Raw genomic sequence first — 56,060 nt, 5'->3', positions numbered from 1 at the left:
TCTGTGTCGCCCTGAGATTGAAGGCCAAGTTGGTGCAGCAGCAAAGCTCCACCAGGAGCACACTCAGCGGCTGTTTCTCAAATGGCGCGAGAAGGACTGCAGCTTCGAAGGCCGATACGACTCGCCTCCCGAACCCGGAAGCAAACGGCCAGCAAATCGCGGTGCGCATTTATGCCCGGGTCTGCCTATCCCATATCGAGAGTTCTTGAGCGAGGCCTATCTGTCGCAAGTCCTGCGGCCTTATGCGAGCGCAGAGTACGAATGTCGCCAGATATTTTGGAGCCATTTGCAGGACGGGCACGCGCATGGTCATTGGATTGGGTTTATGCCAACAGATGTTGGCGTATATCTTCCGATGATGCCCGGCACGGGGTTTGGAGCTGGAGGTCACTATGAAATCGACAGGGCGACCTATCTTCACAGCTTCGAAAAAGCAGAAAGTGAGCTCGGACTAGAAAACTACCCACATTCTGATCCATATCCGGGCCAGGGCACCTGGATGTTCATCGGCGCTGAGCAGGTACCGAGTGTCACTGAAAGCGCCAATAGCGGGTCTCGGGATATCAATCAGGCAAAGACTGAGATGGGTGTTTTGCTGTCGAACAACAACAATCTACCTTACAAGCGCGAGCGTGGGTTCGGGCGTGCCGATGAGAAATTCATTCTAATTGGCGTCGAACTTTGTCTTTCTGATCTAGCGCTTTCGATGAATCGAGCGGCTGAGAAGGTGGCGGCAAAACACGACAATGAGATCAAAGGGCATAGCTCCGAGGCCAAGGTTGTGCGTTTGAGAAAAGGAATCTCTTCTGCACTGAAACAGAAAGGTAAATGGGCGAAAAACGAAGAGCTGTCCAAACTGCTCCAAAAGTATCCAAACCAATCCAATGCGCCGTAAGCTGGGTTGTGTGATGCTCCAGGCAATGGGATCGCTATTGGAGCAGTTACATGAAACCTTATGATGAAAGACTTCTGTCGAGAGCAGAAGTTGAAGAGCGTTTTGGGATATCTAAACGATTTTTGGAGCTGAGTGCGCTTCGGGGTAGTGGGCCGCGTTTTGTGCGTGTTGGCCGCCTGGTCCGATACAAGCTCGCGGACATCCATTCCTGGATTGAAGAGAACAGGGTGTAGGTGGGTGCAGATGGAAAAGCCCAAGAATACCCCTGCGTTTGGCAAGTTGCGATTCGAATGGAAAAGGCGGGTCAATGAAGATGCAAACCTGTCGCGTGGTGCAAAGCAAATGGCCACCTGTTTGTGTGATAGCTTTGTGAACAAGGAAACGGGGCGCTGTTGGCCGAAGAATGCAACACTCGCAAAGCGCCTGGGCGTCGATAAGAGAACCGTGCAGCGATACATCAAGATGCTGGAACAGGCAGGGTATCTACGCCGGGTCAAAGTTCGGAATGCCGACCGGGCGCACCAGATCTGCCTGCCCGACCTAAAGGGTGACAACAGGGGTGACAGCCTATCACCCCGAGAGGTGACATTGCTGTCGCGCAAGGGTGACATGGCTGTCACCCCCTATAAGAACCAAGGAAAGAACATAAAAGACAGCAGCCTGGTTGATCGGTCGATGTCATGCCACCTGATTTCCGATCTTGAGAGCGGTGCTCTGGCGAGTTGGAGGCTCTGGTTCGAAAACCACTGGCCGGGTGACGACGTCGAGCTTCTGCAATTGCTGAGAAGAGCTGGGAACTACCTATTGCCTTCGCGCTTTCCGAAAGACGAAGACACAGCTCGCTACCTCGCATTCTTCGAATGGGTCACGGCGACGAATGGTCAAGAGCTCGGCTAGGACAGGTTACACAGTTTCATCGCCTTTCTGTGCTGAAACCGAGAGGGGGGAGTGTCAAAAGTTGCGAGCTTTAAGCCAAGGGACCGGCGGGGGTAACCAGATTTTTTCGCGCGAAAGTTATAGGGGGGGGTGTCGAAGGAAAGGGCGGAAACCAGTCATTCTCTGCAACCGCGAGTTGGTCAGGGGAGTTCAGTGGAAGCCGACATTCGATTTGAGCTGAAACAGGGAAATTCTCTGCAACGCCGCATGGCGGCTCGGAGCCCGAAACGACGGATGCTGCGGACCGCATGAATGTCTGTTTAATGACGCGAGCGTGGAGATTCGCTTTCCTCAAGAGCGTTGCGAACGGTGATCTTAGGTTTTCTTCACCATTGGTGAATAGAACCTGTACCGCACCTGCTCGGAGGCTCCATGCAACACAGTTTCAGCGATTTCCTCAGACATGGCGGCGACGGCCAATATGTGCTCGCTCGGCGCGACGGCCGCATCGTTGGTCGCTGCGGGGGGCTATCGCTCAAATCGAGTTTCCCAAACTACTCTGCTTTACGAGCCGATTTGAACGAACGTCTCGACCAGGTGATTTCCGAAAACACTCGGACGCTTCTGAACGCCCTCACATCGCCTGACACAGTACCAACTGTGTCCGCATCCGATCTGAGGGACGTGTCAGACGCAAAGGCAGAAGCACTTAGCGCGTGGGATGCACGTCTAGAGAGTATTTTCAACGAATACCAAAATCATCCGCAACGATTTCGGCCATTGCGAACAGCAATGGAAGAACGTCTCGTGCGGGCATTTGCAGGACTAATCAACCAGCTCCGGCAGGAAAACCTCGGGATTGAGCAATATATCTGGCGCTCGCAAGATGATGCCAAGGTACGTGATAACCACGCTGCATATGATGACCGTGTTTTCCGATGGGACAATCCCCCAGAAGGCGGCCATCCGGGCGAGGCACATAATTGTCGGTGCTATGCCGAACCTGTTTTGCCGGGAGTACAGAGCAATGTGGTGCTTGCTGATTTTGCACCCGCTGCAAATGGTGTCCCTGCTCTCGACCCAACTGATGCGATACGCGGCTTGCGCGCTCTGACTGGCGTTGGCGCTGCGCTTCTTGCATCTGATGCCTTGCAAGACTGGACAGAAGCTATGCGTGATCGGCGTGTAGATGCGGCAGGGGCGCAACTCGGGGTCGATGTGGCAACTGTCGAAGGCCGCCTGGCTGCAACCGCATATGCCCTCGTGCAAGAAGGAATCAGTAGCGGCGGTTATCCAGTCTTACCCAAGAACCCCGAATTTGCGCGTATCGGCGCAGAGGCCACAGCGATTTACGAGTTGATGAATCCCGGCACCATTCTGGAAACAGGCATTGGCGGCGACCCCGCTAAGCAGCTCGATTTACAGGATTTTATTGAAGCCGCTGGCGAAGCATTTGCGCAAGGTGAATTAAGGCTTCAGGAAGGCGAATTAGCACAAGGCTGGGTCGAGGTGTTCCCCGAACTGACGGAAGATGAACGCCGCTTAGGGCAACTGCCAGGCTTCACTCCGGAACGGATCGAACAATGGCTTGAAACGTACCCGATTGAAGAGCTTGGTTTGCCTAATCACACCGGATCGCCGATCCCTGATGATCCGGCCGACAACATCATCTCTACTCCGATCCCTGCGGAAACAGGGCCGAACATTGTTGCGGTCAGGCCAGGTGATCCGACACCAATCAATCCCAATTCAGATGAGGCGACACAACGCGGGCATCAGCGAGAAAATGAGTCTGCCCAGATTTTGGGGCAAAATGGCTTTGACATCATTCAGAACCCGGCGGTCGACGGGCCAAAAAACCCTGATTATTTGATCAACGGAGAGATTTACGATCACTACGCGCCGTCGACGGACCGCGCGCGAAACATCTGGTCAGAAGTCAAAGACAAAATTGATGAGGGCCAGACTGCAAACATCGTCATCGGCCTTTATGATAGCAATGTAGATGAAGACGCCCTTAGACAGCAGTTTGAGAACTGGCCCATTGAAGGGCTTGGCGATGTGATTATCGTTCGCCGTAACGGAACCATTGGGAGGCTGTGATGGCAATTGAGTACACGATATATACCGATCTGGACATCGAAACGTTGAAGAGTCGTACCGAAGCTGCTGCCAAAGGCACGCAGGACCTTTGGGCGGGCTGGTGGGTTTATGATGATCTAGGGCCGTTTCACGAGGAAATCATGGAGGATTACGGTGACCAGAAAGGGTACAAAACAAAAATGAGATCGCGCCATTTCAAGGGCCGAGATATAGAAGCACGCGCCAGATTAATTGAGTTTTTTGACTCTTTGCCAGGAAGGAAACTCATTTTGAACGGCGACAGCTTCGTCGAATATCGGGAGAGCTAAGAGCAGCCATTGGTGAGGCCGCGGCAAAAGGCGGGTTTGTCCCGCAGACTGTGAGTTCACAATCGGATCGATTTTGCGCCCGCGGCGAACGGCATGTGTGGATAGCTCCCGCATAGCAAGACATTTTTGAAAGTAATTTCGCACTGGTCAGAAGCAGACGTGTGTCCGGCCTGTTTGCGCAGCACACGCGGCTGCTGGCCTTGATGGTTTCCGCGACCAAGTCCCATACGGGTATTGCGGACAACTAGTGTCCTTGCCGTTCGACGGGGTGTCTTGGCTGGCGGGCTGACTGTACTCCATCATTTCAAGGGTCTTGCTGTCTCGAGTATTCCCTTCTTGTTCTCTCAGATCGTGTGGGGACGGTAGTATTCGCTCTTGGTCAGCACAGCCCAGACGATCCGCGCCGTCTTATTGGCCATGGTAATTGTCGCCAAACGGGGAGGCTTGCGGGTGAGCAGGTCTATGGCCCATGGATCGACACGGTCGGGGTTCACCTTCATTTGCCGCAATCGCGCCGTCATACCGGTCACCAAGAGGCGCCGGATATATCGGTCGCCCATCTTCGTGATCCGCCCCAATCGTTCCTTACCACCACTGGATCGGTTGAGCGGCGTCAGACCAAGCCAGGCTGCAAACTGTCTGCCGTTCTTGAACTGCTTCGCGTCACCGACGGTTGCAACAATTGCCGATGCTGTCACGGGTCCAACTCCTGGGATCGTGCGCAGCAACATCACGCGCTTGTCCAGTTTCGAATGCAGGCGCATGCGCACCTCGTACCAACGGAGGCGGAGATGCATGGCAACGAGTTGATGACTCAGCTGCTTGAGAACATCCATCGCAATTTCAGGCAGGTCTGGTTTGTCTCCATCCAGCAGGCTCTTGGCATACTTCACGGCACTTCCTGTACCCTGCGCTATGATAATGCCAAACTCGACCAGCAGGCTGCGTAACATATTGCTGAGCTGTGTCCGTTGGCGGACTATCAGATCGCGAGCACGATGGAGGAATAGGACCGCTTGCTGCGCTTCCGATTTCGGCGCTACAAACCGCATTGTTGGGCGCGTCACTGCCTCGCAAACCGCCTCAGCATCAACCGCGTCAGATTTGCCGCGTTTCACATAAGGCTTCACGTAGTTGGCCGGGATCAGCCGAACATCATGGCCCAGCTTTGAGAGTTCTCGTGTCCAATGATGACTGGACCCGCATGCTTCCATCCCCACCAAACATGGCTCGAGTTCATCAAAGAAGGCGACAAGCTGGGCGCGCCGGATCGCTCGATTGAAAACGACGGTGCCATCCGCAGTGATCCCATGGACTTGAAAAACATGCTTGGCCAGATCGATGCCGACTGTTGTAACTTGCATTGGGTAGCTCCTTTCCTAGCAGTGATACACAACTGCAGTATGGCGCATTGCGACGCCGGTTGGAGCAGGAGCTATCCACCCCATCGGGTTCGACGGGCCGCGATGCAGCATCACCAATCACCGATGGAGGTCGGCTTTGGGCCGTTCACGAGGGGTATAAGGGCTAGGTTTCAACCGATGCTGCGTTGCCTCCGAGGCCGGTTGTTGAGCCCATACCGCCCATTTTGTTGCGTTGCCGCGATTGGCCGCTTAGTGAGATCGGAACAATCGTACTCATTGAAGCGAGTGGCCCTTGTCCCGGATATCTACTTTTTTCGTCTTTTTCCTCGCCGTGTTTCTCCAAGCAGGCGCATATGGATTGACCTTTTTGCTACCGCGGCTGTTTGACCGGTTTGGCGCGGATGAAAAAGCCGTTGGCGTCACGCTGACCGTCGCGACGATTTCCACGTTGATAACCGTCTACTATGCGGGCCATTTATCTGACTGGTTTGGTCGCGTGATGACATTGGCCGTCGCCTGTTTGTCCATTGCTGCGTCAATGGCTCTGTTCAGTGCTGCGACATCCATGGGTGCTTTGCCAATCGCCGCAAGTCTATTGTTGGGTGCAGGTTGGGGTCTGACTTATGCGTTGGTTCCGGTGGTCCTGACCCGGCTGGCCAAATCGGAAGAGCGTGTCCGCTATTTCGCAATCAATTCGGTCGTCTTGATGGCAGGGTTTGGGCTTTCGCCGGTCATGGCCGCACAAATTGAGAAATCGGGCGGTCTGATTACCCATTCGTTCATGATTGTCGCGATCTTGTCGCTCATCAGCGCTGTGTTGTTCTTCATTTTGGTCGCTCCAGTGGGCCGTCACGCCGTCAATCCGGGCCCCGAAGCAAGCTCACGGCTGAACCCTTCAAATGTGCGCCGCATTCTTCGCTCAAGAGCAGTTTTGCCTGTGATCATGGTCTTCATCGGGGCAAGTGTTTTTGCAGGGATGAGCAATTTTCAGACCGTCTTCGCGGATGCGCGGGGGCTGGACTACGCCGCCTTCTTCCTAATCTACACAATCACCGTCGTGATCTGCCGAATTGCCCTGGCGCGCTTCAAAGGTGGGGCCAATCCTTACCTGACAATCGCTGCGCTCCAATATGTCATGGCAGGCAGCGTTTTGCTGTTTATCTTCTCTGGCAATAGCGAAGTTAGCTATTGGCTTGTGGCGGCACTGTTCGGCATCGGATATGGCGCGTCCTATCCGATCCTCACAGCCATGGCCGCAAACGACGCTGAAAGCGCCCTGGTTCCGCAGACACTGCAACTATTTGCGTTGACCTATTTCGTGGGCATCTTTGGCTTCCCGCTTTTGGCAGGCTGGATGATCGTTGAACAAGGCATCGCAACTCTTCTGGTTGTGGTGTGCGTTTTGGCTGCGATAGAAGCGACAATGGCGCTGCGCAGGGCAGTTCAGAACCGAAGGACGCAACCTGAGCCGGCTTAGGAAAAGGAGACCAGCGTATGCCAATTGAAACTTGGACTTTGTATGTTTTGACAGTTCTGGCTTTGATGAGCACGCCTGGACCAAGCCAGTTGTTGATGCTTACCAACAGCGGCGTTCATGGTTTCCAACGTTCGTTGTCGACCGCCGCAGGCGACCTTTCAGCAAACGCCTTGCAGATGCTGGCGGCGGGTCTGGGGCTAGCCGCGATTATCGCGGCCTCTGCGACAGCCCTGACTGTTATCAAGTGGGCAGGGGTTGCGTATCTGATCTGGTTGGGTATCCGCATGATCCGACGCGCCAGACCGGATGAAACAGCCGAGCTTTCTGAACAGAAGAGAGCTTCGCTGCGAACCCTATGGCTCCAAGGCTTCCTGACGTCCGCTGCGAACCCTAAGGCCGTTGTTTTCTTCGCGGCGCTCTTCCCACAATTCATCACGAGCGACGCCGCTTTCTGGCCTCAGTTTCTGATATTGTCCGCAACTTACATCGTCATGGACGGGCTCTTCCTGTCTGCCTATGGCCTCGGGTCGAGTTGGATTGTCAAACGGTTCAAGGGCAGCGCACGGGTCTGGATCGAACGGATCGGCGGTGGCTTTATGATTGGCGCAGCGTTGCTACTCGGGTTGAAGTCAATCTCGCGCCAATAACCGAGAGAGGGCATTCGCCAGATAACCCGCAACGGCAGCTCCCTCCACATACGACCAGTTCACTGTCGGTTTAATTTTGCATTTGCAGCGAAAGTCCGGAATGACGGGCCGCACTGCAGCGGTGGCTTGTCAAGGAGAAGGGCCGGAAAGGGCCGCTTCGGAAGGGCGGGCATTGGGTTTATGGCGAGATGCTGCGATGTCCCTAACGACTGCCTAGAGCCCAAAGTGCAAAATGCTGCACATTGGTTGAGTGACTGTGAAGCGCAGATTGCTGACATGTTGGGTCTTGAAAGCAATCCAAAGCGATTACGCGAACCGACGGTGCATCGCTACAATCGCTTGCCACATGGTGGACATTCATGTGCTCGTCGACCGACGCCCTACAGTCTTCGACATCCAGTTTGCGCTTCGCCGTGGCCAACGCGTTTTGCGGAACTGACGTGCTAAATTCAGTATGACACTGCTTTGGTCGAGCTGCGCTCCATCAGCTTCGGCTCACAATGCCGGCTGCACCCAATCAATGGCGTCTGATCCACAATCGCTTTTGCCAAAACCTCACCTGCTTCCTGACCAATTCTTTTGGCAGGCAGTCTGACAGTCGTCAGGCCGGGTTCGATATCAGCGCTCCCTTTGAAGTCGCCGATGCCGACAACCGATATGTCATCAGGCACGCGCAAGCCTGCAGCTTTTGCACCGTAAAGCGCTCCGGTTGCGAGAATGTCATTTCCACAGATCAGCGCTGTGGGGCGATCAGTCTGCGAAAGCAGCTCCTGCGTGTCCCGCTTTGAGGCAGATATGCTGTAGACCGTAGTCAGGCTCCACGCGTCGGGCACCGTGACATTTGCCTGAGACAAGGTCTCCAACACGACCTCGCGCCGTGCCAGGGCACGGTCATTGCCTTCCGTGGGCGGGAACATGCAAGCGACCTTCGTGTGGCCGAGCGAGAGGATGTGTTCAGCAATCATCCTGCCCGCCAGTTCATTGTCGGCACCGATGCAGGGAAACGCTGCATCGGGCGCGTAGTTCCACATGGAAATACTGGGGATCCGCTGCTGTTCGAGCAGCTGGAACACGGCCTCATCATGATCAAGCCCAGTCAGGACGACGCCGTCGACCCGATGTTCAAGGAATTTGCGCAGGATCGCGTACTCACGTTGCAGGTCGTAGCCATGGGACGCCAAAAGGATTGTAAAGCCCAGCTTGTCGACCGTGTCTGAAAACGCCTGCACGACTTCGGCAAAGATCGCGTGATCCAATGTCGGTACAAGAACCCCGATGGTGCCTGACCGAATACCGTGGATCGTCTGGGCAGCGCGATTGCGGATGTATCCGGTTCTGCGGACAGCGGAATCGATACGTTTGCGGGTTGCTGGCTTAAGCAATTCTGGGTGGTTGAAATACCGCGAGACCGTCGAGGCGGACACCCTTGCAGCCTTTGCCACAGTCGTTATGTCCGCTTTTTTCTCATTTTTATCAGACATATAAATGCAGAATCCGGGAAGTTTATGAAAACATTTGCAAAACTATTTTCATCGATTAGCGTGAGTGGTCAAGCCTGACTTTGGGAGGATTTGGGCGCGATGGACTTTCTGTTTTACATGGGCGATGTGTTCACCCCGATCAATTTCGGGTTGTTGTTGCTCGGTACCATTGGTGGGCTCATTCTGGGCGCCACGCCAGGGCTGTCGCCGACGATGGCCGTTGCGCTTCTCATTCCCTTCACCTTTCAGCTGGAGCCGCAGCAGGGTTTGATCCTGCTGGGTGCCGCTTACACCTCAACGGTTGCGGGCGGTGCGGTAAGCGCAATCCTTCTTAAGATCCCCGGGGCGCCAGCGAACATCGCCACAACGCTTGACGGGCACACGATGGCAACGAAAGGCGAAGGGGCGAAGGCCCTGCAATTGTCCTTTTTGGCCTCTGCCGTAGGTGGCCTGTTCGGAGTTTTCCTGTTGATCTTCCTAACACCGGTTCTGGCGCAATGGGCCCTGGCATTTGGTCCATCGCATCTGTTCTGGCTCGCCATTCTTGGCGTCACGGTCATCGGGACGCTCGATTCAAGTTCTGTGGTGAAGGGGCTTTTGTCCGGCTGCATTGGCCTGTGGTTGGCCACAATTGGCTTTGACGACATCATGGGCGCTCAGCGCTTTATCTTCCACCCCGCCGTCAGCGGTGGGATAAATGTCATTCCCGCCTTGATTGGTCTCTTCGCCATTCCGCAGGTCATCACGATGTTGACCAAGGGCCGCACCAGTTCTGGCGCAGAGGTGATCACCGTCAAACGCCACCCGATCCGCCTGGCCTTTGTCGAGGTGATCCGGCGGAAAACGGCGCTTACAATCGGGACCATTACGGGGTCAATCATCGGATTGATCCCGGGCGTTGGCGGGCAGATCGCCGGGCTTGTAGCCTATGACCAATCCAAGAAGTTCAGCAAGGAAAGCGAGAAGTTTGGCACCGGCCATAGCGAAGGCGTGATTGCGGCGGAAAGCGCCAACAACGCGATGGTTGGCCCCTCGCTGGTGCCACTTTTAACGCTGTCTATTCCCGGATCACCGACTGCAGCGGTCTTGTTAGGCGGCCTGCTTATTCACGGGATCTTCCCCGGTCCTGATCTGTTCATGAATTACCCTCAAGTTGCGTGGACCTTCATTGACTCCATGCTGATTGGGCAAATCCTGATGTGCATCTTTGGCCTCTATATTGCTGGCCTTGCCGCGAGTGTCGCCCGTGTCCCACATGCTGTCATGGCTGCGATCGTTCTTGGGTTGGCCGTGTTCGGCAGCTACTCCGTTCAGAACTCGATGGGCGATGTCTATGTCATGGCGAGCCTTGGTCTGGGCATGTATTTCCTCGAGCGGCTTGGCTTCTCGGCAGCGCCACTTGTCCTAGGGCTAATCCTGGGACCGATTGCCGAGGCGAACTTTATCCAAGGTTCCATGATCGCCAATGCGACTGTTGGCACGGGCGCCTATTTCTTTACTGGCTGGCTCAACTGGTTCCTGATCCTGATCGTTCTGGCCTCTGTCAGCTACTCGGTCTGGATGGAGGTCGCCCAGCGTCGCTACACCACCAAGGATGACGCCGTGGCAAAGGAGGAGGCGCTGTCATGACCGATTTGCCCCGCAGTCAGCATATCGTCGCTTCGGGTATCATCGCTGCTATTGGCGTGACAATCGCCTACATCAGCTTTACGCAGGAACCGGCGGATGCTTTCATCTTTCCACGTCTGATCTCATCCGTTTTTGCGGTCCTGGCGATCTGGACCTTTGGCAAAGCTGTCCTGGGTCGCACCAAGGTCGGCAATGGCATCAGCGGTGAGGCCATGCGCAACATGCTGCCCGGCCTTATTGTGATGGTGGTGTATATCTTCTGGGCCGCCAAATCCTTGGGCTTCTATACGGCCACGACTATCGCCTTCTTTATCATGCTTTCGCCCTATGACCCGGCACCACACAACGACGTCAAGACTTGGGCAAAACGGATCGCGATCACCGCTGGCTTTATGCTGGTGATGTATGGGCTTTTTGCCCAGCTACTCAATGTCTTCACACCACGTGAAGTCTTTTTCTGAACCGCAATGGCGGCAGATCAAACCCTAGGGAGGATACTATGAAAAAATGGATTGCAGGGGCCGCTGTGGCTTTGGCGACGATGGCAGGAGGCGCCTACGCTGACGGGCATGGCGATTATCCTGAAAGACCAATCATGATGATGGTCAGCTACGGCGCAGGTGGTGCGACCGACTTTCAGGCGCGCATCGTGACGATGACAGCGGGCAACGAGGATGCATTGGGCATGCCGATTGCCATCGTGAACCGTCCGGGTGCCGGCGGCCGCGTGGGCTGGAACTGGTTTGCGACCGAGGCTGACAACGATGGTTATACGCTTGCCGCCTACAACATTCCGCATTTCATTGCGCAATCAATTGAAGGAGGAGTGAGCTACTCTACCGAAGACTTTGAACCGATTGCCAACTGGGGCGCTGACCCTGCTGTCTTTGTTGTCGGGGCTGATAGTGAATTCAATTCCATGGCGGACGTTATTGACTACGCCAAAGCCAACCCTGGTGGCCTGACATTCTCGGGAGCTGGCCTCTTCGTGGGTCACCACATCGCGGCCCTTCAGCTCGAAAAGGCTGCTGGCGTGGAACTGGCCTATATCCCGAACAACGCTGGTGGCGCCGGTGCGATGCGTGCTGTGATCGCTGGTGAAGTTCTGGGCGGCGTAAACAACTTGTCTGACGCGTTCCGCGCGCAGGCGGCCGGTAACGTCAAGATCCTGGGCGTCTTCGATCTTGAGCGGAATGCCTTCCTTCCGGACGTACCGACCATGATTGAGCAGGGCTACGACATCGACAATGCATCAGTCAACTTCCGCGGTGTCATGGTGCCGAAAGGCACGCCACAAGCTGTGATTGATCATCTGGCAGCAATCGTGCCGACGATGTTCGAGAATGGCCGCGTGCAAAGCCGCATGGAAGCAGGCGGTTCCCCGATGCACGTCATGACCCGTGACGAAGTGCTTGCAATGTGGGCTGCGCGTCAGGAAACACTCGAAGAACTGCTCGCAGGTCTTTAATCAAATCCGGGAGTGCTCGCATCTTGCGGGCACTCCACCTCCACCTTTTTCAAGGACACACCGATGGTCGACGATCCTATTCTAGAGGTCGAAGCAATTGTTGCACGTGCACGTGTCGCTCAGGCGGCATTTGAAAAGCATGGCTCACAAAAGGCATATGACCGCGCCGCGCAAGCTGTTGCATGGGCGATCATGGAGCCCGGCCGCAACCGGCACCTCGCAGAATTGGCTGTTGAGACGACCGGCCTTGGCAATGTCCCAGACAAGATCACCAAGAACCACCGCAAGACACTCGGCCTGATGCGCGACATCAAGGACGCCCAGACTTTTGGGGTCGTCAAAGATGATCCCGCAACAGGCATCACCGAAATCGCGCGTCCTATTGGTGTGATCGGTGCAGTGGTGCCTTCGACCAACCCCGGCGCCACACCCGCCAACAACATCATCAATGCGCTGAAGTGCGGGAATGCGATTGTGGTATCGCCATCGCCCAAAGGTGTCCCGACCTGCGAAGCGCTGATCGGGTATATCTATGCCGAATTCGACAAACTCGGCATAGATCGTGATTTGGTGCAGATGATCCCCGGTCGCGGCTCCAAAGAGAAAACACAACGCCTGCTCGAAGTTTCAGACCTGATCGTCGTCACCGGCAGCCAGAACAACGTGAAACGCGCCTACACATCCGGCACGCCGGCTTTGGCGGTCGGAGCAGGCAACGTCGCTGTCATTGTTGACGAGACCGCCGATTTGACCGCTGCCGCTGAAAAAATCAAAGCCTCAAAAACCTTCGATAATGCGACCTCATGTTCATCCGAGAACGCGGTGGTTGTCGTTGATGCGGTCTATGACGCCTTCGTCGCTGAAATGGCGAAGACCGGGGGGGCACTGATTACCGATGAGACCAAGGTGACAAGCAAACTTTGGGTGAAAGGTCACCTTAACCCGCAAGTCATCGCACAGGATGCAGAAAAAATGATTGCGGCACTCGGCCTGACTGGTCAGGTGCCAGAGGGCACGTCCTACCTCGCCGTTGAGACCAAAGGGATCGGCCAGGACCATCCTCTCTCGGGCGAGAAACTGAGCCGGGTTCTGTCAGTGTATCGTGCCAAAGACTTCGACGATGCCGTGCACATCACGCGTGAAATCGAGTTGTACCAAGGGGCGGGCCATTCGGTTGGCATCCACACCACAACTGATGATCGGCCAATGGCCTTGGCCCAAGCCATTCCGACAAGCCGGGTGATCGTCAATCAGGCGCACACATTTGCAACTGGCGGGTCATTCACCAATGGCATGCCGTTTTCCTTGTCAATGGGTTGCGGTTCGTGGGGCGGCAACTCCATTGATACCAACCTGCATTGGCGGCATTTCATGCAAACCACGAAGATCGTCCGCGAGATTTCAGCCAATGAGCCCAGTTTAGAAGACGTTTTCGGGGCTTATTGGGAGGAGGCCGGCAAGTGATCTTCGACCCACAATTCCCACCAACCGGCACCGTAAGAGACTGGCTTGAAGCGCGCGCGCAAGCAGGCGGTGTTGCTGTTGTCTTCCCGGAGACAAAAGAAACGCTAACTTGGTCTTATCTCAGAGACGCAGCACAAGACCTCGCAGAGGGTTTGGTTGGGTTGGGGGGCAAATCGGGCGAGAGCGTCGCGATCGTGCACCCTAATGGAAAGGACGGCGTTATCGCGCTCTATGGTGCGCTTGTCGGCGGATTTCGGGCAACGATGATCAACCTTGCGGCCGGTCCAGATGCCATTGGCTATGCACTGGATCACAGTCAGGCCCGCTACGCTTTCGTCCACAACAGTAAGCAGGATGTTATTGCGGCTGTTGCACCGTCACATCTGCAGATTTTGACCCCTGAGATGCTGGTTAACAAAGGCGATGTGGTGCCTTTCCCACCGGATCAACATGCCTTACTGATGTATACGTCCGGCACCACGGGCCGACCAAAAGGCGTTGTCCATACTCATGCAAGCCTCTTGGCCGGTGGTTGGACGACTGCAGTGGCGCACAAGCTCACTTCCGAAGACCGCGGCTTTTGCGTGCTGCCAATCTACCACATTAACGGGCTGTGTGTGACATTGATGGGGTCGCTCGTCTCGGGTGGGTCCCTTGCGATGACATCCAAGTTTTCGGCCAGCCGCTTTTGGGAGCAAGCTGCCGAAACAGAAGTGACGTGGTTTTCTGTGGTACCCACGATCATCAGCCATCTCTTGCACAGCACCTCTGAACCATCTGATGCGGTGAAGACCCGCCTGCGATTTGGGCGTTCGGCCTCATCTGCATTGGCAGTCGAAACGCAGTCAGCCTTTGAAGAACGCTTTGGCGTGCCGATCATCGAGACGATGGGACTGACAGAGACGGCGGCGCAGATCCTCTCGAATCCCCTTCCGCCGGGCACGCGCAAGATCGGCTCTCCAGGGGTAGCCGTTGGGAATGAGGTTCGGATCCTGAACAGTGATCTGACAGATGCCGCGCCTTTGCAAGAAGGCGAGATTGCCATTCGCGGACCAAACGTGATGAAGGAATACCTGTTCAATCCTGAGGCCACCGTAAAGACCTTTGCAGGGGAATGGCTCCGAACTGGCGATCTGGGGCACATTGACGAGGACGGCTATGTGTTTGTGACAGGCCGCTTAAAGGAACTCATCATCAAGGGCGGAGAAAACATCGCACCGCGCGAAATTGATGAAGTTCTCTACTCAGAGCCAGACATTATCGAGGCCGCGGCCTTCGCGCGCCCCTGCAAGAGCTACGGGGAAACCGTCGAGGCAGCCGTCGCAGTCAAGGCCGGCTCGGGTCTGTCTGAAGAGCGTCTGCTCGCACTCTGCAACGATCGTCTAGGCAAGTTCAAGTCGCCCGATCGCATACATTTCATGAAAGAACTCCCCAAGGGTCCGTCTGGCAAGATACAACGGCTCAAGCTCCCATACCTCATTCAATAGGGCAAACAGGGGTCCGCGTTTTGCTCGTGGGCGCGCTGTGCTGGCACCTGCCGTTCAGATATGCATCCGCCCTTGCGTTTTTTCGCGGCGGCCGCAAAGCGTACGATGCAGCCGTTCGTTTCAACAGGAGCAACGGCAGCAAAGTCCGCATACTGTGAGTTCGACCAATCACGGATTTTGGTAGCGTAGCGAATGGCGGCCATGTAGTCTGCAGTTGCAGCATCTTAACAACATGCCGAAGGTCAGCTGTGGGCCGTCCTCTATTACCGTTTGTTTGTCGACTGGAAAAGGCCATGCCGGCTCTGAATTACTTTGAGCGCATCGAAAAGGGCACTGCACGACGCTCCAGCGTCTTGGCCTCAACAAGGTGGGAGAACACGCACTACGGACAAGGCGGTTTCTGACCGCGTGGGTTTGGTCTGGAGTTAGGTTTGGACCAAGTGCCCCGAACGCCTGAGTGCTCTATTACAAGTCGCTGAATCAGGATGATCGTCTTCGCATCCCGAATTCTGCAATCTTCAATCATCGGCATGGCCTCTGGCAGCGGAACCTGCATCACTTCGATGTCTTCGCCTTCTGCAAATGAACCTCCGCCGATATCAATTTGGTCAGCGGCAGAGTATGTTCCCTCGAAGAATGCCAGGTATTCGGTGACGGATCCGGGGCTCATATACACGTCAAACACATGCGTCAGCTTGTCGACCTCAAAGCCGGTTTCCTCCATGAGTTCCTTGCGCATCCTTTTTTCGGGATGTGCCCCATCCAGAAGACCAGCCGGCGTTTCGATCAGAGCCTCGAACCCGCCATTCAGGAATGCGGGCAATCGGAACTGACGGGTGAGAAGAACACAGTTCTTGTCCGGATCGTAGACAAGGCAGGTCGCGCCGTTTCCGCGATCATAAACCTCGCGGGTTTGTTGTTACTACTCACCGCTGCGCCGCCGTAGCTCGAATTCTTGCTTCGTCAGGACGCCCCACTCGTCTGACAGCACAGTCTTGGTTATTGGGCGAAAATATTCATTCGTTTTCGTCTTCACTGCTCTACCCCACCAAATCCATGGACATCTCGAATTGGCTGACCGTAGATCGTGCTCCAAGTCGCGCAAGGAATGCACGCATGGCATCCGAGCCGCTGTCAACATTCAAGACACGCAAAGACCCGTTCTGGCGGCAGCGGTTGATCAGCATACTGCCTAGCCCGGTTCGGCGACGGTCCGCGCGAACGCCAATCTGGGCCAAAGTTGCGGTCCGCGGAATCAAGACAACGTACGCTGCAAGGCCGAGCGCATCGGAGATGGTCCAACATTCGACCTCGTTTTCGACCGCCTCAATTGCGGAGGCGCTGTTCTGCCAAGAGGGCTCAGTTTCCTTCATTGCGTCCATAGCAGCGCGAATATCTGCCCAAGGCAGGCTACAAGCCGATGATGTGGCGTCAGCGGCTGCCGCTGCGGACAATTCATAGCAATCCAGGGTCCGCGCAACGGCCATCCCCAGAGATGCGTACAGATCAAATGCGTGCTTGTTGTCGCAAAGGACCTCGGTTTGAAAACGCCTGACCGAAAGCCGTCTCAAGTGCGCAGTGTTTTCCGTTGCCAAAAACCGGGCAAGCCCGCTGCGCCGGAAGCTGGGGCCGGTCCCGCTGGCAATCAGATAGGCATTGCCAGCGCGCAACGCCACAAGCCACACCGCCACAATTTTACCGTCCACTATGGCAACATGAGAGGATGCGCGGTCCAGTCCGCGCTGCCGCATCATGAACGAGAAAGCGCTCTGCGAAAGTTGCATCGGCACAGCATAGTCTGAGAACGCCGCGTTCGTTGCCTGGCACAATTCCTCATCACTGAACTGTTTGGCGGATTTTATTTCTACATTCACTTGTCTGCTGACTTTCTTAGTTTTCGTGGCATCAAGCACCTTGGTTACATCGGATAATTTGTACGATCCGGTGGGGCGGGGTAGTCCATACCAATGTCCTTTTTCATGTGTCGCGACCAATGGCGAATGTCCTCTGCCTGTGGTCGCATTTTGAGCCGAGGAATGGAAACGGCCTTCACCGTTCGTAGTAAGCCTTTGGCAATAGAACTGGGTTTCATATCACCCTCATATTTGTTGAACTGATGGGTGAAGGAAGGTATTTCGGACAAACAACAGCGTATCCAATCAAACGCACGCTCATGGCATAAGGCAGTTCTATGGTATCACGGAAAGCCCTTCCCCCTTTGTCAGCGATCCGGGTTTTTGAAGAAGCCGCGCGCTGCAAGAACTTCACGCTCGCAGCGGACAAGTTGGGAATGACGCAGGCCGCTGTGAGTTATCAGATCAAAGTATTAGAGGAACGGGTCGGAGCACCGCTCTTTGTTCGCGAGGCGCGGGGTGTATCACTCTCGGAGATCGGGGCAGGATTCGCCGCAAGGGCGACCGAGGCATTGAATATTCTGAGCGACGGCTTCGCCGAAGCAAAAGGGACGTCCCAGGAGACATTGGCGATCAGCGTCATACCAACCTTCGCAACCAACTTTCTGGCCCAGCACCTTGGAAGCTTCCAAATGGAGAATCCCAATATCGCGGTTCGTGTCGAAGTCAGCGAGACACTTACGGATTTATCGTCAAGCGGTTTTGACGTCGGCATTCGTGGCGGCAGAGGTGATTGGCGTGGTCTGTCCAGCCACCTGCTCATCCCAAACCGCTACACCCCAATGCTAAGTCGAGACCTGGCAGACAGTATCGGAGGCGTCCGCACGCCCAAGGATCTGTTGCGCCTTCCGATCCTTTCCCGGTCAGACCCCTGGTGGGCCCATTGGCTGTCAGCTGCCGGGTTGGATGATGCTGACATGTCGAACGATGCCCGGCAGCATTTTGGGCCGCAGATCCTGGAAGCCAATGCCGCGATTGCAGGCAAGGGCGTGGCCATGCTGACGCCCGCGTTTTTTAGGGAAGAACTCTCAAGCGGTCGGTTGATACAACCGTTCGAGCTCACCTGTCAGGATGGCTCCGGCTATTGGCTCGTCTATCCCGAGAGCCACCGGCACTCGCAAAAGATAAGGACATTCCGGAAGTGGCTCTTAGCGGCGACAAAGGATTGGAGACACTGACACCCCTTAATCCAGCGGCGGCAACCGGGGTTCGAACATGCTGGACTTCACAATAGATGTGTTTGTTTCTGCCCTGTCATGAAAAGGCAGAAGGATCTTGTCCAGCTCTGCCACATCTTTCAACAGCAACCGAGCGACATAACAATCATCACCCGTGACCCGGTCGCAGGACATGAAGCGCGGCTGTTCTTCAATCATCTTCTCGACTGTGTGAAGCTGCCCGCTCCGCGGTTTGATCCGAACAAGCGCCTGTATGGAATAGCCGAACTTGCGCAGGTCGGTTCGCGCGCCGAAACCGGTGATATAGCCATTCTCCTGGAGGGCGCGAAGCCTTTCGCCAACGGCCGGACCAGTAAGCCCCACTTCCTTGCCAATGTCGGCAAGACTGCTTCGCCCGCGAGACTCGAGTATCTCGACAATCTGATGGTCTGTTTTGTCCAGCCCTTTCAACATGAAAGGTATATGCACTAGTTGGAACCGGAACAAAAGAGAATATCCGCTAGTGCCACTGATGTTGCCGGGACGGAGGGCCGAAGCGCGTACTAAAATGCCAAAAACGAGACACAGGAGCTTTCGATGGATGTTCAGCGCATTGCAGCGTTCAGTCAGGGATCACAGGGCGGCAATCCCGCAGGTGTGGTGTTGTCGGACGACGCGTTAGACGAAGATGAGATGGCACGGGTCGCAGCGGAAGTCGGATACTCCGAAACAGCCTTTGCCGCCGCACTGGATGACAGCGGCAAGACATGGCGGGTCAGGTATTTCTCTCCGGAATCCGAAGTTCCTTTTTGTGGTCACGCGACCATCGCCCTCGGAGCCGCATTGGGCGAACGTTACGGCGCCGGATCCTTCACACTGACATTGAACGACGCAACGATCACCGTGACTGCAGACGCAACATCGGACGGAATGAAGGCCACTTTGTCTTCACCACCGACAAAGAGCAGCGCGATAAACGAAAATGAGGCACGGGATGTCATGGCACTGTTCGGGCTGACACCGGACGACCTGGATCCGCGACTCCCCCCGGCGCGCATCCACGGTGGTGCTGACCACATTGTCCTACCACTAAAGGATCGCGCCAAACTTGCCGCAATGGCATACGATCTGGATGATGGGCGCACCGTCATGCGCAGACATGATCTGGTTACGGTGATGCTGGTGCATATTGAAGAAGAACAGGTCTTCGTGGCTCGCAACGCCTTTGCGTCCGGCGGCGTTCTTGAGGACCCGGCGACAGGGGCGGCAGCCGCTGCATTTGCCGGTTACCTGCGCGATCGCGGATGGCCCCACGGCGGCAAGTTCACAATCCGTCAGGGTGAAGACATGGGCAGCCCGTCTCTTATCGAAGTCGCGTTGAGCGATACCAAAGGCGCGTCGGTCGAAGTTTCCGGAAGTGCAAGGAACATCCGATGACCGCGATACCTGATGTGATTGAACGCTACATTGCGGCTTACAATGAAAAGAACATCGCGGCGATGCTGACGTGCCTCGCGGAAGATGTTGTATTCTTAAATGTTTCAGATGGAGCAGTCACGGCTGAAACCTCTGGCAAGCAGGCATTCGCTGAATTGGCCGAACTTGGCGCACAAGCCTTTGAAAGCCGCAATCAGAGGGTGACAAACGCAATTTCGGTTGGTGACACCACGTTGGCCGAGATCGAATTCTCCGCGCGTGTTGCTGCAGATCAGCCAAATGGATGGAAGGCAGGGCAAAGCCTGCAGTTCAACGGCGCTTCAGCGTTTCGGATCAAAGACGGACTGATAGTCAGCATCGTCGACGAAAGCTGAACGACCCAAAAGATGAGCTGATGACAGACCTTGCGGTTTTGTTGGTCGCTATGGGGCCAACACTTTAGCCTCAGCTCACATTTCACAAGGCTACGAGGAACTCAGATGATCAAACGACTGACGCCCGCCGGATTGCGCGCCGTTCCTGAGCAATTCCAGGGGATTTATGTGCACGGCACACAGATCAACCAACCGCAAGCGCTAGTCTGCCTGTCCGGTCAGATTGGCGTTGCCCCAGACGGTACAACGCCAGCAGGATTTGAGCCTCAGTGCCATCAGGCAATCGACAATGTTGAGGCGCTTCTGGCCGACGCCGGTCTGGCGACATCCGACATTCTTCGTGTTGTCTACTACGTAACGAAAGCTGCAAATCTATCAATTCTATCCAAAGTGCGGCAGGCGCGCTGGAACGAAGGGCATGCCCCAGCCGTGACGACGCTCGTGGTCTCCGCCTTGGCGTCGCCCGAACTTCTGGTCGAGATCGAAGTGACAGCCGCCCGGTAAGTGTCATGCCAGACCAGTTTTGGGCCCTAGTTGTGTTTGCATTGGTGGCGACCGGTTCGCCGGGCGGAGCGACCACACTTGCGACTGCATCCGGAGCGCGGTTTGGGTTCAGGCGCACAGTGCCGTTGATCTTTGGGATTGCTTTTGCGCTTGCTTTGCTCATGGCCGTATCAGGAACCGGCCTCGCCGCCACGTTGAAATCAAACGCTTTTCTTGAACTCAGTGTCAAAGCAATTGGTTCGGTCTATTTGTTGTGGCTCGCCGTAAGGATAGGGCTAGCCGGCCCGCCCAAGAAAACGGAAGTCGACACCTCCCGGCCAACCAGCTTGCCTGGTGGAGCCGTGCTCCTTCTGATCAATCCTAAAGCCTGGGCTATGGCCATGGGAGTGGCGTCTTCATTCTCTGATATGGTTTCAGAACCCATCGTGCTCGGCGCTATCTTGGCTGGTACATTCGTGTTCGCGGCAAGCTTCTCGCTCTCTGTTTGGGCTTTGGCCGGTGGTGTGGTCGCGCGGTTGTTTAGTTTTGATTGGCACTGGCATGTGTTCAACGGCCTAATGGCAGTGTTGCTTGCTGTCACGGTGATACAATTCTGGTTCTGAGTAGGCTTCGAAGGTGCTGTGAAACTGACTTAGACTTGCAGAACACCGGCCATTCGCGCAGCTGCAGCTAATGTTTCCAATGCCATGCGGGCCGTGAGTTCGCCTGCTACCTGATTTCGCGAGCGCAGCGAATGGCGGCAATGCGGGCTGCGACCGCAGCATCCGCAGTCCACGCCAGACGGCGGCTTTGGGCCGCCTGTGAAGGCGACCCATGATGGTCAAATTTCAATGGCTTCTGCGATGGCCAAAGCATCTTCCAGTTCGACGCCGAGGTATCTGACGGTGCTGTCCATCTTCGTGTGGCCCAGCAACAGTTGAACGGCGCGCAGGTTGCCGGTTTTTTTGTATATTTGCGTCACCTTCGTCCGCCGCATCGAATGCGTGCCATAGGCACTAGCCTCCAGACCAATCGACGTGACCCAGTCGCGAACTATCCGGGCACACTGGCGGGTCGAGATATGCAAGCGCTCATGAAATCGACCTGGCCAAAGATACTCTGAACCAATCATGAGTTCGTCTTCCATCCATTTCTCGACGGATGCCCGAGTGCCTTCAGAAATTTCAAAGCGCACTGGCTTTTGCGTTTTGCTTTGCAGCACCGACGCCCGCTCCTTGATCTGGCCGGATGACATGACATCGACAACTTTCATCTTGACCAGATCACAACCGCGCAGCTTGCTATCGATGGCCATGTTGAACAAGGCTAGATCGCGGTGATTTTCCGCAAGCTCAAGCCTGACCCGAATGGCCCATACATGCTTGGGTTTCAATGGGCGCTTCTGGCCGACGATGCGGCCCTTGTTCCAGGCCGGGCGAAGCGCACGAATGGCAGGTAGGTTGGGTGTTGGTTCCATGGCTGATCCTCCGATCCGCCGCACGCCACCACATCGTCAATCTGCTGACATGAAAGAGTACCACACGCGGAGATATTGAAAAATACCGAATATTGGTATAGATGACTGGTAGGAGGTAACGGATGGCCAAAAACACTTCGATGTCCCTCGGGGACCACTTCGCGGGGTTTATCGAAACTCAGGTGAGCAATGGACGCTACGGATCGGCAAGCGATGTCGTGCGGGCTGGACTGAGGCTACTCGAGGAGCACGAGGCCAAGGTGCAGGCCCTAAAGGAAGCCTTGATTGCCGGCGAAAATTCGGGGGAACCCCGATCGTTTGACCGTGAGGCATTTCAAGCTCGAATGCGTCAGAAGAACAGCAACTGATGTCGCTGACTTATATGCTGTCGCCGATGGCGGAAGCTGACCTCGAAGACATTTGGGCCTACACCGCGGAAACATGGTCCGCTGATCAGGCTGAGATCTACACCAACGATGTAATCAATGTGTTTGAAGAACTCGCCGAAAGCCAAAAGAAAGGCAGACCAGTCGAAGTCCGGGAGGGATATCTAAAGGCGCTGGTCGGTCGGCATGCGATCTATTTTCAAGTCCGAGGCGAAGTGATCGCAATCATAAGAATTCTGCATCAAAGCATGGATGTCGAACGGCATTTGTAGCCACGACGAATGTCCGGAAAGTGGGCGGCAGCTGCAGAAATCCGGGGTCGAGTCGAGTGACCGGTATGGGCCGGATAATCTTCACTCCTTGAGAAGGAATTCGGCAATTTCCTCTAGAGTGCCTTCCCAACCCGGATCTATCTGGGAAAATGCGTTGTTCCGCGACGGAATCTCCCTGAACACCGCTCCCGGAATTGTGTTGGCAACAAGCCGCCCGTGCTCGATCGGGACCGCGTGATCGTCATTGGCATGCAAGATGAGCGTGGGGATCGCGAGCTTGCGCAGTGTGTCGTTGTAGTCAAAGTCGGCAATTGCTTCGATCATTTGAACCGACGTTTGCGCGTCGATGGACTGTCGAAGGTAGTCGTCCAACCATGCAGAGATCGCAGGGGGCGCGTCCCCGACAACTGCCTTTACGGTGAGGCGTCGAAAAGTCGGTTCCTCCGAGTCCCAGCCCAAGCGTGCCACTGCCATGATGGCTTCTGTCCTTTCGGTAATCTCGCCCCATTCCGGGTGGCGCCAGCCAGTGGAGCAGCCACCAAACAGGGCTAACCGAGACACGCGGTTCGGATGTCGGCTCATGTACTCGAAGGCTATTGCCCCGCCGTGGCTCATTGTGAACAACGCGAAACGGTCCAGTTCCGCCGCTTCGACAACGGCCGCCAAGTCCAGAGCGAATTCCCGCAGACTCAAGTCGTCAATGTCGCGTTCGGATTGGCCCATGCCGCGATGATCGAACTGGATGAGTGTGAACTGCTCTGCGAGCCGCCGAACGATATCGCTGGACAGCGGGTTCTTGTGATCCAGGGCAAGGTTTCCGAGCCATCGAACGGATGCCAAGAGCGGCGGACCGGATCCGATGCGCGACCACGCGATGCGCACACCGTCTTTCGCCATTGTGTACTGGATTGGGTAGGCATTGGCTGAGGCGCTTCGCACCGGGGCAACCTGAGAGCGTGGCTGACGCGGGCCTGCGCCCGTGAGGCCTGCGCTTTTCAGAGCAGTCGCATAGGCCTCACCCAGTCCAGATTTGAACGGCTGACGTGCAATGGCCTCATCCACATCATGGTCCGGGAGGAGCCTTAGAAGAGTGCTCGCTGCGCGTCTCGCCTCGACATCGCGCCCGAGGCAGGCGAGCGAGGCGCACTTCATTCTGTGCCCCGAGGGATGGTCGGGACTGAGCGTGATCAGTTCGCGCGCCGATGCGAGCGCCCCGTCAAAGTCGTTCAACCCGAATTGGGCCACACCACGCCCGGTCAGCCAGAGTCCACGGCGACGATCATTCGGGCTAAGGGCCATCGCATGATCAAACGCAACCAGCGCGTCGTCATAGCGGCCCGAGTAGGCCAGAACCCAGGAATGGCAGCCGTAGGCCATCGCAGAGGCAGGATCGATCTCGATGGCTCGCTCGGAGTCGGTCATTGCGGCTTCGAAGCGCCGTAAAGTGAGTTTGCAGATCGCCAGTATCGACCACGCCCAGCCATCATCGGGCGCAAGTGTCAAAGCGCGCTCTGCATCCCTGGCCGCCGCTCCGAGTGACAGTTCCGCATTGTCCGACCAATCGTATTTGTAGTCCCAGAGATGCGTCATCGCGAGACCGGCGTGGATACGGCCTGATCCGGGCTCAAGCGCCAACGCATGCTCGAAGTGTTTCCGTGCAGTTTCGTTCGCGGTGCGGTCTGGCGACGAGACCAGATGCTGGCCAAGGACGAATTCCTGCCAGGCACTGCGCTCGGTGGGGTCTGTGCCTTTGGCCTTGTGTCTCTCGGCGTTCAGAAGCTCGGGCTGGATCGTCGCTGAAACAATGGTCGCGACTTCGTCCAACAGCTTAAACAAGCCGCGATAGGTTAGGTCATGCCTTGAGACGTGGATGTGAAGCGCCGGTTCTGTGTCGGTCAGTTGCAGATGAAGGCGCACATCATCGCCATCGCGGAACACGCCGCCTTCGACAAGGTATGTTGCCCCGAGACCTTTGAAGGGATGGCGTGCGTCAGCGGGTAGTTCAAGGAAGGTGCGCACGCGGTTGCGGGCGATGAGTGGGAACCAACGTGTGCGGGCGAGAGCGGCCATGACTTCTTCCGTGATCCCTTCGCCGAGGCCGCTGGCATCAAAAGCATCGCCAACGATTTCGAATGGCAGCACCACGATCGCCGGCGCGCCTTCGACTCGAGGTTTCAACTGGTTTGAGGTGTCACGCATTGCTTCGCTCACAATGTCGGGACCGGCAATCTCACGAACTTCTGAGCGGAAGATGAAGCCCCGGCCGTGACGCGTGGCGATGATGCGTTGCGCTTCGCCAGAGTCATTCACCAGTCTTCGCGCCGACCTTACCAGCGTGGAAAGTGCCGCGTCAGACACAACGCGGTCAGGCCAGAAGGTTTCGTGCAGCGCCTCCTTCGAGACCAGTTGGCCCCGGTTCCGGATCATGTGGATCAGGAACTCGAGGGCCTGCGGCTCAGCGTCGATGAGCCCGTCGGGACCGGATAACTGAAAGCGATCGGTGTCGATCGTGAAATTCTCAAAGGCATAGATCATCGCGTTTTTCGAAGGCCGGGCAGGCCCGAACTTAAAATACCAGAAACAACAGTGAATTCCTCAGGAAACGCTCAGGGCTCCGTCAAGCTTCGCTGTCCCCGATGGGTATAGACGCTTCCCGTGACGGGCCGCAAGCACGACCCTTCAAGGGAAAGTGCCGGGAGCGGTTCGTCGCGAACCGGCAAGAGGCGGCCTCTGGATGAGGCTTGATTCGACACTAAAGGAACTGAAATGCTGAAACATCTTTTTGCAACCACGACCGCGCTCTCGCTTGCGTCCTCGCTGGCATGGGCCGAAGGGCACAGCGAGACCGTGAAAATCGGCGTGCTGATGGGCTTCACGGGCCCCGTCGAGTCGCTGACGCCCGATATGGTATCCTCTGCAGAACTCGCGTTCGAAGAAATAAACACCTCGGGTCTGTTTCTCGGCGGCAGGAGCATCGAGCCCATCCGAGGCGACAGCACCTGTGCCGATGCCGCCGCCGCGACGGCAGCTGCGGAACGACTCGTCGGTGACGGTGTCGCCGCTATCCTCGGTGCGGCTTGCTCCGGTGCCACGGGATCGGTCGTAACCAATGTCGCTGTTCCGAACGGGGTGCTGGCGCTGTCGCCGTCCGCGACCAGCCCAGGTCTAAGCGACATCGACGATCGCGGGTTGTTCTTTCGAACCGCTCCTTCCGACGCTCGCCAAGGTGAAGTGCTCGCTGAACTTACAATCGCACGAGGCATCAACGAAGTTGCTGTGACCTATACGAACAACGATTACGGCAAGGGCCTGTCGGATGCCTTCTCGCGCGCCTTCGAGTCCCTCGGCGGTACCGTGAGTGTCGTTGCCGCTCATGAAGACGGCAAAGGCGACTACACTGCCGAGGTCTCAACGCTCGCGTCGTCGGGCGCGTCCGAACTTCTCGTGATCGGGTATGTGGACCAAGGCGGGCGCCAGATCATCCAGACAGCGCTCGACCTTGGCGCTTTCGATCGCTTCATCCTGCCGGACGGCATGATTGGCGACACGCTTCTTGATGATCTTGGCGATCAACTCGAAGGGTCCTTCGGATCTGTTCCCGGCTCGGAAAGCGACGCAGCTTCGGTCTTTGATGGACTGGCCGCAGAGGCTGGGATCACCGGTGTCGGCCCGTTCCGGGGTGAAAGCTACGATGCGGCAGCCCTGATCGCGCTGGCAATGCAGTCCGCCGGGTCCGCGGAGCGGAGCGAGATCGCCGAACACCTGATGCGCGTTGCAAACGCACCGGGCACGCCGATCGACGTCGGTGAGTTGGCGGAAGGACTCCGAATTCTCTCAGAGGGTGGCGACATCGATTATGTCGGCGTCTCCAACGTCGAGTTCGACACGGGCGGCAACGCCTCCGGCACTTTCCGTGAAATCGAAATAAAGGGCGCGGCCTTCGAGACCCAGCGTGTCTGGTAGCGGTGACCTCGAACGCCTCACCGAGTCAATCGGTGGGGCAGCAGTCAGGAACAGGAAAATGACATTTCAGAAAGCCATAAACGATACGCCGGTCATCGGGGTCCGGCGTGCCACATTTGAGGATCGTCCGGCGCTCGAGGAGATGAAGGAGTTGTCGATCTCGACACTTCTCGATCCGCTCATGACACCCGAGCAACGCCACGAAATGCGCCAGATCACGCCCTTTGACCCGGCGCTGATCGCGGACGGAACCTATTATGTTGCGACCGTGGACGGCTTGATCGCGGCAAGTGGCGGCTGGTCCTGCCGCGCGGCTCTGTTCAACCCCGATGCGCACGGCGCGGATGAAGCGCCTCTCCTGAACCCTGATATCGACGCCGCCGGCATTCGAGCGATGTACACACATCCCGATTTCGCCCGGAGGGGTCTTGGGTCTCTGGTTCTTGCCACAGCACTGGCAGCAGCGCGGTTTGCGGGCTTCCGCGAAGCACAGCTTCTAGCGACGATCGCGGGCGAGCGGCTCTACCGCGCTGCGGGATGGCAGACCCAAGAGCACGTCATGGTCGGTTCGGGTGGTAGGGCGATCGTGCCTGGCTACCGTATGTCGCGAGATATCTGATGAAGATCTTCTACACGCCCCGTCCTTGGAAGCGTCAGAAACAGTTTGGCGTGCAGCAAGGCGCGTCGGGGCCCGAACCGTGGATCAGGTCGCGCTATCGAAGAAACAACGATAGAATGCCAACCACCATTTGCGACGGATGCTCGGGTCGCTTCGCTGAAACAGATGGCCCAGTCCACGACTACCTCACGGTTTCCGCGGGGTGCTGGGCGCGCTTTGGGCAGGCCCTTGCATTGCACTACTCTGATCACCGTTATTGGCCGGCCCATCAGCTTTTGACGGATGCCTACGTGCTCCAACACAGTCAAGGAGCAGGCCTGCGCAGCATTCGTTCGGTTCACGTCCATCTCGCCGCGCTTTACGCTCAACTGTGCCTTGGCCAAGCCGAAGCGCGTGTCGTCGCCCTGCGCCGTGCTCTCTCTGAATTCGATTTCAAACCGCTTGGACGGGCTTGGCCGCGTTCAAGCCATTCGATCGCAATCGTCGACCTTTCAGTGCCGGACAGACACCTTTCGACAACGAAGAACTATGCTTGGAGCGTATTGGAAGATTGGGAGCCCTATCACGAGCTGGCGGACAGGCTTTGCAGGGTATGAGCATCATGAATAGGGACGCATTCAAAGCCTGGCGAAGACCGCTGACAAAACCGAAAGTCCTGTCACCGGGTGATCGGGTCGCAATTGTGACGCCCTCGTGGGGAGGACCCGCCTGTTATCCGGACCGTTTTGAGATGGGCCTTCGGTACCTAGCTGAAGAATTTGGGTTGGCGCCCGTGGTCATGCCGCATGCCCGAAAGCCCGCGGATTGGCTGTATTGCAATCCAGAAGCGCGTGCCGGAGACCTGATGCAGGCCTTCGCAGATCAAGATATCGCGGCCATTGTCGCATCCATTGGCGGGGACGATGCCGTCCGGCTGGTTCCACATCTCGACCTCGACGTCATCGCCGATAATCCAAAGGTTCTTCTTGGCTATTCCGATGCGACCGTCCTGCATTTCGCTTGCCTAAAAGCGGGCCTGTCGAGTTTCTACGGCCCAACAGTCATGTCTGGTTTTGCCGAAAACGGCGGCATGTTTGATTTCGGGAAGAATGCAATCCGGCGCATCCTGTTCTCGGCCGAGCCAGCCGGTGAACTGCCGCGCAGCTTCGAGGGTTGGACCGATAAGCGGCTCGACTGGTCGGTGCCAGGTAATCATCTCAGACAACGCCGCTTGCAGCCTTCGATCGCACCAAGACTTTGGCAGGGTTCCGGCAGGGTCACTGGCCACCTGATCGGGGGCTGTGCCGAAGTGCTTGAGATGCTGAAGGGCACAGAACTTTGGCCGCCCTCGGACTACTGGGACGGTGCAATCCTCTTCTACGAGACGTCCGAAGAAGCTCCTGCGCCTTCGGTCGTCACCCGATGGATGCGCAACTTTGGTGCTCAAGGGATCCTCAACAGGCTGTCCGGACTGATTGTCGGTCGTCCTGGCGGCGTTGCTGTCGAGCGGCACGATGACTATGGTGCTGCGATCGCCAAAGTTCTGGGCGAGTACGGCGCTGATAGCATCCCGCTGATCACCGGGCTGGATTTCGGCCATACCGATCCGATGATGGTGTTGCCGTATGGCGCCAACGTGGAGATCGACTGCAGCGGCGTCAGCCTTTCGATTGTCGAGGCAGTGGTCGCCTCACGCACTGCACTCGGGGGCGAAAGTGCATGACAACTGATGCGGCCAGAAAACCTCCGATCCTGCTTCTGCATGGCCTCGGCGGAACGGGTGAAACCCTTGCACCTTTGGCGCGGGTGTTGGAGTCGTTCGGCCACCGGGTTGCCCATCCCACTCTCGCGGAACAAGACCGGCTTCGGAACACGTCTGAAGGTTCACCACTGAAATCCACACTCCTTGACCTGCTCGATGAGGCAACAGGCCACGCCAGACATCTTGCCGAAGAGCATGGCAAGCCGATTGTCTGCGGCCATTCCAATGGCGCTCTGCTAGCATCGGTTTTGGCAGCAGAGGGCATCAGTTCCCATTTGGTTCTGCTTGCGCCGGTGCCACCTCCTTCGGTTTCATCTGGTTTTCCGCTCTGGCTGCAGAGGCTGTTCTTCAGGATATCTTTCGGCCGCGACTGGGCATCGGGCGTTCTGCACTTCGACAGTCAGCACCGCTTCGAACCCGATCCGCCCCCTCCAGTAGTTGCCCGTACTCTCCTTCCCGACAGTGGTCGTGTTCTTTTCGACGCTATCACGCTGACGTGCGGAGGGCGCTTTGACCCGGAACTGTCCGGAAAAACAGCAGTGACAGTTATCGCCGGAGACCGGGACAAAATTGTTTCATTGGCAACAGCCAAACGGGTTGCCGCGCGACACGGCGCGAATTTGCACGTCGTCCGCAACGGAGGGCATTGGTTTCCGGCTGAGGCGCAATTCGCCGACGTCGTCGTGGGATACATCTTGCGGGGCGTGGCCGACAGAACGCAAAGGCATAGCATATGACTGGGCTCACCAGATCGACACGCCACGAGAACGTTTCAGGAAGTCTCTGGATGGTGGCATCTATGGTTGCGTTTTCTGCGGAAGACGTTTTCCTGAAGTTGGTGGGAAGTGCCGCCCCCGTGTCGCATGTCATGGTTCTATTTGGTGTCTTCGGCATGGTGTTCTTTGCAGTGCTCTGCATCGCAAAGCGGCAATCGCCCTTCACGCGGGCCATTTGGCATCCAAGCATTATCATACGCTTCTGGTTCGAGGTCTTCGGACGCCTGTTCTTTACGCTGTCGCTCGTGTTGACAGCCCTCAGTTCAACAGTTGCGATCCTCCAGGCCGCGCCACTGGTCGTGGTCGCTGGCGCCGCGTTCCTTTTTCACGAGCGAGTCTCCATCGGTCGCTGGATCGGAATAATCGTCGGCCTGATTGGCGTTGCGTTGATCCTGCGTCCCGCGACCACAGATTTCACAGCGATGTCTTTGCTCGCGGTCCTCGGCATGCTCGGCCTCGCGCTGCGCGATCTCGCGACCCGCGCCGCACCTCGAACGATCCCAAACGCGGTCTTGGGGTTTCATAGCTTCGCGTCGGTTGTCGCGGCAGGGCTGGTTTATGCGATCTGGGAGGGCGTCCCTGCGCATCACTTCAACCTTTTGGAGGTAGCGACTCTCGTGGCCGCAGCCGTTGCCGGAGGCATTGGATATGTGGCTCTCACCGAAGCCATGCGGACAGGAGACATTTCCGTCGTCACGCCGTTCCGTTACACGCGACTGATCTGCGGAGCAGTGATTGGCATTGTGCTTTTCCGTGAAACACTCGATGCAATCGACGCCATTGGCGCGGTGCTGATTATCGGATCAGGGACATTCGTGCTTCTGCGTAGTGGCAGACAAGCTGTCGCGTGTGACGCCGATATTGGGAAAGTACCAGCGAAGACTCAGCGCGCAGGAGCAAGAGCATGAGCCAAGCGAGAAGCAGTAAGAACCGGTCATGCATCCTCGTGGATAAACGGATCTCCATTGATGCACCGATAGAAACCGTGTGGGCGGCAACCATCGATCTCGCCTTTTGGCTGACCTGGTCCCCAACAGTTAAGGATGCCATTCTGCTCAACACTGAGACGATTGCGGAGAATGCGTGCTTTCGTTTGCGACAACCGTTCCAACGCCCGCGGGTCTGGAAGGTGGAAAAGCTGCTCCCTCCAGATATTGCCGTGTGGCGCACCGTTGATGTGGGTCGGCAATTCCGCGCCGTTCACATTTTGCAGAGGAGGCGCAATGGAACTCGTTCAGGGCTCCAACTTTCAGCATCTTTTGAAACTCGGTTATTTGGGCTACTCGCCAAGCCAGCTCTCAATGCCGCTCTTTCTCTTGAGATTGTGGCTTTGAAAAGCTGGTGTGAAACGCACCATGCAGAAACCTAGATTTTCAGAGCGCCGCTTTAGGCGTCTTGCCGTTCAATCCATGCCACATCGCATAACACTGATGGCAAATCGACGTCTCTGCCGGGTTAAGGCCAGTCCTATCCATGCAGCAATCCCCCAGGGCGAAGCTTTTCAAAGGGCTTTCTTCGAATGGCTGCTTTCTGGAGCGCAACTGCAGCATGAGCACGTGGCGCCGAGAGTCCGCAATGGGCCGTCCATGCCTCGCCGTGCACTCCAGATCGTGCAGATGCTGCGCCGTCTCCGAAGGTGGCTGAGAGCCCATGGTGGCAGGTTTCTGCCGTGCAGCGAATGACAGTTTTGAAGTTCTATGGCCGGACTTTTTCATCTTGATCCACCGACCAATGCTCCCTGAGATGCCGCGTGAACTCGGTGACGCGAGCGGGGCGATAGCGGGACTGGGGATAAGCGATTGAAAGAGCGACCTGCGGGGCCGTCCAGCTTGGACAAAAACGGACTAGTGCGCCATCTGCCAGATCAGATTCGACAAGCCAAAGCGGCAATATGCTGTAGCCATGGCCCTTAAGCGTGAGGCGCCGTGCCACAAAGATATTGTCAGTATTAATCCGAGCCGAGGGGGACAGCGAATAGCTCTCGTCATCTGGCCCTGACAGCTTGATTTCGGAGCCGACATAGGGTCCCAGAATGACGGCAGGTTGTCCCTCCAGGTCACTTGGGCTTTCGCACGCAATCCTGGCCTCGGGTGCGGCCACGACGATCCGTTCAATGGTTTGCAGCTTTCGGACAATCAGAGACTCGTCCCGAACAGGCCCAACTCTGATCCACAGGTCGAAGCCTTCCCGGACGAGGTCTCCGGGCTCATCGACCAGTTGCCAATCAAGCTGCACGCCAGGATGCTCCGCAACAAAGCTGGCCGCCGTGTCTGCAAGAACAGTTTGGCCAAGCCCCATCGGTGCCGCGACGCGGATCGTCCCCTTCAGTCCTCCGGTATCTGCGCTGGCCAGATCAACTGCCTCTTCCCAGCCAGCAATCAGTTGTCTGGCGTTTTCCAGAAACTCCTGACCGGCGTCGGTGAAGGCGAGATCATGCGTAGAGCGCATGACAAGCTGTGTGCCCAATTCGGCCTCCAGCGACCTCAGTTGGCGACTTGCCGAAGGTTGAGACAGCCCGAGAGATCGCCCGGCAGCGGTCAGCGATCCTGTTTCGGCGATCCTAACCAAGAGCCGCATCAACTCGAACCGATCAAGGGTGCGTGCCATGAATGGCATCTCCTTCTGCATCGCTGACCCGGACAGACATCGGAGCGCATGTTTTCCTAGTCATTCACTTTACGAATGTCATTTATTTGTATCATCTGTCTACCGTATTTTCCGCATTCCGCCACTTTCTCAACCACGCCCCGTTGGATGGGGCACGAAATGGAGAACAAGATCATGCAAGAATTTGAGAACAAAGTGGTACTGATCACCGGTGCAACGTCAGGTATCGGCGCAGCGGCAGCAGAGGCATTCGCGCGCGAAGGCGCCAAGGTCGTCGTCTCTGGGCGCCGGCAGGATAAGGGCGCAGAGGTCGTCGACCGTATCGCCGCAGCAGGCGGTGACGCCTACTTCATCCACGCAGATGTATCCGACGAAAACCAAGTCGAAGCTTTGGTCGCACAGACCGTTGCTCACTACGGCAAGCTTGACATCGCCTTCAACAATGCGGGTATCGAGGGGCTCATGGGCGAGCGTTTGGACGCCCAGTCTCAAGCCGACTACCGCGCGCAATTCGATACCAATGTGGGCGGCGTCCTCTGGGCCATGAAGCACGAGCTCAAGGCGATGCAGGCGGGTGGCGGCGGGGTGATCGTCAACACGGCCTCAATCTTCAGCCAGATCGGCATGGCAGGCATGTCGCTTTACACAGCCGCCAAACACGCGGTTTTGGGCATGACGCGCGCGGCGGCAATCGAATACGGCAAGGACAACATCCGCATCAACGCGGTAAGCCCCGGCGGCGTCGAAACCGAGATGTTCGAACGCGCCGCTGGCCCAGTCGAAGAGAACTCGGAAGGGCGTCAGTACTTTACCAATTTCCACCCGATGGGCCGGATTTCGCAACCCTCCGAACAGGCCGAGGCGGTCCTGTTCCTGGCATCCGGCAAAGCGTCGTTCGTGAATGGTGCAAACCTCGCCGTCGATAGCGGCTGGAGCATCTCCTGATCGCCTAGAGCGCCGCATGGTCTACGTGCGGCGCACCCTCCAGCTTTCACTTAGAGGACCCTGTCATGGCTTTCCTGACTATTCATCCGCCCGCCATCCCACGGAACGATCACCTCCGGGGCATCGGCTTTGGCCTGATCGCTGCATCCGCCTGGTCGCTTTATACGGTGGCGTCCCGTGCTGCCGTCGAATCAGGGTTCAGCGCGCTTGACCTGACAGCCTTGCGTTACGTTGTCGCCGCCCTGTTGTTTCTACCGTTTTTGCTCAACCGCGGGATAAGGGATCTGGGCGGTATTGGTTGGCATCGCGGCGCCCTTCTTGCTCTCGGGGCAGGACCGCTCTTCAGTCTGTTCTACGTCTATGGGATGTCTGTGACGCCCTACGCGCATGGGCCAGTTATCAGCCCGTCAGTCGTAACACTAGCGTCCATAGCGCTGGCTGCCCTGGTCCTGCGTGAAACCGTTTCGGTCAATCGTTGGATCGCCGCCGTTGTTGTCGTGGCAGGTCTCTACCTCGTCGTCTCAAACGGCTCGAACCTGTTGGTCGAGGCGTCACCCTTCGATCTGTTCTTTGTCGCTTCGGGTGTGCTTTGGGCGGTCTTCACCGTGTTCTTGCGCAAGTGGCGATTTGATCCTGTGCTGGCCACCGCTTCTGTCGCAATGATCTCGGGTCTTATAATGGTGCCGGTGCTTCTCGTTGCAGCGGATTGGACGCACCTGCTAGACAATCTGCTGCTCACAGGCTTCCACGCAATTGTTCAAGGCGTCGTAGCTGCCGGGATTGCCGTATTAGCCTTCAGCAAGGCGGTCGCATTGCTCGGTGCATCCAAGGCGGGGTTGTTTCCTTCGCTGGTGCCGGTGATTGCGGTCATTCTCGGAATACCTTTGCTCAACGAAATACCGACCGCCGTTCAGACGTTGGGCGTAGCGTTGGCTTCCATCGGGCTGATCATGGCGACGGTTTCCAAGTAAGAGGACATTGGAGCAGCCGCAGCAAAATGGTGCTTTGTCCGCGATGTGTGAGTTCAACGAAGCCTAGAGTTTGCGCTTGCAGCGAATGACCGGAACGCGGGCTGCTGCCGCAGAAACTCGAAGGTACGGTGAAAGGCAGCAATGGGCCGCTTATAACAAGTGGCGGAAAGAAATCACGGTATCACCTTAGATATCAGCGCTATCGCTCAGATTGAACTAAGTTGGCTACGCCAATTCGCTGGCCATCGATTTCAGGTGGCGCATGTCGGTGCCGCAGCACCCTCCAAATACTTGGATCGACGGATTCTGCCTCGCAATCGAGGCAATCTGTTTACCAAGTTCAGCTGGATCGCCTTCGTCCAGCTCATCTGCTTCGTCAAGTTCCGCATGCGAGCAACTCGAAGCGTTTGCCACCATGCCTTTAAGTCGGGGGTGGTTGCCAAGCGCTCCGGCGAAATGGGTCGGATGAGCGCAGTTGACCATAAAAAACAGCGCCGCCGAGTCGGTTGCATCGTCGATCTGATCAATTCCGTCCACAAGTTTGGTCCCGTCCGCCAGACACCCGTCCGTTTCGACAACTAGAGACATGATGATCGGCAGATCTGCGTCTCGGGCAGCGAGGATGCATCCCGCAGCCTCACTTGGACGGTTGAACGTATAAGCGGTGACCAGGTCGACGCTTGTGTCTTTCAGGCTGTGCATTTGAGCGGCGTGGTATTGGCGTGCATCTTCGACCGTCACCGGAGGGATGTCGGCGTAAGGGTCATAGCGCGGGCCGATACAGGCCGACACCAGTACATCATCGCGAGCGGCAGCCTGGCGCACCTCCTCCATTAGACTGACCGCATCTTTGTTCACCTCAACGAGCCGGTCTGTATCGTACCCCAACGGCGCTGCCCGATCGGCGTTCGCCATCCATGTGGGTGCATCAAGGATGCATCCGACACTCATTTCATGGGCGAGATCGACAAGTGCCTCCATTTGACCGGCCAGTATTGCCCTGGTGCCAGGTTCTTCCAGCAATGGAAACGATGCGAAACCGGGTAAATCAACGCCATGATTGAATATCAGGTCGGTGCCAGTGCCGGCATAAACCAAAAAGGTTTTGTCACCTTCGAGCGGGAACTGTCGCGCCATTCTGATCCACACCTATTGACGTCAAGTCTTCATAGATACCTACATTATCTCGGGTCTCCTGTGAACCTTAGTGCGGCGACAGAGTGTATTCCGTGAGCATGACCTCATTTTCCCGGGCATCTCTCAACCGCAGCGAAATTCTCCTTCGGCGGGCCACACTGCAGCGTCATCAAGCCTTAGCCAATGGCAGGTTTGGACCGGAGCCTTTTTGCGTCAGGCATCCGCCATATGCTGAACCAGCGAGGTCAGTTGCCTCTCGCCATGACCGTCATCCCAGGCCGCTTTTGTGCGGTCATGTATCAACTGAATAAACTCAGCCGGAGCATCTAGGGACAGGTAGGTCTTCAGCGCATCCTCCTGCGCTAATGCGTAAACTTTCAAAGAGGCTTGAGCGTTGTCGTAATCCTTGGTCGGTACGGTCCTGGCAAAGAGATCATGGTAATCATTCACCAATTTGATTGTGGCAGGGAGTTGGTCGGCATAAACCTGCATCGGGATGCCCGCTTTCTGGCAGACAAGTGCACCATAGATCATTCCGAACATAAAGCCCTGCCGAACCGTGAATAGCCCAGCGAAGAGCGCCGCAAGTGCCGCTGGTTTTTCTCCAACAAGGGCGGAGTTTCCACCTAATTCTCTGATGATGCTGCCGAAACGGTCCCAGGTTCCAACACTGCCTACCGTGAGGATTGTGGTTTCGTCACCGCCAATGCCGGAAGGGTAGGCATTGATCATGCCCAGCATGTAGTCGGCCCCCTGTCCCTCAAGGATGGCGACCAGTCCATCGGCATCCGAGGTATCGCCCGTGCTCATGTCGCAGATAGTCTTACCCTTTAGCGAAACACTCAGCCCGTTGACCAGTTCAACAGTTTCCTTGTGGCCCTTGATACAGATGATGACAAATTCAGCAGCTGCGATGGCATCATCCGGTGAAGAGCAGATCGTAGCTCCGACCTCAGCAAAAACCTCTGCCTTCTCCGACGTACGGTTCCAAATGCTGACATCGTGGCCTGCCTTGAGCAAGCAATGCGCCAGCGCTGACCCCATACTGCCCAGTCCCAATACAGCAAGTTCCATGGTTTTGCCTCCTGTGTCCGCCAATGCAGTCTTGCGCCAGCATGCGTTGGCATCGAAGGATCACATAGTTGTAAATTTTACTATGTTGTTAGATCATCTTGCTTATGGATTGGCACGTGTTTCCCTCGCTGACATCACTCAGAGCCTTCACCGCTGCGGCCGAGCATCGCAATCTCACCCGCGCGGCAGAGGCATTGAACGTGACCCATTCCGCAGTCAGCCAGCAAATCCGTAGGCTGGAACAGCATCTCGGCACCCGGCTCGTCACCCGCACTCGGCACGGCATCTCTTTGACACCGCAAGGCGAATTCCTGTCAGCTGGCCTGCTTGAAGCTTTTGCTGCAATGGAATCGTTGACAGAGAGCGTATCGAGCGCAGAGGCGGTTCGACCGTTGGTCGTCAGCGCGACACCGATGTTCTCAAGCGCGTTCCTGATGCCGCGCTTGTCGACGTTCGTTGCTGAATTCCCGCAAATTGAACTGCGGATCGATTCAACGATCCAGGCTGTCGATCTTAAGCCAGGCGGAATTGACATGGCCATCCGATACGGAACCGGACGCTGGCCAGGGCTCGTCTCGCAAATGCTTCTGCCCGGCTGTCTGACGGTCGTCGCCTCAAGTGAGTTGATCGGAAACCGGGTTCTCAGGCACCCGGAAGAATTGCTCGATTTCACCCTTCTTCAAGAACACGCTTCGGTCGAGTTTGACCTGTGGTTGGAAAAGGTTGGAATTCCCCCAGACGCCGAACGGAGAGTAGTCCGCATGCCGGGCAACATGCTGCTGGATGGCATCCGCCGCGGAGATGGCATCGGAGCGACGGTACCGGCCTTTATCTCTGACGATTTGAAGTCGGGGCAACTCTTGGCGCTGTTTGATGATCCAATACCGCAGATCGGCTATTACCTTGTCACGCTGCCTGGTCCGGTTCGGCCAGCGGCAAAGCTGTTCATGAAGTGGCTTTCGAAATCGATCACTGAATATGAGAAAAGCCTATTTCGATGGACACCCGCTCACTTGCTGTAGTCGATAAAGAGCACTGGCTAGAGGTCAACGGGGCCTGATCTTGCAGGATAACGACCTGTTAATACCGCGCAATAAAAGTCCGCTTCCGGGATTGCATCAAGGTAATGATGATGTGCGTGAATGTCCGGTTTGGGCCGGCCTTGTAGGGCTCAACGTGGGGGTTTGGCGAAGATGTGACGGTGCATACAACAAGCAACTTGGCAATACCCAGTAGATGATTGTCTGGGTGGAATTATCGTTATCCGCAACTTGAAAGCGAATACCTAATCCTTCTGAACGACTATCCAGCGGAAGCTGACTCAGGTCCAGGGTCGAACTGAGGCGACAACTCGTCCGCCAGACCGATCAATCACTTCGACGCATAGTGCTTCTCCGACATCGACCGATCCGAGTCCAGCTTTCTCAAGTACGTTTGTGTGCAAGAAACAGTCTCTGGTGTAATCGAAGACATTGACGAAGCCGTAGTTCTTTTCCTTGCAGAACCACCTGACCCTTGCAGGCAGCATTGAAGTCGGCTTGATGGGTTGGAGTCCAATTTGCTTGTTGTGCGGGACTGTCCAGGAAGCCTCCGACCGGATGCTCAGGATCTCAACGATTTGGAGTCCTCTCTGTTTGACACTTGCAAATGCCTCTAGTGTGCAGCCGTTTGCGATTGATGTCTGGCCAAAATCATGCAGCGCGTTCTGATGCATTAAGGCATCCTCGCCCGACACATTGCAGGTCACAAAACCGTATCCTTTCATGGCCGAGAACCATTTCAAAGTTCCCTCAATATGCCGCAGTGTGGCATCCCCACCTATTGTTGATCCGTCCAAAACCAAATTATCTTCTAACGTTACAAGTTTCACGGGCTTACCCTTGTTCGGAAACGTGGAATTTGTTTGTCAAATTTATTAAGCTTTGTGAAAGGGTTGGGTGGCTACTTTCTGAGGCCAGAGAGTTCTGATTTGCTTGCCCATGTGTTTGCGTATTCGGACAACAAATTAGTCTGCTCTTTGTGGAGTGCCATCAGAACACATGCCGCCCACATGGCCGCGCCATACTCTGCATCGCTGTCATGCAGTCGTAGAGCATTCAATATAGCAGTTTCTGGGGTTGATGGTTCATGCACCGATTTTAGTGTCCTTGTTCCTAGGCATTATTGAAGCTCGCAAGAATACCAACATTGATCTAAGTCGAAGCAGCACTGAAAGTCAGCAAAAAGTCTAACATCCGATCCCCTTAGCGCTCCCATTTTCTGGTTTTGCAGTCTTGTCGCCAAAGCGAACAATTCTCAACATGCAAAACTGCCATTGAATGGATGAGAAACACTTCGTTAACATTCTATTCATAAATTCCCACGAATTGTGAAGAGTCTCGTTGGATCTATGGGATTGCTCAGACTAAACACATATCTTCTGCAGAAACTGCCATATGCGGCAATAACACATGAGATTACCGGTTGTGTCGCAAATTTTTATAACGACCGGAGCTAGCGCGATGCCAGTTGCTGCTATCCTGCGATATCAGCAAACATCAGAAAGCTGGAAATCGTATCGTATCGCTAGAGAATTTCTTCTTGCGGATCTTGTTGGCTACCTCAATGCCATCCAATGTTGCGGAAGCCGATCCGAAAGACTTGAACCAGCACATGTGCCGTACGCGCCGTTTGATATATCTGCGATCCTGTTCTGTAAAGTTGTTCAAATATTTGGACCTGATCGTCTGTATTTTGGCTTGATTGCCGAACCACTTCAGCATTCTCTTTTGTGCTTAACTTCGAACTCTTTGAGGACATCGAACAAGGATGCAACGTCAAAGGCGATCAGGGCCAACTCGGTGTCCCATCGGATGAGTCCCACGCAGACGCCTGCGCCAATGGTATCGCTTAGAACGGTCAAGTCGGGTTCAGGCACTTGGGGAGCTACTAGTCCTTTGACCGAGAGAAGTTGCTCAAGCCTGTTTTGCTGGAAATCCCTTAGATCAGAGAGCAAGCCTTCTGGGCCATTGGCGTGCTCTGTCCGCTCCATGCCAAACTGCAAGGATGCTAATGTAAGATTCTGCAACCTACGTAAGACGACATTAAGCATTGAGCCGTGGTCATTGGGATTAGCCACACTAAGAATTCCTCGACGGATTGCCGCGACCGATACCATTCCGGAAACACCGTACAAATCGGAACGCAATGGTCCTGGGATCAAAGCGAAATCAGACGCGGGGCCAATTGCGTCGGTGAAACTAACGATCAGATTCACGATGTCGTCGGAATTCACGATAGGCGTCTGGTCAATGATCTCTTGAAATCCCGGATTACTGCAGTCCGAAACTAGAACCACTCGGCGGCCTGTGACCTGCAATTCCAGAATGTTCTCATCGGATACGAACCTCAGTGTTGTCCCAAGCACAGCGTTTTCGATTTCACGCAGAATTGCGGCCATTGGATCAGCAGCCTCCAACGGCAGCCTTCCATTTAGAAACGGAAAGCGGCATGTCGCTAACTTAGACAAATTGCCTTGAAAATCGGTCAAATCAGGCATCGGGTTTCTCCGATTTGACCCGAGTTCTGGATCAACATGTCCCACTCGTCTGCGTCCAAAAGCTGAAACTCTGTGACACAGTTGCCGCTGTCTTCGACGTTCAAGTGCAGTGACATTAGAACCGAGGTCCAGGGGTTAACGTCCGATAGCTGCAGACCCGGCTTGCCCGCCATTGCATTGACTAGGAATGTTTTGTCGGATTTGATCTGGCCGATGAAAGTAATCTCAGGCATAAAATTCTCAAGATCGCGTGACATCAATCGCAGTTTCTTTAACGTGTTTCGACCGCCGAGGCTTGCAATATCTAACAGTCTTTCTTTGCTAAACTGAATGTAGCTGCTGAGATCGTTCAAGGGGCCCAAACCATCATTCAGCAAGACCTGAGCTCCAGTAGCATTTTGATCGGAACTGACTTGACTACCTGTCCGCACAACCATGGACATAACCATCACCATCTTTAACACACATGATGATTTTAAGGTTCAATAGGTAAGTAATATGACTATATCGGGGCATCTTTCGTATTTTCTGAGATCTTGACGCGAGATAATTCTCTCTTTAGCTGAATTGTGGCCATGATGGTCTCGGTCACATCTGCCCGTTCTGCTTCGATCCGGAACAGCTCAACCAGGTCTACAAGCTCGCGCAGCATCTGGAATGCCCCCCGCATGTTCACGTCATCCGACCACGCGTCCAGATCGAGTTCAATCTCTTCCAGAACCTTTGCCATTTCGGTCAGAAAATCAGAGTTTGAAAATACGCTGCCTAATGCGGGAGAGTCACTCAATCGGGACAGTTTGTTAATTGCGTCATCTAAGTCGGGGGCCGGAATGGCATCTGGAATAGGAATAGCGGCAAGTGTTGGTTCCCCCACCGGCCGCGTAGGATCGGTCACCGTATTTCGAGCATCTTCAATACTAGCGTCGTCGGGACCCAAAAGGCCAACCTTACCTTGCAGGAACAGTTCAGCCTGCCCCGTAGCGTGCTCTCTCGCCGCGTCAATGTCGCGCCTTAGAATCGAGATCAGTTTGTGCCCGCCTGATGCACGAAACAGGATCTTGTCCAAACTAGAGCCCGACCGGGCCTGCGAGGCGTCCTCAGGTGAAAGGCAAACAAAGTCCAGAAACTCAGACCCAAATTCAGCGCAAAGGCGCGCTTCGGTTTCATCGCGCTCGCGTCCCGAGTTGATCGAAACCAGGATTGCGTGATCCTTCAACTTATTGGGCATCTGTGCCCAAACCCGTTGATCTGTATGATCAAAATCATGGGTACACCAAATCGCAATATCTGTTTGCAGGGCTAGCCATTCAATAGATGCACCTGTTAGATCCGCTGCCGCAGTGGCCAAAACAGATATCTTCGTCAGGGCCCTCAGAGGCAAAGCCAAATTCACTTCAGTGGCATCGGTTTCTGCCAATGCAATTAGATCGAAGGGCGATGGGTAGTCGACCTTTGCTCCGTCACGCTTCACAACCGTCAATTCTTCTTGCACGGCAAAGCTTAGGCGAACGAGGTCGCACATGACGGTCTGCGGGAGCACGGCTTGCCCTATTATAAAATTTACCAGGTTGGCCCGATCGAGATACGTCGGAGCCAATATGGAAACGCGAATGGGTCTTGTGAGTGCTGCCAGATGCGCGCGTGCACGCGTCGCAACGTCTGCGTTTGCTCCGCCATTTGTCGCGGCAGCCTGCAGACGCGAGTGAAGGTCTAGCTGCGGGCATGATGGACTATTCATCTTACACGCCATTCCAGCAGGGTACCGACGACAAGGTCAGAGAAAATCAACCACGTCCTCATCGTCATCTCCCACAATCCAGTTGAACGTCTTGTCGCACAACGCTTTGAACATCATTGTTGTTTCTCCGATAGATATGCGATCACCGTCGTTCAATTTTTCGGTCGAGATGATTGGTTTACCCTGCAGGCGAACAAGGTTTGTCTTGCCGCCGTGACCGAGGAAATAGCCGTTCTCTTCGGGGTCATAAGCAATCGCGGCGTGATTGTCGCGCGAGACCGCCATATCTCCGAAATCCAGACAAATGGTCTGATCAGGGTTACGGCCGATCCGGGACAGCCCGGATCGAAGTGTGAATGCGTAGCCCCGACCGGGACCACTGACAATCACAAGCCACCCTACCGGCAAGGTTTGTTCAGGTTCAGGCGCATTATCCGGGCTGAACAGATCCTTGGTTGTACCTTCGGATGTGTCAAACCCGATCAGACGCGTACGCGTGTCGCGCGGGTTGGCGCTGACGGGTTTGGACACAGGTGCGGAGACAAGCTCTTCCATTGGTGTCTCGGTCATCCGCTGGAAAGGCTCCGCGCCAACATTCGGAGCGATGTCAGCGACACCGACCGCGCCAACCGAATGGTTAGGAGACATCAGACGCTGTCTCAAGTTCCGGGCGTGTTGGTCGGTGTCGTCTTGTGGTGTAGTTGATATTGCAGATGATGCGTCTTCAGCAGGCAGCACCGACTCGGTTGCAGGCCTGCGGCGACCGTTCACTAAGGTATCGAACATACTCATATGCAACATCTTTCCTTTAAGAACTGGCCGTTAGACCAGTTCGGTTGATACGTCCTGCAGAAAGTCGAGCAGGCTGTCGGGACTGACCGCTTCAGGGTTGACGGAATTCGATGGAAAGTACCGCAGGAAGATACTACGTGTTTCGCCTTCCATGCCTTCGTGGTGGCCCATCGACCAGGTCGGGAAAATCCGCTCGCGCACATCCTGACATGAGATCAAGATGATGTTCAGGTGCCGTGGGTCGGCAGAGATCCGATGATAGATCGAGCTGACCTCGGCGCGTCCGCCTTCCAGAACCTGCAGGAAGTAGTTGCCGTTAAAGTGAAGCATGCCGGTGACGTTCATTGCTGCGTTATTGCGTTTACAGACTTCCAGCAACTCGCCCAGATTCAGGCTCATGGATGGGTTGCGCTGGCTGTAGTAGATGAGACGAGTAAGATTCATTTTTCCACTCCGTTGAGAAACAGGTTTTCATTCGACGCGGCAGCCGTTGCCGGGATTGGATCAACGGGCCGGGTCTTGTTGCGGTTCTGTGTTGTTGGTTTGAAAGGCACCGTACCCGAAGAGGCCGACTGTGCCGGACGCCGTTCGACTGGTTCGAGACGCCACCGTGTAGCACCCCGGCTCGAGTGCCCTTGATCGCGCAAAGCACGACGTTTGCGCTGTCGTTCGCGTTCCAGTTCCAGATGGGCGCGGCGCAACTCGCTGCGGGCTTGATGCGCGCGGCGATTGGCTGTCAGAAGCTCTTTCTGATAGGCTCCGACGAGGTCGGTTTGCACCCTGTTGATGCCCTTACGACCAGACCGGTAAAGCGCCAGCAAAAGGATCACAAACACACCCAGCATCAAATAGTCAGGCAGCGGCGCTTCGAAGGCCTGAATATCTGCAAGCAAAGCCTTGGCCGGTGCTTCCAGTTGGGTGATTTGTTCAAGTATTTCCATAACTTCGACCTCTTTTACTGAACAACAAATTCGATTGACTGGTCCGAGGCGCTGGCCACTTGTAGGTCGGCATCAGGATTGCTGCTGTCGACGACAGCCAGGTCCAGGGTCCATGTTTCAAGGTTCCAGCTGACGCGCAGATCGGCGAATCCGGTGCCCGCCAATTCAAGGCTGCCAATGACTTGCAGACCTGCGTGCGAGCAGTCCAACGTGGTCTGGACAAGCTGGCTGACGTCATTCACCCGATTGTTCCATTCAGGGCCTGAAAGCGTTGCTGCGTGCAGCGACACCAAGCGTGACTCAATCCTTTGGATACAGTAGGGATCGTTCGCGTTGTCACCAACCATGGCCAGGAGGCGGCCTTCCTTTGAGGGCTCTGCCGGGGGTTCGATGGCCTCGGCGACGGGCGCTGTTTCAACCTGCGCTCCAGCCACAACAGCGGTTGTCTGTTCTATCACAGGGGCCGGTTCGGCCACGGGTTCCGCAAGTGCGACCGGCCTTTTTGATAAGTCCAGCACGGGTGCGGTGTCAGAGTTTTCTGAATTATTGAAGAATTTGTTTAACGCGGTATTGCCTGGTGTCACCCCAAGCGAAACGATTGCAGCCACGGTCAGCAACCCGGTTGCCACGATAAAGTTCGGCCCGCGACCCTTTTTGGCCTCGGCGTTTTCTGCAAGTCGGTTGGCTCGAGCCAGTGGCAAGCCAGCGCGTTTGCCGGGAGCACCATCCATTTGGCGTGCCTTAGACATCATGCTTTCCTCTGAAATCTGAACAAAACGCTGCCGTTATTCGCTGCCAGCTTTTTGACATCGATGTTCATACCAGCCGCGACTTCGGTCAAAGTCTGCTCGTTATCCACCAGCGACACCGGTGAATTGTCGTCGGACAAAATCAGGTCTAACCCAAGTTCGACAACCATCTGCTGTAAAACGCCTTGAAGGCGATGAGAATAAAGGATCATTTTCAGTGTTTCCGGTTGCTTGCTGTTTCATCTGAAAATGATGCTGGATAGTGTCATAATTGAGAAAAATGAGAGGCAATTACCAACAAAAGAGAGGTTTTATTGTGAATACCTCTTTTTTTGGTGTGCAGAGATACTGAAAAATTAGAATTCTTTCGGGCACCTCTCATGCTTTAGGTTTTGCTGAGTCTCGTGGGCAAAAAAAACCGGACCTGAGGCCCGGTGTTTCTTTTTGGTTTTGTCGCTGGATCATGGGACCGATGGCTCAAAAGATCACCCCTGAACAGTGCTTTCGATCCAGACCTCGACCCGCCGATTCTTAATCCGTCCTTCCTGCGTTAGGTTGCAGGCGGCGGGAGCAGTTTCGCCATATCCGACTGAGGATAATTCGATGCCCGGAAGCTGATCGGCCGCTTCGGTATTCAAGTAGGCCGCAATCCGATTGGCCCGGCGTAGAGACAGGCGTCTGTTGCTGTCAAAGGTTCCGACATCGTCGCTGAAACCGACCAGTTTGATCTTGGTTCCGCGCGGTTGATCCTTGAGGAATTCTACCAAACGGGTGAGTTCTGCGGCCCCGCGATCATCCAATCGAGAGGAACCCGAACGAAAGTGAAAGGTGCTGGACAAGCGATCAAACTTACCCGCCGTTTCCAGCATTTCATCAACGACACTTTGCTCATAGGCGTCAGTTCTTGACGAGCGCAGGGTTTCACCGCGCAATCCAGCCATGTGTTGCGGCAGCCTGCCGACGCTAAAGCTGGTGAAGCCAGCGACCGAAATCGCATCCTCGGCTTCTTCCGATTTGGCGAAACTCAGCAGATTCCGCGCAAAATCGTTGTCCAGATCGCTACGGTTATACAGATAGACCCGACGCACGAAGGGGTATTCCTCGGTCTTGGCATAAAAATCATTGGGTTCTGTTACTACGCCACAAGCGTCGATGATATTCATTGCCTTGGTGCCGCGCTGCACTCCGAACGGCAGGAAGCTGATCGCGCCGGGATTTTCCATGACCTGCGTTGCGGCTTCAATGTCGGAACCCACCGCCGAAATACCGGAAGGTGTGATGTCCGTGTCGTCTAACAAAACAGATTCAAATAACTCGCGCGAGGCGGTTTCGGCGTCGCGACCGATAACCTGAATCGGCATGTCCGGGCCATTCAACTGGGACCAGTTGGTTATGTTACCCAGATAGACATCGCGCAACTGTTCCAGCTCAATCGCCGAAACCGGGTTGTCCGGATGGGTCACGATTGCGATGCTTTCCAGCGCCAGCAAGTGTTCCTGACCAACAGATGTCATGTTGCCCGCACCATCGGCGGCAAGGCCGCGTGCTTCTTGGTTCTCAACGCGTCGGGTCGACATGCCAATTTCGGCCTCTCCAGTTTCCAACGCATCAAAGGCGTCTCTGGAATCCGAGGGGATCACAAGGACGCTGTCCAGATCATCCCCGAACGCTTCGGCGGTGACGAGGTTAAGCAGTTTGTTCTGGCTGTTGGGAAGAAGCTGCGTCGAGATGTCATTGCCTGCATGCGCCGCATACCCGGCTATCAATAGGGGCATCAACTCGGTCGCTATGACACCTGATCCAGCGATCCGCAGGCTGACATCGCTGGTGTCGATTGTGGGGCAGCCTTCACCATTGCAACTCACCCGATCGGTGCTAACGCGCATCTCGCCAATGGGCGTTTTGATCAGATAGTGACCGTCAACGAGGTCCAGAAATTCGCCGGACAAACGCAGCGATCCATCGGGGGCTGATAATTCCACTTGTCCTGCTGCGGCAATCGTTGGCAGGGCACTGGCGATGGCAATGGCGCTTGCAACGCTTTTGCTTAGCTTAATGATATTCGTCATAGTCAGATCTCCGTCTTCTATGGTTCGCAGTCGGGGTGCGCGACGCTCGCTTCGGCGCGCCCTATGCTTGGGTCGTTCGCTTCGTGGCTTGGCATATTACAGCGCCATGGCCTGATTGATGATGTCCGGTGCCTCTTCGATATCCGGCACCAGCGCTGCCAGAATGGCATCCTCTTCGGCCGACCGATGGACAGGCTGGGTTTCAATCTGTCGTTCGGTTTTTGGCTCGTGGGACATCTCGGGCATTTGGTCGATTTGCAGCACCATGACCGAGATATTGTCTTGTTCGGGCATTGCCGCAGCTTCGACCGCAGACATCAAGTTTTGGGTCGCCTTGGCGCTGCTTCTGGCCGCCGTTTTGTTGGCTAGTCTCAGTATTGTGCCGTCGGTCAGGGTCTGCAGACCATCGCTTGCCAGAATCAGGATATCGTCCGGCTCAAGAGTCATGGGCGTTTCCGGACAATCGATCCGCGGAATTTCCTGACCCAGCACCGCCGAAGTCAGGCAATTCCGGTCCGGATGTAGTGCGGCAACCTCAGCGCTCAGCTGGCCTGACGCTACCATGGCGTCAATCTGCGGCGCCATCGAGTGATCTTCGTTCAGTTTTTGGATTTCACCATTGCGAATCAGGTAAAGGGGGGAATCCCCGACAGACAGCCAATAAAGCTGATTGTCACGTATAACGGTTGCAATCAGAGTCGCCCCCATCCCTTTTGAATCGGGGTTGTTCTTGATGAAATCTGACATGGCCATATTGGCCTCTTCCACCGCTTTTTTTAACAAAGCGGGAATGTTGGCGTCGTCGGATTTCAAGATATTCCGGCGCATTTTCAACGCGGCAAACACCTGGCTGACCACCAATGCGCTGGCCATATCGCCCGAGGCATGCGCGCCCATTCCATCGGCAAGCACACCGATGCCACAGGACTCGCACACTGGGAAATCCGCCACAAGACAGTCTTCCTGATAGTCGCGTGCACCGACATCAATTCCGGTTGAAACGTCGAAACACATTTTAGAACTGGCTTTCATCGCCGTCCTCCATATGGCTGGTCATGTCCCATTGGAACGCGGTGTCACACAGCGCTTTGAAGCGCAGTTTGGTGTCTCCAATCTGAATCTCTGCGCCGCTTTGGATCGGTGTTGTTTTTGTGACCGGCGCACCATTCATGCGGACCAGGTTGGCCTTGCCACCGTGACCCAGAAAAAACTCGTTGGTGCTGGAGTCGTAGACAATGGCCGCGTGGTTATCCCGTGAAATCGATCTGTCGCCGAAATCCAGACAGACCGCCTGATCTTTGCCCCGTCCAATCGTCGAAAGGCCCGCCATCAAGGGAAAGCTTTGACCGCGCCCCGGCTCGGTCGTTACGACCAACCAGCCGACGGGTATATAGCTTGGGCGTTCGACGCTTTGCTCGGCCTCTGGCGGCCCGAAGTCTTCTGGCCTGTTGCGGGTGTCAAATCCGATCAGCCGTGTCTTGCCCACGTTTTCCTGCGGACGCGAAACAATGGCGGGCGAGGTCGTCTGTGCCGTCGAAAAGGTGATCGGCTGTTCCATGATCGGGCTTTGCCACAGGTCATCGTTTTCAATCGGCAGAGACCGGCTGGGATTCGGGCTTCGGTTTTTGTCCTTCTTGAGAAATCGCATCAAGATGCCTCCGCCACGCGAATGCGAGTGATCATTGTCAGGCTCCTGTCTCGATGCGTTCAACCCACATTGTGCCCGCCCGGCTGACCGCCAGACGCACCTGACCCTGACCGGATGTGATTTCCTGTGCCAGCAATCGCGCCATTGTGGCCCCGTCCGAAATACGTTCGTTGTTGCCAACCATGGCCACCACCGTGTCGCCCGCCTTGAGCCCGCTATCGGTGCCGGGTGCAACATCGATGACCTGCGTCAGCCAGACAGAGCCATCAAAATGGGTCTGAAAACGAAACCCGTTCTTTAGGTCGGTCAAATAGATGATCGGCGCGGATACCTGTGTATAAAGGCGGGCACCCGTTTCGGGGACTTCGGCGACAACGCGGAAATTGATCTGCATGCCATCACTTTGCCTGGCCAGTGTTCTGAGCTGGACGTCAAGGTCGGTAGCCGGCGTGCCCTCAACTTCCAAAATACGGCTTCCTATCGGTAGTCGATTTTCCAGGCTCTGCGGTACTTGCAGGACGAAGTTTTCCTGATCTAGACGAAACGGCAGATCCAGCTTCCAGGACGCTTCCACCTCTCCATCCGCATAAGAATGAATGAAGTCCTGCAGGACTGGGTCTACTGTCACCTTTGTTGCTGCCGGCGTGTTTTCCGGAACAATAGCGGGCTGCTCGACGGGCACAGTCGCTGCGGGTGCCGTAGTTGAAACTGGAGTGACAGGCGGCCGAGTTTGATCGAGCGTCTCTACCGAAGCCATCTCTTGCTGAAGTAGGGGAGTTGTCTCTGCGGTGACGGTGCCGAGTTCAACCTGATCCTGGTTCAGTAGAAGATAGGCCGATCCCCCGATGATTCCCGCTGCAATGGCAATCGCCGATGCACGCGCAACCAACTCTGATGCGCTTTTGACCGGCTTGACTGGAGCTGCGGTCGCTCGGTTTGCAGGACGGGTGGATTTGCGGCGCGCAGATTTCAATTGCTTGGAAACGCGGCTTGAGATCGTTTTGACCGGAGTCTCCATCAGCAGAGACCACTCCGCTGACGTTTTCATCCGGTCTTTGGGTAGAATGGCCATGGCTTTGTCGATCGCGGCGCAAAATGCCTCATCATAATCCGAGGTCAGCTTGCCAAGCGGGATATAGGAATCCGGTTCTTTGGCCACATGCGCCGCGATCCGAACCTGGCTGTCCGGTGGGCGCTGTCCTGTGATCGCATGATAGAAGCTTGCCGCTAGTGAATAAAGGTCACTGCTAGGGTCCTGTTCACTGCCAGCGATATAAAACTCTTGGGGTGAATACCCGTCCTTGACCACGCGCAGGGCCGATAGCGCGCGTGTGGCTTTGGTGGCCTGATCCCGTGCTGCGCCAAAATCGATCAGCACTGGGGTCAGCTCATCGGTTACGATGATGTTGTCCGGAGAGATATCCCGGTGCAGCATTCCGGCAGTGTGCACAAATCCGATTGCATCCAGCAATTTACGAAGGATCGCGCGAACCTGATCTGGCCGCAAAAGCATGACCTTCTGTTCAATAATGGCAAGCAGATCGTGGCCCTTAACGAAATCGATCGCCATATAGGCGGTATTGTTCTCTTCAAAGACTTGGTGCACGCCAACGATATAAGGGTGTTTGAGTTTCGCCAGCGCTCTTGCTTCTTGCGAGAAGAGCCGAACAATTGAGCGAAGCTCACCGACATAGGCCTCGGACCGGGCCTCTATCTGGCGCCCGCTGCGGCGGCAAAACGACTGGGGAAAACACTCCTTGATGACGATCTGCCGATCCAAACTGTCTGTTGCCAAATAGGTGATGCCAAACCCGCCGGAGTTCAAATATTGCGTGATCTTGTATTGACCCCGCATCAACTCGGTGCCGGGCTGAAGTTCGTCCCCGGCCGTGTGGTAATCCTGCTGCCGTGCGTCATCAACCATGGTCTTCCTCACAATACGAAACTCTTTGCTCACAGAAGATGATTGAGCTCCAAATCAGGCGAGAAAATGTTAGATAGCGGTCAAATTTAAGAAAAAATCTCGCAAAGTGAGGTTCTCATCATCCAAATTTAGAACAAGTGCGCAGTACGCCCATGTTTTGGGAAAATTCAAAAGGAGGATTGGAACTACGACATAGTTGCGCGAAAAACTCTCTGACAGATTGTTCGTATCGCGCAAGCTTGGTAAATAGTCGTCACATTGATATCTCTAAATCATTCAAAAGGCGGGTCCGATGAGCGCAAAGGAAGTGGTATTTCTGAAAGAGGCTCTTTCATCCGAAGATGTCTATGGGCATGTCGGGCAAAGACTGCGCGGATTGCGGTCTGAAAAGCGTATGACACAAGCGGAAGTCGCGCGCCTCCTGGAAATCAGCCCTCAACAGTATCAGAAGTATGAAGATGCACAAAGCAAGTGCAGCTTGCCATACCTGATGAAGCTTGCCGCATTTTATCAAGTCCCTATTGAATCTCTTCTCCCACAATCTGAAAGCTCGACCAACATGCCGAGCCCAACGGCAGAAATTCCTGTCGAGGCAGACTTGCTGGCCCGTTTGGTTAGTTCATTCGTGAAACTCGCAGACGTGAACGAAAAGTTGAGGTTGGTACAATTGGTTGAAGCGATTGTCTCTGCCGAACAGAAATAGGGGACTCGATGGAACAAAGTGACTTTAAACGGTTTGTAAAGGATCGCGGAGAAGAAGGTGCAAGCGAAGCCATCGGTTCGCATTCAGCGGTTGTTTGCCTCGCTCAACCGGGCGTTCCTGTTATCTACGTGTCCGACGCATTTGAGTCCCATACCGGCTATCGGCTTGAAGACGTAGCGGGGCGTAGTCTCGGGCTACTGCAAGGCCCTGATACCGAGCCAGAAGCGATTGACCACTTCAGAAACCTAATAAAAAACGGCCAATCGGGAACAGTCCGCATCACAAATTATCGGAAGAATGGTGAACGTTTTGTCCATGAATGTGAGTTGCGCCCGGTTTTGGATGATGGGAAGAATGTGACACATTTCATCGCAATACAGAGACCGGTTTAGCGCTGGTTGTACCGAGAAGTCATACTTGCCCATGCTCCTTGCGATTGCAGGCCAAGTTCCGCAATCAACGTGGAAAGTTAACGGCGTTGCTGCGCAAATTGGTTTAGATCAGTTTGAGACAAGTGTTCGTTTTTCTTATAATCATCGACTGATGTTTTCGGCGATTCAACTGCTCGCGGTAATTCTTTCGCAAAATGGTTCCTAAAACAATTCAAGATCGTTCGTTAGAGGAAACCAACAATGGATAGTGAGCGTCTCTTGATTTCACGCCTAGGATAACGCGAGGCCGCACTACCCTCTTTCAGGCGCCCTCTCGTCGAGCCACTACTGCCCAATCAGGTATCGGGTTCTGATAACAACAATTATGATGAGACATAATACAGATTGTTTGCAGACTCTTGAGTGGTTCCACTTGACCTCCAAATTCACATGAAATAGGTGATGCTGTACTTAAGCGGGCGTTGTGTAGTGGTAAGACCTTAGCCTTCCAAGCTAATGACGCGGGTTCGATTCCCGCCGCCCGCTCCAAGATTTATTTTCCGACACAAGACCTGCAACAATTTGATTTGTTGAATTAAAATTGGATCGAAACGCTTGTCTTCCAAGTATGCTATGTCGGTTCGATTCCGTCTACCCGCTCCAGTTGCTTCCTTTGCGAATTCTGCGTCAAATGGCCCTGAGGCACAGGCAATTTCAGCACGTGAGCTTGACCCCCGTTGCCTCTAGCGCCAAGAAACAGAAACCCAGAATTGATCAGGAAACATAGGCCCGACATGGCAAGACAGACTGCGACCGGTCAGACACCATCATCACCGCCTGGGGCCAGTGAAGAGCGTGCCACATCAAAAAAGCTGAGCGTTCTAAGGGCGCTTTGGCCCTTCATGCGCCCATATGGCGCGCTGATGTTTGGTGCAGCGCTTGCATTGTGTCTGACTGCGGGGATGACACTGACCTTGCCTTTGGCCGTGCGCCGCGTGGTCGACAATTTCCGCATTCAGGATGGGGAACTTCTGGATTGGTACTTCCTTGCGGCGCTGGGCATCGCTGGTGTTTTGGCGGTGGGCACGGGCATTCGGTATGCGCTGGTCACGCGGTTGGGCGAACGCGTGGTGGCCGATATCCGCAAGGCCGTGTTTGACCGGGTCATTGGCATGAGCCCCGCATTTTATGAGCGTATCATGACCGGCGAGGTGCTCAGCCGGATCACCACGGACACAACCTTGATACAATCGGTTTTGGGCTCATCCGTTTCGATCGCTCTGCGCAATATTCTCATGTTTGTGGGTGGTTTGGCACTGATGCTGCTGACATCCGCAAAGCTGACAGCGCTTGTCCTGCTTTTGATTCCTGTGGTGATCGTGCCGATCCTGGTTCTGGGCCGTCGCTTGCGCGCCATTAGCCGTGAAAATCAAGATTGGATCGCGGCGTCCTCTGGTAATGCAGGTGAGGCGTTGGGCGCTGTGCAAACGGTTCAGGCCTTCACCCACGAACGGGCGAGCCGAAAGCAGTTTGGCGAGATGACGGAAACCTCATATATCGTCTCGCTGCGCCGCATCCAAACCCGTGCTATCCTGACCGTGATCGTCATTTTTCTGGTGTTCTCGGGTATCGTCGGCGTGCTTTGGATGGGGGCCAATGATGTCCGCAACGGGGTGATGACAGAAGGGGTGCTGATCCAGTTCGTGATCTATTCGGTGATCATGGCAGGATCAGTCGCCGCGCTGTCCGAAATCTGGAGCGAGTTGCAACGCGCCGCCGGCGCGACCGAACGACTGGTTGAGTTGCTCAATGCCGAAGATACGGTCCTCGATCCTGTACGGGCCAAAATGCTGTCGCAACCGGTTCGTGGTGAGATCCGGTTTCAAGATGTCACTTTCCGCTATCCTGCGCGGCCCGATGTGGTGGCGTTGGACAGCCTGTCCCTGCAAGTGAACCCCGGCGAAACCGTAGCCTTTGTTGGCCCCTCTGGGGCTGGCAAGACAACGGTTATTCAGATGATCCAGCGGTTCTATGACCCGAACTCAGGGTGTGTTCTGTTGGATGGGGAAGACCTGACCGGTTTGGATCGGACGGATTTCCGCCGCCATATTGCCCTTGTCCCGCAGGACCCGGTAATCTTTGCTGCCTCAGCGCGCGAGAACATCCGGTTTGGCCGCCTTGATGCCTCGGATGCCGAGGTCGAAGCTGCCGCGAGGGCCGCCGCTGCACATGAGTTCATTGCGGCACTGCCCGAAGGCTATGACAGTTTTGTAGGCGAGCGTGGCGTGATGCTGTCGGGGGGGCAAAAACAACGCATCGCCATAGCCCGGGCCATACTGCGGGATGCGCCGGTGTTGCTGCTGGACGAGGCGACCTCGGCCCTGGATGCGGAAAGCGAACGGGCGGTGCAGGGGGCGGTTGACCAGATGCGCGCGGGCCGGACGACCCTGATTGTGGCGCATCGTTTGGCCACGGTGAAGAAGGCGGATCGGATTGTCGTGATGGAAGCGGGGCGCATTGTTGCGCAGGGCACGCATGACGATCTGGTGGCGCAAGATGGGCTTTATGCCCGCTTGGCGCGCCTGCAATTCACCGATGGGGTAGCCGCAGAATAGGGTGACGTAGGGACAGATCAGTTTCCGCCGTAGCGTTATTCTACATTTTCAAGTTTTCCAGCGCTAAGCCCTTGCTTGTGTCAGCCGGGTTGTGATCCCATCTATGTGAGGATCAAAACCGCGTGAGACACGTGGGAGACTACAAGACGGGGAGGAGCCACATGGCCTTTGTAGGGCGTGAAGACAAACTGCGTATCGAACAGGAAATGGCGTGGGAGGATCGTGATCTTCCGGTCACCTTCCATCAACTGTTGTCTCGGACAGCAGAGAAGTTTCCCAATCACAACGCGATCAGTTTCCAATTGTTTTCCGGTCCGACAGACAAGGCCGAAACGCTGACATGGTCTGATTTGCTGGGGCAGGTCAATCAGGCGGCGAACCTGTTCCGCTCGCTTGGCGTGGGCGAAAACGACGTCGTTGCCTACGTGTTGCCCAACTGTAATGAGACTTTGGTCACTATGATGGGTGGCGCGGTTGCAGGGATCGTGAATCCGATCAACCCACTGTTGGAGCCCGAACAGATCGCCGCGATCTTGCGGGAAACCGAAGCCAAGGTTGTGGTGACGCTGCGTTCCTTCCCAAAGACGGATGTGGCGCAAAAGGTGGAAGAGGCTGTGCGCCATGCACCGAAGGTGCATACGATCCTTGAGATTGACCTGAACCGCTATCTGACCCCTCCGAAATCATGGATCGTTCCGCTGCTGCGCCCCAAAATGGGCGACAAGGAAAAGCTGGCTCATGCGGATTACAAGAATTTCAACAAAGAGCTGGCGAAGCAGCCCAAGACGCTGACTTTTGCAGACAGCACCGAAGATCGCGTCGCATGCTATTTCCATACTGGTGGCACGACCGGTATGCCGAAAGTGGCGCAGCATAAATATTCGGGCCTCATCTATAACGGCTGGCTTGGGCATACGCTGCTGTTTGATGAAAATGACGTCATCATGTGCCCGCTGCCGATGTTCCACGTCTTCGCAGTACATGTGATCATGATGGCAGCGGTCTCATCTGGGGCGCATGTGATCTTCCCGACACCGCAAGGGTATCGCGGCGATGGTGTTTTCGATAATTTCTGGAAGCTTATCGAACGCTGGAAAGTCAGCTTTATCATCACCGTGCCCACAGCGATTTCTGCGAAAATGCAACGCCCGGTGGATGCAGATATCTCAAGTGTCAAAACTGCCTTTTCGGGGTCTGCACCTCTGCCGGTTGAACTGTTCCGCCGTTTCGAAGAAGCAACCGGTGTGACCATCGTCGAAGGCTATGGCCTGACTGAAGCGACCTGCCTGGTCTCGTGCAACCCGGTTGATGGTGAGAAAAAGATTGGGTCTATAGGCATCCCGTTCCCCTATACGGATGTCAAAATCCTGATGGACGGGCCGGATGGTCCCAAGGAATGCGCCGCTGACGAAATCGGAGAGATCTGCATCTCGAACCCTGGTGTCTTTCCGGGTCACACCTACACCGAGGTCGACAAGAACGAAAACCTGTATCACTTCGAAAAATACCTGCGCACAGGTGATCTGGGTCGTTTTGATGAAGACGGGTATCTTTGGATCACTGGGCGCGCGAAGGATTTGATCATTCGTGGCGGACACAACATTGATCCGGCTGAAATCGAAGAAGCCCTGTTGGGGCACGAGGCCGTGGCTTTTGCCGGAGCCATCGGCCAGCCCGATGCGCATTCAGGTGAATTGCCCTGTGCTTTTGTCGAACTGGTCGATGGCGCCTCGGTCACCGAAGAGGCATTGTTGGAGTTCTGTAAGGTCCACGTGCACGAACGTGCAGCGCAGCCCAAACATATGACCATCCTTCCGGAACTGCCGAAAACAGCGGTTGGCAAAGTGTTCAAGCCGGACCTGCGCAAAAACGCGATCACGCGTGTCTATAATGGTGCGTTGGAGGAGGCTGGGGTCGAAGCTCGGGTGGTTTCGGTCATTGATGACAAGAAACGCGGACTTGTTGCGCAGCTTGACGCGAACGGTTCATCCGAAGACGATGTCAGCAAGGTGCTGGGATCGTTCACCCGGCCGTGGGAGTGGGCTGCCTGACCGGGAGGTAACATGGATTATGAACGTCTGATCGATGAAGAAACATGGGCGTTCATAAGACGCACGGCAGAAAGCTATCCCGACAACGCGGTTGATCTGTCGATCGAGGAGCAACGCAAGGTCTATAACGCGATGTGTCAGACCTTTCGCCAACCGCGCCCGAATGGAGTTGAAACAGAAGACCGGTCCGCCAATGGCGTGCCGGTCCGCGTTTATACAGCGGGCGATCCGACCCGCGTAGTCATCTATTTTCATGGCGGCGGCTTTGTCGTCGGCGGGCTGGACAGCCATGATGATGTCTGCGCTGAAATCTGCGCCCAAACCGGGTATCGCGTTGTTTCAGTGGACTACCGGCTATGCCCAGAACACGTGCATCCTGCGCAGTTTCAG

The 56,060-nt window shown here is 55.6% G+C and carries 56 protein-coding genes, 1 tRNA gene and 2 pseudogenes (1 of these 59 running past the window's edge); 34 read left to right on the top strand and 25 right to left on the bottom strand.

Going from position 1 to position 56,060, the window contains the following annotated elements; genetic code table 11:
* Positions 1-205: 205 nt before the first annotated feature.
* The 4 genes from ACR0KG_RS15995 to ACR0KG_RS15980 all read left to right on the top strand — a co-directional run bounded on the left by ACR0KG_RS15995 (position 206) and on the right by ACR0KG_RS15980 (position 4,182).
* Positions 206-895: a hypothetical protein gene (locus ACR0KG_RS15995; protein WP_480827828.1), complete on the top strand. Its 690-nt coding sequence runs from the start codon at positions 206-208 to the stop codon at positions 893-895.
* 243 nt (positions 896-1,138) lie between these two features.
* Positions 1,139-1,792, top strand: a complete 654-nt coding sequence (locus tag ACR0KG_RS15990; RefSeq protein ID WP_480544796.1) for a helix-turn-helix domain-containing protein — start codon at positions 1,139-1,141, stop codon at positions 1,790-1,792.
* A 411-nt stretch (positions 1,793-2,203) separates the two neighbouring features.
* Positions 2,204-3,874 carry a CdiA C-terminal domain-containing protein gene (locus ACR0KG_RS15985; protein ID WP_480827827.1) on the top strand — a complete coding sequence of 557 codons (1,671 nt, stop codon included), beginning with the start codon at positions 2,204-2,206 and terminating at the stop codon, positions 3,872-3,874.
* Positions 3,874-4,182 (top strand): hypothetical protein, encoded by a 309-nt coding sequence (locus tag ACR0KG_RS15980; RefSeq protein WP_480545173.1) that lies wholly within the window; start codon positions 3,874-3,876, stop codon positions 4,180-4,182. The genes ACR0KG_RS15985 and ACR0KG_RS15980 overlap by 1 nt, the downstream gene beginning before the upstream one ends.
* A 344-nt stretch (positions 4,183-4,526) precedes the next feature.
* On the opposite strand, the gene ACR0KG_RS15975 is transcribed toward ACR0KG_RS15980, so the two are convergent.
* Positions 4,527-5,546, bottom strand: coding sequence for an IS110 family RNA-guided transposase (locus ACR0KG_RS15975; protein ID WP_480827826.1), 1,020 nt, complete (start codon positions 5,544-5,546; stop codon positions 4,527-4,529).
* A 292-nt stretch (positions 5,547-5,838) separates the two neighbouring features.
* Between ACR0KG_RS15975 and ACR0KG_RS15970 the strand changes: the two genes are divergently transcribed.
* Together ACR0KG_RS15970 and ACR0KG_RS15965 are read left to right on the top strand one after the other, a co-directional pair.
* Positions 5,839-7,023 (top strand): MFS transporter, encoded by a 1,185-nt coding sequence (locus ACR0KG_RS15970; RefSeq protein WP_480550189.1) that lies wholly within the window; start codon positions 5,839-5,841, stop codon positions 7,021-7,023.
* 17 nt (positions 7,024-7,040) lie between these two features.
* Entirely contained in the window at positions 7,041-7,670 is a 630-nt protein-coding gene (locus tag ACR0KG_RS15965) for a LysE family translocator (RefSeq protein ID WP_480550191.1), read from the top strand.
* Positions 7,671-8,119: 449 nt separating this feature from the next.
* Here the strand turns inward: ACR0KG_RS15965 and ACR0KG_RS15960 are convergent, their stop codons facing one another.
* Positions 8,120-9,151 (bottom strand): LacI family DNA-binding transcriptional regulator, encoded by a 1,032-nt coding sequence (locus tag ACR0KG_RS15960; protein WP_480827825.1) that lies wholly within the window; start codon positions 9,149-9,151, stop codon positions 8,120-8,122.
* A gap of 99 nt (positions 9,152-9,250) precedes the next feature.
* Here ACR0KG_RS15960 and ACR0KG_RS15955 point away from each other — a divergent pair, with 99 nt between their 5' ends.
* The 5 genes from ACR0KG_RS15955 (at position 9,251) to ACR0KG_RS15935 (ending at position 15,199) form a co-directional block, all read left to right on the top strand.
* Positions 9,251-10,780 carry a tripartite tricarboxylate transporter permease gene (locus ACR0KG_RS15955; protein ID WP_480827824.1) on the top strand — a complete coding sequence of 510 codons (1,530 nt, stop codon included), beginning with the start codon at positions 9,251-9,253 and terminating at the stop codon, positions 10,778-10,780.
* The gene (locus ACR0KG_RS15950; protein WP_480827823.1) at positions 10,777-11,241 is read left to right on the top strand and encodes a tripartite tricarboxylate transporter TctB family protein; all 465 of its coding nucleotides are present in this window, start codon (positions 10,777-10,779) and stop codon (positions 11,239-11,241) included. Before ACR0KG_RS15955 ends, ACR0KG_RS15950 begins: the two co-directional genes overlap by 4 nt.
* Positions 11,242-11,279: 38 nt before the next feature.
* On the top strand, positions 11,280-12,248 hold the full coding sequence (locus ACR0KG_RS15945) for a tripartite tricarboxylate transporter substrate binding protein (RefSeq protein WP_480827822.1): 969 nt from the start codon (positions 11,280-11,282) through the stop codon (positions 12,246-12,248).
* Between the two features lie 63 nt (positions 12,249-12,311).
* Positions 12,312-13,712, top strand: coding sequence for an acylating sulfoacetaldehyde dehydrogenase (sauS, locus tag ACR0KG_RS15940; protein ID WP_480827821.1), 1,401 nt, complete (start codon positions 12,312-12,314; stop codon positions 13,710-13,712).
* Positions 13,709-15,199, top strand: coding sequence for an AMP-binding protein (locus ACR0KG_RS15935; RefSeq protein WP_480827820.1), 1,491 nt, complete (start codon positions 13,709-13,711; stop codon positions 15,197-15,199). Before sauS ends, ACR0KG_RS15935 begins: the two co-directional genes overlap by 4 nt.
* 382 nt (positions 15,200-15,581) lie before the next feature.
* Here the strand turns inward: ACR0KG_RS15935 and ACR0KG_RS15930 are convergent.
* Both ACR0KG_RS15930 and ACR0KG_RS15925 read right to left on the bottom strand, forming a co-directional pair.
* Positions 15,582-16,103 (bottom strand): annotated as a pseudogene (locus ACR0KG_RS15930) (NUDIX domain-containing protein); the annotation flags it as partial.
* 136 nt (positions 16,104-16,239) lie between these two features.
* The gene (locus tag ACR0KG_RS15925; RefSeq protein WP_480827819.1) at positions 16,240-16,983 is read right to left on the bottom strand and encodes a GNAT family N-acetyltransferase; all 744 of its coding nucleotides are present in this window, start codon (positions 16,981-16,983) and stop codon (positions 16,240-16,242) included.
* 434 nt (positions 16,984-17,417) lie between these two features.
* On the opposite strand from ACR0KG_RS15925, the gene ACR0KG_RS15920 reads away from it, so the two are divergent.
* Positions 17,418-18,290, top strand: a complete 873-nt coding sequence (locus ACR0KG_RS15920; RefSeq protein WP_480827818.1) for a LysR substrate-binding domain-containing protein — start codon at positions 17,418-17,420, stop codon at positions 18,288-18,290.
* A gap of 6 nt (positions 18,291-18,296) precedes the next feature.
* Here ACR0KG_RS15920 and ACR0KG_RS15915 read toward each other — a convergent pair whose 3' ends face one another.
* Positions 18,297-18,743, bottom strand: a complete 447-nt coding sequence (locus ACR0KG_RS15915; protein WP_480827817.1) for an Lrp/AsnC family transcriptional regulator — start codon at positions 18,741-18,743, stop codon at positions 18,297-18,299.
* 123 nt (positions 18,744-18,866) lie between these two features.
* Between ACR0KG_RS15915 and ACR0KG_RS15910 the strand changes: the two genes are divergently transcribed.
* From ACR0KG_RS15910 to ACR0KG_RS15895, 4 genes are all read left to right on the top strand, one after another.
* Positions 18,867-19,706, top strand: a complete 840-nt coding sequence (locus ACR0KG_RS15910) for a PhzF family phenazine biosynthesis protein (protein ID WP_480827816.1) — start codon at positions 18,867-18,869, stop codon at positions 19,704-19,706.
* Positions 19,703-20,080 (top strand): nuclear transport factor 2 family protein, encoded by a 378-nt coding sequence (locus ACR0KG_RS15905; RefSeq protein WP_480547324.1) that lies wholly within the window; start codon positions 19,703-19,705, stop codon positions 20,078-20,080. Before ACR0KG_RS15910 ends, ACR0KG_RS15905 begins: the two co-directional genes overlap by 4 nt.
* 105 nt (positions 20,081-20,185) lie before the next feature.
* A complete protein-coding gene (locus tag ACR0KG_RS15900; protein WP_480547326.1) occupies positions 20,186-20,584 on the top strand; it encodes a RidA family protein in 399 nt (132 codons plus the stop codon).
* A gap of 5 nt (positions 20,585-20,589) precedes the next feature.
* Entirely contained in the window at positions 20,590-21,186 is a 597-nt protein-coding gene (locus ACR0KG_RS15895; RefSeq protein WP_480547328.1) for a LysE family translocator, read from the top strand.
* 218 nt (positions 21,187-21,404) lie between these two features.
* Here ACR0KG_RS15895 and ACR0KG_RS15890 read toward each other — a convergent pair whose 3' ends face one another.
* Positions 21,405-22,040: a tyrosine-type recombinase/integrase gene (locus tag ACR0KG_RS15890; protein WP_480827815.1), complete on the bottom strand. Its 636-nt coding sequence runs from the start codon at positions 22,038-22,040 to the stop codon at positions 21,405-21,407.
* A 122-nt stretch (positions 22,041-22,162) separates the two neighbouring features.
* On the opposite strand from ACR0KG_RS15890, the gene ACR0KG_RS15885 reads away from it, so the two are divergent.
* Both ACR0KG_RS15885 and ACR0KG_RS15880 read left to right on the top strand, forming a co-directional pair.
* Entirely contained in the window at positions 22,163-22,408 is a 246-nt protein-coding gene (locus ACR0KG_RS15885) for a type II toxin-antitoxin system ParD family antitoxin (RefSeq protein ID WP_480547336.1), read from the top strand.
* Positions 22,408-22,698, top strand: a complete 291-nt coding sequence (locus tag ACR0KG_RS15880) for a type II toxin-antitoxin system RelE/ParE family toxin (RefSeq protein WP_480827814.1) — start codon at positions 22,408-22,410, stop codon at positions 22,696-22,698. The genes ACR0KG_RS15885 and ACR0KG_RS15880 overlap by 1 nt, the downstream gene beginning before the upstream one ends.
* Before the next feature lie 81 nt (positions 22,699-22,779).
* Here ACR0KG_RS15880 and ACR0KG_RS15875 read toward each other — a convergent pair whose 3' ends face one another.
* Positions 22,780-25,233 carry an alpha/beta fold hydrolase gene (locus ACR0KG_RS15875; RefSeq protein ID WP_480827813.1) on the bottom strand — a complete coding sequence of 818 codons (2,454 nt, stop codon included), beginning with the start codon at positions 25,231-25,233 and terminating at the stop codon, positions 22,780-22,782.
* Between the two features lie 231 nt (positions 25,234-25,464).
* Here ACR0KG_RS15875 and ACR0KG_RS15870 point away from each other — a divergent pair, with 231 nt between their 5' ends.
* Genes ACR0KG_RS15870 through ACR0KG_RS15840 form a run of 7 tightly spaced genes read left to right on the top strand, consistent with a single transcriptional unit; the run spans position 25,465 to position 31,166 of the window.
* Positions 25,465-26,661, top strand: a complete 1,197-nt coding sequence (locus ACR0KG_RS15870) for an ABC transporter substrate-binding protein (protein ID WP_480547342.1) — start codon at positions 25,465-25,467, stop codon at positions 26,659-26,661.
* A gap of 58 nt (positions 26,662-26,719) precedes the next feature.
* Positions 26,720-27,280 carry a GNAT family N-acetyltransferase gene (locus ACR0KG_RS15865; protein WP_480547344.1) on the top strand — a complete coding sequence of 187 codons (561 nt, stop codon included), beginning with the start codon at positions 26,720-26,722 and terminating at the stop codon, positions 27,278-27,280.
* On the top strand, positions 27,280-27,876 hold the full coding sequence (locus ACR0KG_RS15860; protein ID WP_480827812.1) for a DUF5946 family protein: 597 nt from the start codon (positions 27,280-27,282) through the stop codon (positions 27,874-27,876). Before ACR0KG_RS15865 ends, ACR0KG_RS15860 begins: the two co-directional genes overlap by 1 nt.
* Positions 27,873-28,982, top strand: coding sequence for a S66 family peptidase (locus ACR0KG_RS15855; RefSeq protein ID WP_480827811.1), 1,110 nt, complete (start codon positions 27,873-27,875; stop codon positions 28,980-28,982). The genes ACR0KG_RS15860 and ACR0KG_RS15855 overlap by 4 nt, the downstream gene beginning before the upstream one ends.
* Positions 28,979-29,758 (top strand): alpha/beta fold hydrolase, encoded by a 780-nt coding sequence (locus ACR0KG_RS15850; protein WP_480547350.1) that lies wholly within the window; start codon positions 28,979-28,981, stop codon positions 29,756-29,758. Before ACR0KG_RS15855 ends, ACR0KG_RS15850 begins: the two co-directional genes overlap by 4 nt.
* Positions 29,755-30,705 carry a DMT family transporter gene (locus ACR0KG_RS15845; RefSeq protein ID WP_480827810.1) on the top strand — a complete coding sequence of 317 codons (951 nt, stop codon included), beginning with the start codon at positions 29,755-29,757 and terminating at the stop codon, positions 30,703-30,705. Before ACR0KG_RS15850 ends, ACR0KG_RS15845 begins: the two co-directional genes overlap by 4 nt.
* Entirely contained in the window at positions 30,702-31,166 is a 465-nt protein-coding gene (locus ACR0KG_RS15840; protein WP_480547354.1) for an SRPBCC family protein, read from the top strand. The genes ACR0KG_RS15845 and ACR0KG_RS15840 overlap by 4 nt, the downstream gene beginning before the upstream one ends.
* A gap of 326 nt (positions 31,167-31,492) precedes the next feature.
* On the opposite strand, the gene ACR0KG_RS15835 is transcribed toward ACR0KG_RS15840, so the two are convergent.
* Positions 31,493-32,404, bottom strand: coding sequence for a LysR family transcriptional regulator (locus tag ACR0KG_RS15835; RefSeq protein ID WP_480827809.1), 912 nt, complete (start codon positions 32,402-32,404; stop codon positions 31,493-31,495).
* A gap of 174 nt (positions 32,405-32,578) precedes the next feature.
* Between ACR0KG_RS15835 and ACR0KG_RS15830 the strand changes: the two genes are divergently transcribed.
* Both ACR0KG_RS15830 and ACR0KG_RS15825 read left to right on the top strand, forming a co-directional pair.
* Complete coding sequence (locus tag ACR0KG_RS15830; protein ID WP_480827808.1) at positions 32,579-33,349, top strand: glucose 1-dehydrogenase; 771 nt, start codon at positions 32,579-32,581, stop codon at positions 33,347-33,349.
* Positions 33,350-33,414: 65 nt separating this feature from the next.
* Positions 33,415-34,320, top strand: coding sequence for a DMT family transporter (locus ACR0KG_RS15825; protein WP_480827807.1), 906 nt, complete (start codon positions 33,415-33,417; stop codon positions 34,318-34,320).
* Positions 34,321-34,545: 225 nt separating this feature from the next.
* Here the strand turns inward: ACR0KG_RS15825 and ACR0KG_RS15820 are convergent, their stop codons facing one another.
* From ACR0KG_RS15820 to ACR0KG_RS15810, 3 genes and pseudogenes are all read right to left on the bottom strand, one after another.
* Positions 34,546-35,457 (bottom strand): homocysteine S-methyltransferase family protein, encoded by a 912-nt coding sequence (locus ACR0KG_RS15820; protein WP_480544860.1) that lies wholly within the window; start codon positions 35,455-35,457, stop codon positions 34,546-34,548.
* A gap of 213 nt (positions 35,458-35,670) precedes the next feature.
* Entirely contained in the window at positions 35,671-36,096 is a 426-nt protein-coding gene (locus ACR0KG_RS15815; protein WP_480827852.1) for an imine reductase family protein, read from the bottom strand.
* Positions 36,094-36,558: pseudogene (locus tag ACR0KG_RS15810) on the bottom strand (NAD(P)-binding domain-containing protein); the annotation flags it as partial. The gene ACR0KG_RS15815 and the pseudogene ACR0KG_RS15810, both read right to left, overlap by 3 nt.
* Positions 36,559-36,647: 89 nt before the next feature.
* Here ACR0KG_RS15810 and ACR0KG_RS15805 point away from each other — a divergent pair.
* The gene (locus ACR0KG_RS15805; RefSeq protein WP_480827806.1) at positions 36,648-37,553 is read left to right on the top strand and encodes a LysR family transcriptional regulator; all 906 of its coding nucleotides are present in this window, start codon (positions 36,648-36,650) and stop codon (positions 37,551-37,553) included.
* 299 nt (positions 37,554-37,852) lie between these two features.
* Here ACR0KG_RS15805 and ACR0KG_RS15800 read toward each other — a convergent pair whose 3' ends face one another.
* The 14 genes from ACR0KG_RS15800 to ACR0KG_RS15735 form a co-directional block, all read right to left on the bottom strand.
* Positions 37,853-38,401 (bottom strand): cold-shock protein, encoded by a 549-nt coding sequence (locus ACR0KG_RS15800; RefSeq protein WP_480827805.1) that lies wholly within the window; start codon positions 38,399-38,401, stop codon positions 37,853-37,855.
* Between the two features lie 667 nt (positions 38,402-39,068).
* Positions 39,069-39,293 carry a DDE-type integrase/transposase/recombinase gene (locus tag ACR0KG_RS15795; RefSeq protein WP_480547358.1) on the bottom strand — a complete coding sequence of 75 codons (225 nt, stop codon included), beginning with the start codon at positions 39,291-39,293 and terminating at the stop codon, positions 39,069-39,071.
* A complete protein-coding gene (locus tag ACR0KG_RS15790) occupies positions 39,287-40,069 on the bottom strand; it encodes a hypothetical protein (RefSeq protein WP_480547360.1) in 783 nt (260 codons plus the stop codon). Before ACR0KG_RS15790 ends, ACR0KG_RS15795 begins: the two co-directional genes overlap by 7 nt.
* Entirely contained in the window at positions 40,057-40,302 is a 246-nt protein-coding gene (locus tag ACR0KG_RS15785; protein ID WP_480547362.1) for a hypothetical protein, read from the bottom strand. The genes ACR0KG_RS15790 and ACR0KG_RS15785 overlap by 13 nt, the downstream gene beginning before the upstream one ends.
* A gap of 269 nt (positions 40,303-40,571) precedes the next feature.
* On the bottom strand, positions 40,572-41,591 hold the full coding sequence (locus ACR0KG_RS15780) for a hypothetical protein (protein WP_480827804.1): 1,020 nt from the start codon (positions 41,589-41,591) through the stop codon (positions 40,572-40,574).
* A gap of 252 nt (positions 41,592-41,843) precedes the next feature.
* The gene (locus ACR0KG_RS15775; protein WP_480827803.1) at positions 41,844-42,599 is read right to left on the bottom strand and encodes an FHA domain-containing protein; all 756 of its coding nucleotides are present in this window, start codon (positions 42,597-42,599) and stop codon (positions 41,844-41,846) included.
* Between the two features lie 30 nt (positions 42,600-42,629).
* Positions 42,630-43,043, bottom strand: coding sequence for a BLUF domain-containing protein (locus tag ACR0KG_RS15770; RefSeq protein WP_353011559.1), 414 nt, complete (start codon positions 43,041-43,043; stop codon positions 42,630-42,632).
* Positions 43,040-43,540 carry a hypothetical protein gene (locus tag ACR0KG_RS15765; RefSeq protein ID WP_480547368.1) on the bottom strand — a complete coding sequence of 167 codons (501 nt, stop codon included), beginning with the start codon at positions 43,538-43,540 and terminating at the stop codon, positions 43,040-43,042. The genes ACR0KG_RS15770 and ACR0KG_RS15765 overlap by 4 nt, the downstream gene beginning before the upstream one ends.
* A 14-nt stretch (positions 43,541-43,554) precedes the next feature.
* Complete coding sequence (locus tag ACR0KG_RS15760; RefSeq protein ID WP_480547370.1) at positions 43,555-44,289, bottom strand: hypothetical protein; 735 nt, start codon at positions 44,287-44,289, stop codon at positions 43,555-43,557.
* The gene (locus ACR0KG_RS15755; protein ID WP_353011555.1) at positions 44,289-44,501 is read right to left on the bottom strand and encodes a hypothetical protein; all 213 of its coding nucleotides are present in this window, start codon (positions 44,499-44,501) and stop codon (positions 44,289-44,291) included. The genes ACR0KG_RS15760 and ACR0KG_RS15755 overlap by 1 nt, the downstream gene beginning before the upstream one ends.
* A gap of 273 nt (positions 44,502-44,774) precedes the next feature.
* Positions 44,775-46,358: a phosphate ABC transporter substrate-binding/OmpA family protein gene (locus ACR0KG_RS15750; protein ID WP_480827802.1), complete on the bottom strand. Its 1,584-nt coding sequence runs from the start codon at positions 46,356-46,358 to the stop codon at positions 44,775-44,777.
* 96 nt (positions 46,359-46,454) lie between these two features.
* Complete coding sequence (locus ACR0KG_RS15745; RefSeq protein WP_480827800.1) at positions 46,455-47,390, bottom strand: PP2C family protein-serine/threonine phosphatase; 936 nt, start codon at positions 47,388-47,390, stop codon at positions 46,455-46,457.
* Complete coding sequence (locus ACR0KG_RS15740; RefSeq protein ID WP_480547376.1) at positions 47,374-48,006, bottom strand: FHA domain-containing protein; 633 nt, start codon at positions 48,004-48,006, stop codon at positions 47,374-47,376. The genes ACR0KG_RS15745 and ACR0KG_RS15740 overlap by 17 nt, the downstream gene beginning before the upstream one ends.
* Positions 48,007-48,043: 37 nt before the next feature.
* Positions 48,044-49,930, bottom strand: a complete 1,887-nt coding sequence (locus ACR0KG_RS15735) for a serine/threonine-protein kinase (protein WP_480547378.1) — start codon at positions 49,928-49,930, stop codon at positions 48,044-48,046.
* Between the two features lie 292 nt (positions 49,931-50,222).
* Between ACR0KG_RS15735 and ACR0KG_RS15730 the strand changes: the two genes are divergently transcribed.
* The 6 genes from ACR0KG_RS15730 to ACR0KG_RS15705 form a co-directional block, all read left to right on the top strand.
* A complete protein-coding gene (locus ACR0KG_RS15730) occupies positions 50,223-50,633 on the top strand; it encodes a helix-turn-helix domain-containing protein (protein WP_480544876.1) in 411 nt (136 codons plus the stop codon).
* 8 nt (positions 50,634-50,641) lie between these two features.
* On the top strand, positions 50,642-51,025 hold the full coding sequence (locus ACR0KG_RS15725) for a PAS domain-containing protein (RefSeq protein WP_480544877.1): 384 nt from the start codon (positions 50,642-50,644) through the stop codon (positions 51,023-51,025).
* Positions 51,026-51,479: 454 nt separating this feature from the next.
* A tRNA-Gly gene (locus ACR0KG_RS15720) sits at positions 51,480-51,553 on the top strand.
* Positions 51,554-51,798: 245 nt separating this feature from the next.
* Positions 51,799-53,619: an ABC transporter transmembrane domain-containing protein gene (locus ACR0KG_RS15715; RefSeq protein WP_480827799.1), complete on the top strand. Its 1,821-nt coding sequence runs from the start codon at positions 51,799-51,801 to the stop codon at positions 53,617-53,619.
* Between the two features lie 161 nt (positions 53,620-53,780).
* Positions 53,781-55,670: an acyl-CoA synthetase gene (locus ACR0KG_RS15710; RefSeq protein ID WP_480540360.1), complete on the top strand. Its 1,890-nt coding sequence runs from the start codon at positions 53,781-53,783 to the stop codon at positions 55,668-55,670.
* A 12-nt stretch (positions 55,671-55,682) separates the two neighbouring features.
* On the top strand, positions 55,683-56,060 hold the beginning of the coding sequence (locus ACR0KG_RS15705; protein WP_480547382.1) for an alpha/beta hydrolase. It continues 546 nt past the right edge of the window; only the first 378 of its 924 coding nucleotides appear in the window; the start codon lies at positions 55,683-55,685; the stop codon falls past the right edge of the window.

It is taken from the genome of Ruegeria sp. H4 (genome assembly GCF_056533065.1).
This window is presented reverse-complemented; position numbering and strand designations above follow the sequence as displayed.

Excerpts from the sequence above, each read along its gene's own strand:
- ACR0KG_RS15990 (WP_480544796.1), top strand. The coding sequence starts at position 1,139 with ATGGAAAAGCCCAAGAATACCCCTGCGTTTGGCAAGTTGCGATTCGAA.
- ACR0KG_RS15985 (WP_480827827.1), top strand. The coding sequence starts at position 2,204 with ATGCAACACAGTTTCAGCGATTTCCTCAGACATGGCGGCGACGGCCAA.
- ACR0KG_RS15980 (WP_480545173.1), top strand. The coding sequence starts at position 3,874 with ATGGCAATTGAGTACACGATATATACCGATCTGGACATCGAAACGTTG.
- ACR0KG_RS15975 (WP_480827826.1), bottom strand. The coding sequence starts at position 5,546 with ATGCAAGTTACAACAGTCGGCATCGATCTGGCCAAGCATGTTTTTCAA.
- ACR0KG_RS15965 (WP_480550191.1), top strand. The coding sequence starts at position 7,041 with ATGCCAATTGAAACTTGGACTTTGTATGTTTTGACAGTTCTGGCTTTG.
- ACR0KG_RS15960 (WP_480827825.1), bottom strand. The coding sequence starts at position 9,151 with ATGTCTGATAAAAATGAGAAAAAAGCGGACATAACGACTGTGGCAAAG.
- ACR0KG_RS15955 (WP_480827824.1), top strand. The coding sequence starts at position 9,251 with ATGGACTTTCTGTTTTACATGGGCGATGTGTTCACCCCGATCAATTTC.
- ACR0KG_RS15950 (WP_480827823.1), top strand. The coding sequence starts at position 10,777 with ATGACCGATTTGCCCCGCAGTCAGCATATCGTCGCTTCGGGTATCATC.
- ACR0KG_RS15945 (WP_480827822.1), top strand. The coding sequence starts at position 11,280 with ATGAAAAAATGGATTGCAGGGGCCGCTGTGGCTTTGGCGACGATGGCA.
- sauS (WP_480827821.1), top strand. The coding sequence starts at position 12,312 with ATGGTCGACGATCCTATTCTAGAGGTCGAAGCAATTGTTGCACGTGCA.
- ACR0KG_RS15925 (WP_480827819.1), bottom strand. The coding sequence starts at position 16,983 with ATGCAACTTTCGCAGAGCGCTTTCTCGTTCATGATGCGGCAGCGCGGA.
- ACR0KG_RS15915 (WP_480827817.1), bottom strand. The coding sequence starts at position 18,743 with ATGTTGAAAGGGCTGGACAAAACAGACCATCAGATTGTCGAGATACTC.
- ACR0KG_RS15910 (WP_480827816.1), top strand. The coding sequence starts at position 18,867 with ATGGATGTTCAGCGCATTGCAGCGTTCAGTCAGGGATCACAGGGCGGC.
- ACR0KG_RS15905 (WP_480547324.1), top strand. The coding sequence starts at position 19,703 with ATGACCGCGATACCTGATGTGATTGAACGCTACATTGCGGCTTACAAT.
- ACR0KG_RS15900 (WP_480547326.1), top strand. The coding sequence starts at position 20,186 with ATGATCAAACGACTGACGCCCGCCGGATTGCGCGCCGTTCCTGAGCAA.
- ACR0KG_RS15895 (WP_480547328.1), top strand. The coding sequence starts at position 20,590 with ATGCCAGACCAGTTTTGGGCCCTAGTTGTGTTTGCATTGGTGGCGACC.
- ACR0KG_RS15890 (WP_480827815.1), bottom strand. The coding sequence starts at position 22,040 with ATGGAACCAACACCCAACCTACCTGCCATTCGTGCGCTTCGCCCGGCC.
- ACR0KG_RS15885 (WP_480547336.1), top strand. The coding sequence starts at position 22,163 with ATGGCCAAAAACACTTCGATGTCCCTCGGGGACCACTTCGCGGGGTTT.
- ACR0KG_RS15880 (WP_480827814.1), top strand. The coding sequence starts at position 22,408 with ATGTCGCTGACTTATATGCTGTCGCCGATGGCGGAAGCTGACCTCGAA.
- ACR0KG_RS15875 (WP_480827813.1), bottom strand. The coding sequence starts at position 25,233 with ATGATCTATGCCTTTGAGAATTTCACGATCGACACCGATCGCTTTCAG.
- ACR0KG_RS15870 (WP_480547342.1), top strand. The coding sequence starts at position 25,465 with ATGCTGAAACATCTTTTTGCAACCACGACCGCGCTCTCGCTTGCGTCC.
- ACR0KG_RS15865 (WP_480547344.1), top strand. The coding sequence starts at position 26,720 with ATGACATTTCAGAAAGCCATAAACGATACGCCGGTCATCGGGGTCCGG.
- ACR0KG_RS15860 (WP_480827812.1), top strand. The coding sequence starts at position 27,280 with ATGAAGATCTTCTACACGCCCCGTCCTTGGAAGCGTCAGAAACAGTTT.
- ACR0KG_RS15855 (WP_480827811.1), top strand. The coding sequence starts at position 27,873 with ATGAGCATCATGAATAGGGACGCATTCAAAGCCTGGCGAAGACCGCTG.
- ACR0KG_RS15850 (WP_480547350.1), top strand. The coding sequence starts at position 28,979 with ATGACAACTGATGCGGCCAGAAAACCTCCGATCCTGCTTCTGCATGGC.
- ACR0KG_RS15845 (WP_480827810.1), top strand. The coding sequence starts at position 29,755 with ATGACTGGGCTCACCAGATCGACACGCCACGAGAACGTTTCAGGAAGT.
- ACR0KG_RS15840 (WP_480547354.1), top strand. The coding sequence starts at position 30,702 with ATGAGCCAAGCGAGAAGCAGTAAGAACCGGTCATGCATCCTCGTGGAT.
- ACR0KG_RS15835 (WP_480827809.1), bottom strand. The coding sequence starts at position 32,404 with ATGGCACGCACCCTTGATCGGTTCGAGTTGATGCGGCTCTTGGTTAGG.
- ACR0KG_RS15830 (WP_480827808.1), top strand. The coding sequence starts at position 32,579 with ATGCAAGAATTTGAGAACAAAGTGGTACTGATCACCGGTGCAACGTCA.
- ACR0KG_RS15825 (WP_480827807.1), top strand. The coding sequence starts at position 33,415 with ATGGCTTTCCTGACTATTCATCCGCCCGCCATCCCACGGAACGATCAC.
- ACR0KG_RS15820 (WP_480544860.1), bottom strand. The coding sequence starts at position 35,457 with ATGGCGCGACAGTTCCCGCTCGAAGGTGACAAAACCTTTTTGGTTTAT.
- ACR0KG_RS15795 (WP_480547358.1), bottom strand. The coding sequence starts at position 39,293 with ATGCTGAAGTGGTTCGGCAATCAAGCCAAAATACAGACGATCAGGTCC.
- ACR0KG_RS15790 (WP_480547360.1), bottom strand. The coding sequence starts at position 40,069 with ATGCCTGATTTGACCGATTTTCAAGGCAATTTGTCTAAGTTAGCGACA.
- ACR0KG_RS15785 (WP_480547362.1), bottom strand. The coding sequence starts at position 40,302 with ATGCCTGAGATTACTTTCATCGGCCAGATCAAATCCGACAAAACATTC.
- ACR0KG_RS15780 (WP_480827804.1), bottom strand. The coding sequence starts at position 41,591 with ATGTGCGACCTCGTTCGCCTAAGCTTTGCCGTGCAAGAAGAATTGACG.
- ACR0KG_RS15775 (WP_480827803.1), bottom strand. The coding sequence starts at position 42,599 with ATGAGTATGTTCGATACCTTAGTGAACGGTCGCCGCAGGCCTGCAACC.
- ACR0KG_RS15770 (WP_353011559.1), bottom strand. The coding sequence starts at position 43,043 with ATGAATCTTACTCGTCTCATCTACTACAGCCAGCGCAACCCATCCATG.
- ACR0KG_RS15765 (WP_480547368.1), bottom strand. The coding sequence starts at position 43,540 with ATGGAAATACTTGAACAAATCACCCAACTGGAAGCACCGGCCAAGGCT.
- ACR0KG_RS15760 (WP_480547370.1), bottom strand. The coding sequence starts at position 44,289 with ATGTCTAAGGCACGCCAAATGGATGGTGCTCCCGGCAAACGCGCTGGC.
- ACR0KG_RS15755 (WP_353011555.1), bottom strand. The coding sequence starts at position 44,501 with ATGATCCTTTATTCTCATCGCCTTCAAGGCGTTTTACAGCAGATGGTT.
- ACR0KG_RS15750 (WP_480827802.1), bottom strand. The coding sequence starts at position 46,358 with ATGACGAATATCATTAAGCTAAGCAAAAGCGTTGCAAGCGCCATTGCC.
- ACR0KG_RS15745 (WP_480827800.1), bottom strand. The coding sequence starts at position 47,390 with ATGAAAGCCAGTTCTAAAATGTGTTTCGACGTTTCAACCGGAATTGAT.
- ACR0KG_RS15740 (WP_480547376.1), bottom strand. The coding sequence starts at position 48,006 with ATGCGATTTCTCAAGAAGGACAAAAACCGAAGCCCGAATCCCAGCCGG.
- ACR0KG_RS15735 (WP_480547378.1), bottom strand. The coding sequence starts at position 49,930 with ATGGTTGATGACGCACGGCAGCAGGATTACCACACGGCCGGGGACGAA.
- ACR0KG_RS15730 (WP_480544876.1), top strand. The coding sequence starts at position 50,223 with ATGAGCGCAAAGGAAGTGGTATTTCTGAAAGAGGCTCTTTCATCCGAA.
- ACR0KG_RS15725 (WP_480544877.1), top strand. The coding sequence starts at position 50,642 with ATGGAACAAAGTGACTTTAAACGGTTTGTAAAGGATCGCGGAGAAGAA.
- ACR0KG_RS15715 (WP_480827799.1), top strand. The coding sequence starts at position 51,799 with ATGGCAAGACAGACTGCGACCGGTCAGACACCATCATCACCGCCTGGG.
- ACR0KG_RS15710 (WP_480540360.1), top strand. The coding sequence starts at position 53,781 with ATGGCCTTTGTAGGGCGTGAAGACAAACTGCGTATCGAACAGGAAATG.